This is a genomic window from Ligilactobacillus ceti DSM 22408 (assembly GCF_000423245.1).
GTDB classification, from domain to species: domain Bacteria; phylum Bacillota; class Bacilli; order Lactobacillales; family Lactobacillaceae; genus Ligilactobacillus; species Ligilactobacillus ceti.
Genome location: NZ_AUHP01000017.1, coordinates 1 through 49,937, shown reverse-complemented (window position 1 = coordinate 49,937; position 49,937 = coordinate 1). Strand labels below are relative to the sequence as shown.

The 49,937-nt window shown below is 32.5% G+C and carries 51 protein-coding genes, 1 rRNA gene and 1 other RNA gene; 8 read left to right on the top strand and 45 right to left on the bottom strand.

Annotated elements, in window-relative coordinates; genetic code table 11:
* The 3 genes from G540_RS0102650 to G540_RS0102640 form a co-directional block, all read right to left on the bottom strand.
* A 16S ribosomal RNA gene (locus G540_RS0102650) occupies positions 1 to 192 on the bottom strand; the annotation flags it as partial.
* 392 nt (positions 193 to 584) lie between these two features.
* On the bottom strand, positions 585 to 965 hold the full coding sequence (locus G540_RS0102645; protein ID WP_027106761.1) for a CvfD/Ygs/GSP13 family RNA-binding post-transcriptional regulator: 381 nt from the start codon (positions 963 to 965) through the stop codon (positions 585 to 587).
* 28 nt (positions 966 to 993) lie between these two features.
* Positions 994 to 1,578, bottom strand: coding sequence for a peptidylprolyl isomerase (locus G540_RS0102640; RefSeq protein ID WP_027106760.1), 585 nt, complete (start codon positions 1,576 to 1,578; stop codon positions 994 to 996).
* 139 nt (positions 1,579 to 1,717) lie between these two features.
* On the opposite strand from G540_RS0102640, the gene G540_RS0102635 reads away from it, so the two are divergent.
* Positions 1,718 to 2,701 carry an NAD(P)/FAD-dependent oxidoreductase gene (locus G540_RS0102635; RefSeq protein WP_027106759.1) on the top strand — a complete coding sequence of 328 codons (984 nt, stop codon included), beginning with the start codon at positions 1,718 to 1,720 and terminating at the stop codon, positions 2,699 to 2,701.
* A 13-nt stretch (positions 2,702 to 2,714) separates the two neighbouring features.
* Entirely contained in the window at positions 2,715 to 3,353 is a 639-nt protein-coding gene (locus G540_RS0102630) for a VTT domain-containing protein (RefSeq protein ID WP_027106758.1), read from the top strand.
* Positions 3,354 to 3,402: 49 nt separating this feature from the next.
* Here the strand turns inward: G540_RS0102630 and G540_RS06930 are convergent, their stop codons facing one another.
* From G540_RS06930 to ccpA, 14 genes are all read right to left on the bottom strand, one after another.
* Positions 3,403 to 4,041 (bottom strand): TIGR01906 family membrane protein, encoded by a 639-nt coding sequence (locus G540_RS06930; protein WP_051188935.1) that lies wholly within the window; start codon positions 4,039 to 4,041, stop codon positions 3,403 to 3,405.
* Complete coding sequence (locus tag G540_RS0102620; protein ID WP_027106757.1) at positions 4,029 to 4,799, bottom strand: TIGR01457 family HAD-type hydrolase; 771 nt, start codon at positions 4,797 to 4,799, stop codon at positions 4,029 to 4,031. The genes G540_RS06930 and G540_RS0102620 overlap by 13 nt, the downstream gene beginning before the upstream one ends.
* Positions 4,800 to 4,823: 24 nt before the next feature.
* Positions 4,824 to 5,447, bottom strand: coding sequence for a YutD family protein (locus G540_RS0102615; protein WP_027106756.1), 624 nt, complete (start codon positions 5,445 to 5,447; stop codon positions 4,824 to 4,826).
* Positions 5,448 to 5,571: 124 nt separating this feature from the next.
* Positions 5,572 to 6,945 carry an amino acid permease gene (locus G540_RS0102610; RefSeq protein ID WP_027106755.1) on the bottom strand — a complete coding sequence of 458 codons (1,374 nt, stop codon included), beginning with the start codon at positions 6,943 to 6,945 and terminating at the stop codon, positions 5,572 to 5,574.
* A gap of 126 nt (positions 6,946 to 7,071) precedes the next feature.
* Positions 7,072 to 8,076, bottom strand: coding sequence for a class I SAM-dependent methyltransferase (locus G540_RS0102605; RefSeq protein WP_027106754.1), 1,005 nt, complete (start codon positions 8,074 to 8,076; stop codon positions 7,072 to 7,074).
* A gap of 88 nt (positions 8,077 to 8,164) precedes the next feature.
* Complete coding sequence (locus tag G540_RS0102600) at positions 8,165 to 8,365, bottom strand: hypothetical protein (RefSeq protein ID WP_027106753.1); 201 nt, start codon at positions 8,363 to 8,365, stop codon at positions 8,165 to 8,167.
* Between the two features lie 80 nt (positions 8,366 to 8,445).
* Positions 8,446 to 8,868, bottom strand: a complete 423-nt coding sequence (locus G540_RS0102595) for a ComGF family competence protein (protein WP_162139322.1) — start codon at positions 8,866 to 8,868, stop codon at positions 8,446 to 8,448.
* Positions 8,861 to 9,130, bottom strand: a complete 270-nt coding sequence (locus G540_RS0102590) for a hypothetical protein (RefSeq protein ID WP_027106751.1) — start codon at positions 9,128 to 9,130, stop codon at positions 8,861 to 8,863. The genes G540_RS0102595 and G540_RS0102590 overlap by 8 nt, the downstream gene beginning before the upstream one ends.
* Entirely contained in the window at positions 9,111 to 9,542 is a 432-nt protein-coding gene (locus G540_RS0102585; RefSeq protein WP_027106750.1) for a type II secretion system protein, read from the bottom strand. The genes G540_RS0102590 and G540_RS0102585 overlap by 20 nt, the downstream gene beginning before the upstream one ends.
* Complete coding sequence (locus G540_RS0102580) at positions 9,535 to 9,840, bottom strand: prepilin-type N-terminal cleavage/methylation domain-containing protein (RefSeq protein ID WP_027106749.1); 306 nt, start codon at positions 9,838 to 9,840, stop codon at positions 9,535 to 9,537. Before G540_RS0102580 ends, G540_RS0102585 begins: the two co-directional genes overlap by 8 nt.
* A complete protein-coding gene (gene comGB, locus G540_RS0102575) occupies positions 9,837 to 10,847 on the bottom strand; it encodes a competence type IV pilus assembly protein ComGB (RefSeq protein ID WP_051188934.1) in 1,011 nt (336 codons plus the stop codon). The genes G540_RS0102580 and comGB overlap by 4 nt, the downstream gene beginning before the upstream one ends.
* Positions 10,840 to 11,799, bottom strand: a complete 960-nt coding sequence (gene comGA / locus G540_RS0102570) for a competence type IV pilus ATPase ComGA (RefSeq protein WP_027106747.1) — start codon at positions 11,797 to 11,799, stop codon at positions 10,840 to 10,842. Before comGA ends, comGB begins: the two co-directional genes overlap by 8 nt.
* Positions 11,800 to 11,891: 92 nt before the next feature.
* Positions 11,892 to 12,620, bottom strand: a complete 729-nt coding sequence (locus G540_RS0102565; protein WP_027106746.1) for a YebC/PmpR family DNA-binding transcriptional regulator — start codon at positions 12,618 to 12,620, stop codon at positions 11,892 to 11,894.
* Between the two features lie 93 nt (positions 12,621 to 12,713).
* Entirely contained in the window at positions 12,714 to 13,751 is a 1,038-nt protein-coding gene (gene ccpA, locus G540_RS0102560) for a catabolite control protein A (protein WP_035463557.1), read from the bottom strand.
* A 199-nt stretch (positions 13,752 to 13,950) separates the two neighbouring features.
* On the opposite strand from ccpA, the gene G540_RS0102555 reads away from it, so the two are divergent.
* A complete protein-coding gene (locus G540_RS0102555; RefSeq protein WP_027106744.1) occupies positions 13,951 to 15,054 on the top strand; it encodes an aminopeptidase P family protein in 1,104 nt (367 codons plus the stop codon).
* 60 nt (positions 15,055 to 15,114) lie between these two features.
* Here G540_RS0102555 and G540_RS07230 read toward each other — a convergent pair whose 3' ends face one another.
* Positions 15,115 to 15,729 (bottom strand): hypothetical protein, encoded by a 615-nt coding sequence (locus G540_RS07230; RefSeq protein WP_051188933.1) that lies wholly within the window; start codon positions 15,727 to 15,729, stop codon positions 15,115 to 15,117.
* Positions 15,730 to 15,740: 11 nt separating this feature from the next.
* Positions 15,741 to 16,175, bottom strand: a complete 435-nt coding sequence (locus G540_RS0102545) for a DUF948 domain-containing protein (protein ID WP_027106743.1) — start codon at positions 16,173 to 16,175, stop codon at positions 15,741 to 15,743.
* A 139-nt stretch (positions 16,176 to 16,314) separates the two neighbouring features.
* On the opposite strand from G540_RS0102545, the gene G540_RS0102540 reads away from it, so the two are divergent.
* Positions 16,315 to 17,229 (top strand): mechanosensitive ion channel family protein, encoded by a 915-nt coding sequence (locus tag G540_RS0102540; protein ID WP_051188932.1) that lies wholly within the window; start codon positions 16,315 to 16,317, stop codon positions 17,227 to 17,229.
* A 40-nt stretch (positions 17,230 to 17,269) separates the two neighbouring features.
* On the opposite strand, the gene cbpB is transcribed toward G540_RS0102540, so the two are convergent.
* On the bottom strand, positions 17,270 to 17,752 hold the full coding sequence (gene cbpB, locus G540_RS0102535) for a cyclic-di-AMP-binding protein CbpB (protein ID WP_027106741.1): 483 nt from the start codon (positions 17,750 to 17,752) through the stop codon (positions 17,270 to 17,272).
* Positions 17,753 to 17,951: 199 nt separating this feature from the next.
* Here cbpB and G540_RS0102530 point away from each other — a divergent pair, with 199 nt between their 5' ends.
* The gene (locus tag G540_RS0102530) at positions 17,952 to 18,689 is read left to right on the top strand and encodes an MIP/aquaporin family protein (RefSeq protein ID WP_027106740.1); all 738 of its coding nucleotides are present in this window, start codon (positions 17,952 to 17,954) and stop codon (positions 18,687 to 18,689) included.
* 59 nt (positions 18,690 to 18,748) lie between these two features.
* On the opposite strand, the gene G540_RS0102525 is transcribed toward G540_RS0102530, so the two are convergent.
* The 4 genes from G540_RS0102525 to G540_RS0102510 all read right to left on the bottom strand — a co-directional run bounded on the left by G540_RS0102525 (position 18,749) and on the right by G540_RS0102510 (position 22,479).
* Positions 18,749 to 19,549 (bottom strand): hypothetical protein, encoded by an 801-nt coding sequence (locus G540_RS0102525; RefSeq protein ID WP_027106739.1) that lies wholly within the window; start codon positions 19,547 to 19,549, stop codon positions 18,749 to 18,751.
* Positions 19,550 to 19,708: 159 nt separating this feature from the next.
* Positions 19,709 to 20,470 carry a hypothetical protein gene (locus tag G540_RS0102520; protein WP_027106738.1) on the bottom strand — a complete coding sequence of 254 codons (762 nt, stop codon included), beginning with the start codon at positions 20,468 to 20,470 and terminating at the stop codon, positions 19,709 to 19,711.
* 81 nt (positions 20,471 to 20,551) lie between these two features.
* Complete coding sequence (locus G540_RS0102515; RefSeq protein ID WP_027106737.1) at positions 20,552 to 21,052, bottom strand: SprT-like domain-containing protein; 501 nt, start codon at positions 21,050 to 21,052, stop codon at positions 20,552 to 20,554.
* 74 nt (positions 21,053 to 21,126) lie between these two features.
* Positions 21,127 to 22,479: a glucose-6-phosphate isomerase gene (locus G540_RS0102510; RefSeq protein ID WP_027106736.1), complete on the bottom strand. Its 1,353-nt coding sequence runs from the start codon at positions 22,477 to 22,479 to the stop codon at positions 21,127 to 21,129.
* A gap of 228 nt (positions 22,480 to 22,707) precedes the next feature.
* On the opposite strand from G540_RS0102510, the gene G540_RS06920 reads away from it, so the two are divergent.
* A complete protein-coding gene (locus G540_RS06920; RefSeq protein WP_035463556.1) occupies positions 22,708 to 24,837 on the top strand; it encodes an LTA synthase family protein in 2,130 nt (709 codons plus the stop codon).
* A 107-nt stretch (positions 24,838 to 24,944) separates the two neighbouring features.
* Here G540_RS06920 and ssrA read toward each other — a convergent pair.
* The 17 genes from ssrA to murB all read right to left on the bottom strand — a co-directional run bounded on the left by ssrA (position 24,945) and on the right by murB (position 45,359).
* Positions 24,945 to 25,312: a transfer-messenger RNA gene (gene ssrA, locus G540_RS07330) on the bottom strand.
* A gap of 57 nt (positions 25,313 to 25,369) precedes the next feature.
* Positions 25,370 to 25,843 carry a universal stress protein gene (locus G540_RS0102500; protein ID WP_027106735.1) on the bottom strand — a complete coding sequence of 158 codons (474 nt, stop codon included), beginning with the start codon at positions 25,841 to 25,843 and terminating at the stop codon, positions 25,370 to 25,372.
* A 13-nt stretch (positions 25,844 to 25,856) separates the two neighbouring features.
* The gene (locus G540_RS0102495) at positions 25,857 to 26,534 is read right to left on the bottom strand and encodes a ribonuclease H family protein (protein ID WP_027106734.1); all 678 of its coding nucleotides are present in this window, start codon (positions 26,532 to 26,534) and stop codon (positions 25,857 to 25,859) included.
* A gap of 99 nt (positions 26,535 to 26,633) precedes the next feature.
* Positions 26,634 to 26,963, bottom strand: a complete 330-nt coding sequence (locus G540_RS0102490; protein WP_027106733.1) for an ArsR/SmtB family transcription factor — start codon at positions 26,961 to 26,963, stop codon at positions 26,634 to 26,636.
* Positions 26,964 to 27,231: 268 nt separating this feature from the next.
* The gene (locus tag G540_RS0102485; protein WP_027106732.1) at positions 27,232 to 28,095 is read right to left on the bottom strand and encodes a class II fructose-bisphosphate aldolase; all 864 of its coding nucleotides are present in this window, start codon (positions 28,093 to 28,095) and stop codon (positions 27,232 to 27,234) included.
* A 189-nt stretch (positions 28,096 to 28,284) separates the two neighbouring features.
* Positions 28,285 to 30,108 (bottom strand): glycoside hydrolase family 13 protein, encoded by a 1,824-nt coding sequence (locus tag G540_RS0102480; protein ID WP_035463555.1) that lies wholly within the window; start codon positions 30,106 to 30,108, stop codon positions 28,285 to 28,287.
* Positions 30,089 to 32,521 carry a glycogen/starch/alpha-glucan phosphorylase gene (locus G540_RS0102475; protein WP_027106730.1) on the bottom strand — a complete coding sequence of 811 codons (2,433 nt, stop codon included), beginning with the start codon at positions 32,519 to 32,521 and terminating at the stop codon, positions 30,089 to 30,091. Before G540_RS0102475 ends, G540_RS0102480 begins: the two co-directional genes overlap by 20 nt.
* Positions 32,522 to 32,564: 43 nt before the next feature.
* The gene (gene glgA, locus G540_RS0102470; RefSeq protein ID WP_027106729.1) at positions 32,565 to 33,992 is read right to left on the bottom strand and encodes a glycogen synthase GlgA; all 1,428 of its coding nucleotides are present in this window, start codon (positions 33,990 to 33,992) and stop codon (positions 32,565 to 32,567) included.
* Positions 33,993 to 33,998: 6 nt separating this feature from the next.
* Positions 33,999 to 35,144 carry a glucose-1-phosphate adenylyltransferase subunit GlgD gene (gene glgD, locus G540_RS0102465; RefSeq protein WP_027106728.1) on the bottom strand — a complete coding sequence of 382 codons (1,146 nt, stop codon included), beginning with the start codon at positions 35,142 to 35,144 and terminating at the stop codon, positions 33,999 to 34,001.
* On the bottom strand, positions 35,134 to 36,276 hold the full coding sequence (locus G540_RS0102460; protein ID WP_027106727.1) for a glucose-1-phosphate adenylyltransferase: 1,143 nt from the start codon (positions 36,274 to 36,276) through the stop codon (positions 35,134 to 35,136). Before G540_RS0102460 ends, glgD begins: the two co-directional genes overlap by 11 nt.
* Before the next feature lie 67 nt (positions 36,277 to 36,343).
* On the bottom strand, positions 36,344 to 38,254 hold the full coding sequence (gene glgB, locus G540_RS0102455; protein ID WP_027106726.1) for a 1,4-alpha-glucan branching protein GlgB: 1,911 nt from the start codon (positions 38,252 to 38,254) through the stop codon (positions 36,344 to 36,346).
* Positions 38,255 to 38,468: 214 nt separating this feature from the next.
* Positions 38,469 to 38,777: a hypothetical protein gene (locus G540_RS0102450; protein WP_027106725.1), complete on the bottom strand. Its 309-nt coding sequence runs from the start codon at positions 38,775 to 38,777 to the stop codon at positions 38,469 to 38,471.
* A gap of 280 nt (positions 38,778 to 39,057) precedes the next feature.
* Positions 39,058 to 40,878, bottom strand: a complete 1,821-nt coding sequence (gene glmS / locus G540_RS0102445; RefSeq protein ID WP_027106724.1) for a glutamine--fructose-6-phosphate transaminase (isomerizing) — start codon at positions 40,876 to 40,878, stop codon at positions 39,058 to 39,060.
* Positions 40,879 to 41,114: 236 nt separating this feature from the next.
* Entirely contained in the window at positions 41,115 to 42,473 is a 1,359-nt protein-coding gene (gene glmM / locus G540_RS0102440) for a phosphoglucosamine mutase (RefSeq protein ID WP_027106723.1), read from the bottom strand.
* A gap of 38 nt (positions 42,474 to 42,511) precedes the next feature.
* Positions 42,512 to 43,546, bottom strand: a complete 1,035-nt coding sequence (locus G540_RS06915) for a CdaR family protein (RefSeq protein ID WP_051188931.1) — start codon at positions 43,544 to 43,546, stop codon at positions 42,512 to 42,514.
* Entirely contained in the window at positions 43,543 to 44,382 is an 840-nt protein-coding gene (cdaA, locus tag G540_RS0102430) for a diadenylate cyclase CdaA (RefSeq protein WP_027106722.1), read from the bottom strand. The genes G540_RS06915 and cdaA overlap by 4 nt, the downstream gene beginning before the upstream one ends.
* Before the next feature lie 71 nt (positions 44,383 to 44,453).
* Positions 44,454 to 45,359 (bottom strand): UDP-N-acetylmuramate dehydrogenase, encoded by a 906-nt coding sequence (gene murB / locus G540_RS0102425; RefSeq protein WP_027106721.1) that lies wholly within the window; start codon positions 45,357 to 45,359, stop codon positions 44,454 to 44,456.
* A gap of 176 nt (positions 45,360 to 45,535) precedes the next feature.
* Between murB and G540_RS0102420 the strand changes: the two genes are divergently transcribed.
* Complete coding sequence (locus tag G540_RS0102420) at positions 45,536 to 46,069, top strand: 3'-5' exonuclease (RefSeq protein ID WP_027106720.1); 534 nt, start codon at positions 45,536 to 45,538, stop codon at positions 46,067 to 46,069.
* Positions 46,070 to 46,120: 51 nt separating this feature from the next.
* On the opposite strand, the gene tsaE is transcribed toward G540_RS0102420, so the two are convergent.
* The 3 genes from tsaE to G540_RS0102405 are packed head-to-tail and all read right to left on the bottom strand — an operon-like array spanning position 46,121 to position 48,271.
* Entirely contained in the window at positions 46,121 to 46,576 is a 456-nt protein-coding gene (tsaE, locus tag G540_RS0102415) for a tRNA (adenosine(37)-N6)-threonylcarbamoyltransferase complex ATPase subunit type 1 TsaE (RefSeq protein WP_027106719.1), read from the bottom strand.
* A gap of 1 nt (position 46,577) precedes the next feature.
* Complete coding sequence (pta, locus tag G540_RS0102410) at positions 46,578 to 47,567, bottom strand: phosphate acetyltransferase (RefSeq protein ID WP_027106718.1); 990 nt, start codon at positions 47,565 to 47,567, stop codon at positions 46,578 to 46,580.
* Positions 47,568 to 47,569: 2 nt separating this feature from the next.
* Entirely contained in the window at positions 47,570 to 48,271 is a 702-nt protein-coding gene (locus G540_RS0102405; protein WP_027106717.1) for a uracil-DNA glycosylase, read from the bottom strand.
* 122 nt (positions 48,272 to 48,393) lie between these two features.
* Here G540_RS0102405 and G540_RS07225 point away from each other — a divergent pair, with 122 nt between their 5' ends.
* Positions 48,394 to 48,900: an LURP-one-related/scramblase family protein gene (locus G540_RS07225; protein WP_051188930.1), complete on the top strand. Its 507-nt coding sequence runs from the start codon at positions 48,394 to 48,396 to the stop codon at positions 48,898 to 48,900.
* Between the two features lie 59 nt (positions 48,901 to 48,959).
* Here G540_RS07225 and G540_RS06905 read toward each other — a convergent pair.
* On the bottom strand, positions 48,960 to 49,937 hold a 978-nt coding region (locus tag G540_RS06905), incomplete at its 5' end, for a DUF1542 domain-containing protein (RefSeq protein WP_035463554.1).

Below are 49,937 nucleotides of genomic sequence, written 5' to 3'. Positions count from 1 at the left end.
TGCGGTATTAGCACCTGTTTCCAGATGTTATCCCCCTCTTTTGGGCAGGTTACCCACGTGTTACTCACCCGTCCGCCGCTCAAAGTTTTATCGGTGGATGCAAGCATCCGGTGATAAAACTTTGCGCTCGACTTGCATGTATTAGGCACGCCGCCAGCGTTCGTCCTGAGCCAGGATCAAACTCTCAATTTGAATTTGTGACTCATTATTTTTTACTAGCGAATTGACTTCGCAAATGTTTGTTGCTCTTGTTTAAAACAAGAGACCCTACACATTTGGTTTGTCGAAACTTTGTTCAGTTTTCAAAGATCTACTTTTAAATTAATCGTTCTTGCGAAACGACTTAATTAGTATATCAATTATATTTTATAAAGTCAAGAACTTTTTTTAATCTTTTTTCAAAAAATTCAAAAGTTATTAACTTGTTTAAGTAATCAACATTTAATATTTTAACAAATATCTCAACAATGTCAAGAACTTTTTTTAATCGTTTTAAGCAGTTTTTACAACCGCCGTTCAACGACAAAAACTATATTAACAAGTTTACACCTTCCGGTCAACCCTTTTATTGAATTTTTTTACTTTTATTCTATTTTATCTAAAGCTTCACTAATCCATAACGGTAATTGATCATCAATTGTTTTAAAACCAATTTGCAATCGTCGATTAGTCCAGTATTTTTTATGGTAATTTTTATAAGACTTTTTAGCTGGAGAAAAATCAAAAGGTCGTTCTAAACAACGTAAAGAAAGACTTATTTTTTTAGAATATTCATCAATATCAATAATCATAACTTCCACCGCATCGCCAACATTTAACATTTCACCAATATTAGCAACAAAGCCATGATGACACTCAGAGATATGTATCAATCCCTGAGTATTATCATCTAAAGCTACAAAAGCACCATATGGTTGGATTCCTGTTACTTTGCCTTCAATAATCATTCCGATTTTATAGTCCATTTTACTACCTCCCATATGTTACTTTGTTTTATTCTGAAACGATTGTCTTTTCAATAATTACATCTTCAACTGGTCGATCTTGCATACCTGTTTTAACTTGAGCTATTTCATCTACAACATCCATACCTGAAACAACTTGTCCAAATACTGTATGACGATGATCTAACCAAGGTGTTCCGCCTTCTTTAGCATATACATCAATGATTTCTTCTGGATAACCTGCTGATTTCATTTGGTTAATCATATCAGCTGGGCCATTTTCGTTTTGCACGATAAAGAATTGACTACCATTTGTTCCTGGTCCGGCATTAGCCATTGATAAAGCTCCGCGTACATTAAACAATTCATTTGAAAATTCATCTTCAAAATTATGTCCATAAATACTTTCGCCACCCATACCTGTTCCGGTTGGATCGCCACCTTGAATCATAAAATCAGGAATTACACGGTGAAAAATCACACCATCATAATAACCTTTTTTAGCTAAACCTACGAAATTTTCAACTGTTTTTGGTGCTTGTTCTGGAAACATTTGAATTTCAATTTCACCATGATTAGTTACTAAAGTTACTTTAGGTCCTTTTGCATTACTTAAATCGATTTGTGGTAACATTACTGTACCTCCTTAATATAGTATATTTTTATTCCGACTTTATTTAAAATCCATCTACTCTAAAAATATTAATACTATTTTATTTTAACATGAATTTATGATAATGTTACACATAAGAATATAAAAAATCGAGGTATTTATTTTGACACACGAATATTACGATATAACAATCATCGGCGGCGGTCCTGTTGGGATGTTTACAGCGACTTATGCGCGCATGCATTTAGCAAAAACACAAATCATTGATAGCTTAGCTCATTTAGGTGGACAAGTTAAAACACTCTATCCTACTAAAAAAATCTATGATATCCCTGGTTTTCCAGCTTTAACTGGTGAAGAATTAATTTTTAACTTACAAAATCAAATGCAACGTTACCAACCTGACGTATTCTTAAATGAATCGGTAATTGACTTTGAGCAAACTGATATAGGTTATAAAATCACAACAACACAACGCGTTACTTATTCTAAAACAATTATTATCGCAACTGGCGTTGGTGCTTTTAACCCCCGTAAATTAAAAATTGAAAATCACGCGGAATTAGAAGATAAAAAACTTCATTATTTCATTAATAACCCAGCAAAATTTGCCAATAAAACTATCGCAATTGCTGGTGGTGGAGATTCAGCCATCGATTGGGCTTTAGAATTGTCTGAATGCGCTCAACAAATCCATATTATTCATCGACGCGATAAATTTAGAGCCTTACCTGCCAGTGTTGCTAAATTAAAAGCAACATCTGCCCAGTTCGAAACACCTTATGCTATTAACGAATTATCTTTAACAACTGATCAACGTTTAAAAATTTCTTTAAAATCGCGTTCTGATCAAAAAGAAATTATTGTGGATGATTTAATTGTTAATTATGGTTTTTGTGCTAATAATTCTCATTTAAGAAAATGGGAATTAGATATTGAACAACGCGGAATTAAAGTCGCTCGCAATATGGAAACATCTCGACCAAATGTTTTTGCTGTTGGTGACGCCGTTTCTTATCCAGGACGTTCCGATTTAATCGCAACTGGATTTGGAGAAGGTCCAATTGCAGTTAATGCCGCTTTATCAAATCTTGATCCATCAAATTATGTTCCTGGTCACAGCACTAGTTTGATTCACGATTAAAAAGGAGTTTATTTTGAGTTATTTAATTGATTTTATCTTACACATTGATAGCCACCTCGTTACGATTGTTAACACTTTTGGTGGTTGGACTTACGGAATTTTATTTTTTATTATTTTTATTGAAACAGGAGCTGTTATTTTCCCGTTTCTTCCCGGAGATTCTCTCTTATTCGCAGCTTGCGCTCTAGCAGCTAACCCTGAATATAACCTCAACATTTGGTTCTTTGTTATTTTATTTTGGTTAGCACCGGTTTTAGGTGATTCATTGAACTTTTTCATTGGTCAAAAAATCGGTAAATCTTTAACAAACCATGCATTCTTCGGTCGGTTTATTAAAGAAAAAGATTTAAAACGCACTGAACAATTCTTTGAACAACACGGTGGATTAGCTATTTCATTAGCACGTTTCATGCCTATCATCAGAACATTTTCACCTTTTGTAGCTGGAGGAAGCGGCGTTCCTTATAACAAATTTATCCGCTATAGTTTATTAGGTGCTACAGCATGGGTTATTATTTGTTGTGGCGGTGGTTACTTCTTTGGTAACTTTGCCATTGTTAAGGATCATTTTTCATTAGTGATTATCGGAATTATCGTTGTTTCTTTAATTCCAGCCGTAATCGGTGCCCTTAAATCCAAATTAGCTAAATAGAATAAAACAAAAAGTTCCAACTTCTCTAATTAAGAAGTTGGAACTTTTTTTATTGTACTTTAAAAAACTTTAACAACCCAAATGTGATTCCTTCTACCAAAACCAACCAACAGCACCCTGCTAAAAAGAAAAACTTAGCTGGCAATACTAAAATAATCGGATCTGTAATTGGCGAAAAAATCCAACTTTTGTCTGTAAAAACAATCTTATGCAAATCAATAAAAACTTGGTTAAAAAAGAATAACCAAAACACCGCACCTAATAACACCAATTGAAAATAACAACTAAATGGTCGTATCAATAACACGAATTGTTTTTTCCGCCGCAACGATCGCCAATTATAATAATTAATCGGGATTAAAATAACCAATAAACTATAACAAATAAAAAACATCTTTTTGACAACAGCAAAATGATGCTTTCCTTGCACAGACATCGGAATTTTTAAATTCAATTCAGTTATCCAAGGATAATTTAAATATGATATCAACATCTGATACTCATGTTTTAATACATCCGGCGTTAAATTGATATTTTGAGCTAAATTATCATGCATCATTACATAGTAATATAAAACACGTAAATTAATTACAAATGCTAAACTCGCAACAACAATTAATAACCACAATAAAAAACTTCGCACAAAGATCCAGAATCGCCATTTATTATCTAACTTTAAATGTTCCATTCTGATAAGCTATTAATTTGATAGGTTGGTTGTACTTTTTCCTTGGCTACTTGATCACGTGTTGAAACACCAGTATAGACAATAATCGTATCAATACCAAAATTAATTCCAGCTGAAATATCAGTCAAATAATTATCCCCAACCATCACTACTTGATCTTTAGCTAAACCTAATTTATCAAGTGCTTTTTTCATAATAATTGGTTCTGGTTTCCCAATAAATAACGGTTTTTCTTGCACAGCTTTTTCAACTAACGCAATAAGCGAGCCCGCACCTGGCACTAGTCCTTTTTCATTCGGTAAATTCGTATCAGCATTCGTTCCAATAAATTTAGATCCATTTCGAATTGCCAAAGTAGCTACTTCAAATTTATGATACGTTACATCACTATCTAAACCTACCACCACATAATCTGGTTTAGTTTCTTCAAAATAAAAGCCTTGATTCAATAAGGCTGCTTTCAAACCTAGTTCACCTATCGCATATACACTTCGTTTAGACGGATCAAGTTCTGCTAAATAATCTGCAGTTGCCATTGCTGTTGTATAAACATGACTAGCATCGACATCAATTTGAAAATTATCACGTAAGTTACGTGCCACCGCATCCGGTGTTTTAGTACTATTATTAGTCACAAAGAGAAATGGTATTTTTTTAGCTTGTAGACGTTCAATAAATTCTTTAGCTGCTGGTATTTTTTGTTTACCTAAATACATCGTCCCATCCAAATCAATCATATAACCTTGATACTTTTTCATCGCAATCCCTCTGCTTTCTCTCTCTTAATCCTTTTGACGAATTGTAAAATGACGCTTTGAACCTTTTTTATTTTGTACAGTTGTCACACTAACTTTATTTCTTTTTTTCGGTTTATTATTAACCTTACGTTCTCGTTTTTCAAAACGTACATCATTTTTTATTTCTGAACGTGGTTTACGTGGATATGTTTTTTTCTTAGTTTTATTCTTTTGATTATCACGATATCGTTTCCGTCGAGGTCGTTTATTTTCTTTTGGAGCCGGTGCCGGTTCTTTAACATCAAGATTTTTCAAAATGAAATAAGCACATCCAAAATTACAATATTCATATAAATAATCTTCTAATTTTGTAATACTTTGCATCTTAAATCCTTTATTACTATCTTCTTTATAAAAGCCACGTAACCGTAATTGATCATAACCCCAATCACCAACGATATAATCATATTTAGTTAAAATGGAACTAAAACGTTCTTTTAACTTTTCTACTTGGAAACCATCTCGATAATTTTTAATTAAAACATATTCTCGTCCATCAATTAACATTTCAGTTTCGTTTTTCATTTCTATATCACTTGAATAGGCTTTGATTGTTTCTGCCTTTTTCGCCAATTGTGCTTCACGGCGTTCTTTTTTTTGATTATTCAAAATAACCCTCCTCAGCTCTTTTCTTCTAATTCTATAGAGCTGTTAATATCTGATTCCTATTATAACTTAAATTATACAAAAAAAGCAGAGTGGAATTCCACTCTGCCCTTTTAATTATAGCTGACTAATTTTCAGCCTGTTTTTTATGTTTAATTTTACCCACAATATATAATCCTATTAACCATGCGACCGCTGAAATCAAAGCAATTAAAGTTGTTGTATTAAAGCACATTACAACTGCAATAAAAGCTAAAAAGATCAACACTAAATAGTTAGACACTGGATATAGTGGCATTTTAAATTTCACAGCTTGCACTTGACCGCTTTTTTTCAATTCGCGTTTGTATCTAAGATGAGCAACTACAATCGCCCCCCAAATGAATAAAAAGCAGGTTGTCGCAACACTAGAAATAAAAGTAAATAATTCCGTATTTGGAATAAAAAAGTTTGCCATAACAGCTAACGCAATCACAAGTGCTGAAAATACTAATCCATTAGCAGGTACTTGTTGCTTGGACAAAGTACTCATTTTCTTAGCGAATTTGCTCTTATTCCGGTAGTTCAAAGAAAACATCATCCGACCAGTTGTAAATAGCGAACTATTACATGCTGATGCAGCAGCTGTTAAAACAACAAAGTTAATAATCCCCGCAGCTGTCGCAACGCCGATATGTGAAAACACTTGAACGAATGGACTTTCTGATGCCGTGATATAGTTCCAAGGATAGATACACATCAAAGCAATCAATGATCCTACGTAAAAAATAATAATACGTAACGGAATTTCGTTAATAGCTTTTGGAATGACTTTTGTTGGATTTTCAGCTTCAGAAGCCGTAACACCAATCATTTCAATCCCAATAAAACTAAATGTTACCATTTGGAATGATAATACAAAACCTTTCAACCCTTTCGGGAAAAAGCCCCCTTCACTCACTAAATTAGCTACTGTTGCATGGCCAGCTGGTGTTTCAAATTTTATAATCACCAAAATAATACCGGCAATAATCAAAGCTACAATAGCAATGATTTTAATTAATGAAAACCAAAATTCCATCTCACCAAACAATTTAACAGTAATTAAGTTAGCGCAAAGCAATAAAACAATTGCAATTAGGCCAGGAATCCATGGTGGTAAGTTAGGGAACCAAAATTGCATATACAACCCAACAGCAGTTACTTCTGCCATCGCAATCGTAATCCAGCAAATCCAGTATGTCCAACCTGTAATATAACCAATTTCTTTCCCTAAATAACGAGCAATAAATTCAATGAAAGAATGCGTATCTAAATCAGATAGCAATAATTCACCCATTGCACGCATTAATAAAAAACACATTATCCCAGTAATTAAATAAGCCAGAATAATCGAAGGTCCAGCTAAATGAATAGTTTGACCTGCTCCTAAGAACAATCCTGTTCCGATAGTACCGCCAATCGCAATCAGTTGCACATGGCGACTTTTTAGACTTCTTGAGTATTCTTGCTTTTGTTCCATAATCAAACTCCTAACAAAATTTTATACTCAATAACATCAGTTGATTCTTTTACTTTTTATACGTACTTACAGTTTACCTTAAATTTAAATGAGAGTAAAATGAAAATGTAAACTTTTTCAAACTTATTAAATTTTAATGTTGTTTTTTAACCATTGATTTAATTCAGCCATGAATTTTTTCAAATTATCTAAATCTTTAAAAGAAGGAATATCTCCTAATAACACATTTTCAGCTTGTTTAGCTTTGCCACCTTGTTTTTGTAAAACTAAGATTGTTTTCGCCATTGTTTTATTACCAAATAACTCTTTTGGTAAGTTTAAAACAGCTTGTAAATGACCTTTAGTTTGAATAAATTTCAATAACGATTTACTTTCAGTTGTTTCAAAAATATTTTGCGGAACAATATAAACTCCTAAGCCGCCTTCTTTCAAATAATTAAATGATTGTTCAATCAATAAATGATGCATATAAGAATGACCTTCTTGCGCTTTAGTCATATATTCTGTGACATTTTCATCAATTGGATAATAACCAACCGGTAAATCACTTAAAACAACATCAACAGGATCGACTAATAAAGGTTGCATCGCATCTTGATGGTACAGTTTTAACGCTACCTTTTCTAATTGTGAATTTAAACTCGCTAATGTTAATAACGTATCATCATTGTCCACACCGGCTAATTTCACTTGTTTATTCACCAAATTATTGTTAACAGTTAATAATAAATTCCCTGTTCCCACACTTAAATCTAAAATAGATAGTTCTTGAGTTGTGAGAAAACTATTTTGTAAAATATCCGCTACTAAAATTCCGATTGCATCAGGTGTCATTTGATGGTTTGCTTGAATCTTTTCTTGACGATATCCTTTTAATAATAATAATTGAAATAATTTACGCATTTCTTCTGCTGTATAAAGATCCAAATCAATTCCGGCATAAATTTTTTCTAAAGTTGCTACTTGTTCGGCATTTGGTTTACCATCTTCAACTTGAACATTTCCACCATCTAATAAATTATCACCAGTTTCAATTAAAGCATCAAAATAACTCACATCCAAAGCTGTTTGTAACAGTGTAATACTTTCTTCTAATTTCTTATAAATTGGTTCGATTTTATTCAAATCCATGATCCATCATCTCCCAAAACTTATTTCTTGTGCTACTATAACACTATTTTAGCTACTCTTGAAAGACTTTGGTTAATTTTTGCACGGATTAAGTTTGGTTTAATTTGAATTTATACGTTTCATCTCGACTAGTAATAACAGTTAACCCTTGATCAGTAACTTCCGCCCGATAACCGGTCGAACTACGATAACACTCTCCTTTTTTTGGCTGTTGATTTTCAACTAAATAACGAAAAACAGTAGCATAATTTTGTTGCGTTAATTGACGGTAATTATTAATCAATGCCATATAATACAGACATTGTCCGCCAATAATTAATGAAAAAAAGCAATACCCATATCCCTGTCGCTAAACTATAACTTTTCATTTTATGCTTGCTCATACCTTTCCATCACGACCTTTTCTTGATAAACTTTTTTATTTTTATTAATAGTCAATTTTAAATATGGTTCTTGATAATCAATCTTAAATTGATCAACTTGATACAATAACGGCATATAGCCAGTATCTTTTCGTTTTAAAACAATCTGTTTATTTTTATATACCATTTGATAATCATCTTTTTTATATCCACTATATAAATTAAGTCTTTTTTTCGTATGACTTTTATATTGAAATTGCAATTCATCACTATTTAACACTTGTAAAAATTGGGCAATTTGATTTTCTTGTTGCAAATATTGTTGGCGTTGATTTTGATTAAGAACTTTAATACTTGTAAAGATCAAATGAAAAATAAGACTAGTAACTCCAAGCGCAATTATCGTTTCAATTAAAGTAAAACTACTCAATTTTTTCAATATCAAAGCTCACCCCAGAATTCCCTACTCGTTGCAAGATTTTATGTTCTCTCTCCGCTTTTAAAACTTGATACTTACTTTCATTTAAAACTTTTTGACTAACTTGATACTTATCATAATTTTGCTGTTTAACTTTTTGTAATATTTGTTGATTAACACATATTAAACAAATTCCTCCTGCTGTAATCATTAAACCAATTAAAGCATCCGCCAAAACAAATCCTGCTTGTTTTTTATTCCATTTTTTGTTCAATACGATAACAACCTCCATAACCTAATTGAAATTTCACATAATAATAACAATTATTTACTTTTGATTTAAAAATTACCGTTGCTGGTTTAACATGCCCACGTGAATTAACTTGAATTTTTTGGATTTTAAACACTGCTAAAGTTGCAGGATATTTTAATATCACTTGCTGATCACTTTTAAAAACAACTCTCGTTGGATAATAAATGATTTTAAGCGCTTGTTTCTTTTGTTTGACATTCTGATACTGACTAACCCACGTTCTTTCCATTTTCCACCAAAATATTTTTTCTTCTAAACTAGAATAACTTCTTTTTAATGGTGAAATTGTTAATATAACTAAACAACCCACTAAACTCATCACAATAAGCGTTTCTAACAATGTAAAACCAGCTATTTTTTTAGTTTTATTCATCAACTTGAATTGTCAAACCTTCTCGTTTAATCATTTCATATTGTTCTTTAGTCAAATAATGAGCTTTAGTTAAATCATCCAAACTCACACTCTGAACATTTTTATCAGATAAATATAACTGAGCTTGTGTATTTAATTCTGTTTGTAAGGCTTGTTTATTAATTTTCATAGCATTTTTTCTTTGCGCTGCAATATTAGGCAACATTAGTAAAATTAATAATGAAATAATAAACAATACCACGGACATTTCTACTAATGTAAAAGCACTACATTTTCGTTTTTTAATATTTTTTATCATGACAAAACTCCTCCTAAATCTCGATATAATGGACCAAAAATAACCAAATAAGTTCCAATAATTAACAATCCAATCACGCCAAATAAAATAGGCTGAATCAAATTCAATAAGCGATTACTTTCTTTTAATAATTTTTCATAAGACAATTCAGAATACAGTAATAATTCACGACTTAATTCATTTAAAGTTTGTCCCTTATTAATAAACAAAATTAACTCAGATGGTATAAAGCGATATTTATCCACAAAATCAGCCAGTTTTTCTCCATTTAAAATTATTTTCGGTAAACTTATCCCCAATTGATATAACAAACTAGTCGGTTGATAATGTTGACAACAATAACAAATCGCTTGTAACTCCATGCCACTTTTTAATAACATCCCTAAATTATACGTTAGGTAATAATGACAATAAATTTGATACAATTTCCCCACTAACGGCAAAGTACTATACCATTGATGTTTAGCTAAAACATTCTGTTCACGTAACCATTTCAAGCGCCAAATTATGTATCCGCTTAAAAAAACTATTAACAATACTACAATTCCCCATAAAATCATTTTATTGTGTGAACCTAAAAAACTTTGTTGGACTTGATTAAAAGTGATAATTTGCGGTAAAACAAATATTTTTACAACTCCAATTAAAAATATTAAAAATATTAATAAACAGACTGGATAAATTAATAAGCTTTTTAATTTGTTCCGTTGTTGCAATCGCAACTTTAATAAACGTCCTAATTCTGTAATACATTCATCGATATTCCCATATTGTTCTGCAATTAAAATTTGATAATACAAATTTTCATTAATATATGGTTTTAAAACACAGCTAAACTCAGCACCTTGTTGTAATTTCTTTTTCATAACTTGCAAAACTTGTTGTAAATTAGGAGCCAAAACACCCATTTGAACAATAGCTTGTTGGATAGAAAATCCAGCTTTTAAAAAACTAGCTAACAATTCAAAAAAGAGTACTTGTTGTTTTAAAGTTAATTTGTTATCCATTGTAGTATTTTTCTTTGTCTTTTTGACTAATCCATCCTGATTGATAACATTGTTCAATCCGTTCACCCCAATCTGCAGAGATTTCCGTTGACCCTTGAAAATCATGTGCTGTAATTTGTTCAAACAATATTTTCAACTCTGCGGTTTGCGTAGGAATTAATCGTTGATACGATACTAATTGCACAGCTTGTTCAATTTCATCACGTGTTAACCCTAAATTCAAAAGTCGTTGTAACACACCTTGGGCACTTTTCGCATGAACTGTACTTAACACTAAATGTCCGCTTAAAGCTGCCGTAATCGCAACTTTCGCAGTTTGTTCATCACGTATTTCTCCGATAATAAAAATATCCGGATGATGTCTTAAAGCAACTTTTAATAAATTAGGATATGTCATCCCGGCTTTTTCATTAACTTGTAATTGTAAAAATGCTGGCTCTTGAATTTCAACTGGATCTTCAATACACAAAATCGCTTGTTCTTGAAATTTTTTAGCAAAATAATACATCGTCGTCGTTTTCCCCGAACCCATTGGACCCGAAAACAAAATTAGACCACGACGTAAACATGCTTTTTCTAACCGTTGCCATTGATCATCATAAAAAACAGCTAGTTGTTCCGTCTGTTGTGGATATAATAATCGTATTACCATCGATTCTTGATCTAAAAAATTACCAACTGTGGAATATCTTAAATACACCCGACCTTGTGGAGCTTGATAATAATCCGCACCTAATTGAGGACGCCGTTTTTCGCTTAAAGACATATTTCCCTTAAACTTCAAATAATTAATAATTTGTTGTCCTAATAAACCTGATATTTCTTTTTGAATAATTCTTTGACCTTGAACAGAATAACTAACTATATAACCTTCCATAGTGGGTAAAAAATAAATATCCATCGCTTTTTGCGAAATAGCATCTTGAATTAATTTTTCAACCTTACTTTGCATGATTTCCTCCTTTCATTTTTTAAATACGCTTTAACGCAAAAAAAGACCACATCTTTTTATAAGATGTGGTCTTTTAGTTTTTTAATTTAATTTTAGTCTTCTGGGAATTCAGCAGATGTGAATACTTCAGAAACATCATCGTCTTCTTCTAAACGATCAATTAAACGTGTCAATTGTTCAACTTTATCAGCTGGTACTTCAACAGTTGTTGATGGCACCATTGTTAATTCAGCTGTTGCTAAATCATATTTCTTTTCTAACGCATCACGCACTTCTGGGAATGCTTTTGGTTCTGTATAAATTTCAAATACATCATCCATTGTTTCTAATTCTTCTGCACCAGCTTCAATAACATCTTCAAACATTTGATCTTCATCAACGTCTAAACCTTCACGTGCAATTGCAATATAACCTTGACGATTGAACATGAAACTAACTGAACCTGTTTCACCTAAGTTACCACCATTACGGTTAAATGCTGTTCTAACAGAAGTAGCTGTTCGGTTACGGTTATCTGTTAATGTGTAAACTAAAATAGCAACACCAGCTGGACCGTAGCCTTCATAAGTGATTTCTTCGTAATCTTCACCACCGGCACCAGTAGCTTTATCTAATGCACGTTTAACATTATCTTTAGGCATGTTTGCAGCTCTAGCCTTATCCATCATCAAACGTAATTGTGCGTTAGAATCTGGGTCAGGACCGCCGTTCTTTGCTGCCATATAAATTTCGCGTGATATTTTTTGGAAAATCTTTCCACGTTTAGCATCTTGAGCATTTTTACGCCCTTGAATATTTTGCCATTTTGAGTGTCCTGCCATATTTATAACCTCTTTTTTTAAGTCTTTTGTTTTGTTACCAAAATAAATCTTATCAAATCATTGCTTTTAACGCAAATCATTATCTAATTACAATTATTTAGTTGTTGAACGCTTAATATAACCATATGGTAAAATAATTGTTTTATTTTCTGTTTCAACTTCTTCTTTATTCATCATCTTTGTTAAATAACGCATTGCGACCGCACCAATATCATATAAAGGTTCTGTAATAGATGACATTTTTGGACGCACAATCTTAGTTAATTTTGAGTTGTTACTTGTCACAATTTCAAAATCTTCTGGAACTTTAATTCCAGCATCTTGAGCACTATTTAAAATTCCAGCAGCTAACTCATCATCGCCAGCATATACTGCTGTAACTCCCATAGCTGATAAAGCAGGCCACATAATTTCACCAGAATGATAGTTATATCCTGTTTCGAAAACTAATTCCGGATCAAATTCAATATTATTTTCAGCTAAAACATTTTTATATCCTTGTAATCGATATTCACCATTAATTGGCTCTGTTAACGAACCTGATACAAAGGCAATTCTTTCATTACCATGATTTACTAAATCACGTACAGCTTCTTCAGAGGCAGCTACATAATCAATATGCACACTTTCAATTTCTTCTAGTGAATCAACTGAACCTGCAATTACAAATGGAATTTTAGCCCGTTTAATTTGACGTCTCATTTCTTCTGTAATTGTATTCCCCATAAAAATAATTCCATCTACTTGTTTAGCTAATAAAGTATTCAAAACTTGAATTTCTTTTTGTTCATCACTTTCAGAGTTAGCTAAAATAATATTGTATTTGTACATTGTAGCAATATCATCAATTCCTAACGCTAATGATGAGAAATATACATTTGTAATATCAGGAATAATCACACCTACTGTTGTCGTTTTTTTACTTGCTAAGCCACGTGCTACAGCATTTGGACGATAATCTAATTCTTCGATGACTTTTAATACTTTTTTACGTGTAGCAGGTTTCACATTCGGATTGCCATTAATAACACGTGACACAGTTGCCATTGAGACTTGAGCCGCTTCGCTAACTTCCCGAATTGTAATTGGTTTATTTTCGTCAATTTTTTTACCGTTAATATATTCTACCATGATAATCTCCTTTTCATTTTCAAAGTTGTTTTCATCTTCTCGCTCTTACACTTTAGCAAAAACAGCTCTAAAATGCAAACGCTTTATAATTGTTTTTTCATTTCGTTTTCATAAATTTGAAACTGTTTCGATACACCAAAAACAAATTACAATGTGCTATAATAAATGTGTTTATCATTAAAGAAAAAGAGGCGATTAAATGTCACAAATTACATCAATTCAAAATTGGTTAGGTAATCATGAATATGACATGGCTTACATTAGTGATTGGAAAACAATTGCTTATTTAACAGGTTTCAGCAGCAATCCTATGGAACGTGTTTTAGCTTTGTTCATTTTCCCTAATCAAGATCCATTTATTTTTGCTCCTGCTTTAGAAGTTGAAGCAATCAAAAAATCAGCTTGGGATTTTCCTGTATATGGTTATCTTGATCATGAAAATCCATTTGCTTTAATTAAATCTCATATTGAAGAACGTGTTCACAATCCACAACGTTGGGCTGTTGAAAAAGGTAACTTAACAGTTGAACGTTACGAAGCTGTGAAAGCTCAATATCCAGATGCTCAATTCGTTGGAGATTTAACACCATTTATCCAACAACAACAATTAATTAAAACACCTGATGAAATCGCTAAACTTATTACAGCTGGCGAATGGGCAGATTATGCCTTTACAGTTGGGTTCGATGCTCTTGCAAAAGGTTTAACAGAACAAGAAGTTGTAGCTGAAATCGAATATGCTTTAATGAAAAAAGGTATTATGCATATGAGTTTTGATACAATTGTTCAAAGTGGTGCTAACGCTGCTGATCCACATGGTGCACCTAAAAAAGATTTAATCAAACCAAATGAACTTTGCTTATTTGACTTAGGTGTTGTTTGCAACGGCTATGTTTCTGATGCTTCTCGAACAGTTGCTTTTGGTGAAGTTGATGAAAAATCAAAAGAAATTTACAAAGTTTGTTTAGAAGCTCAACTAGCAGCTCAAGATGCAGCTCGCCCTGGTGTTTTAGCAGAAGAACTTGATAAAATTGCTCGTGATATTATCACAAAAGCTGGTTATGGTGAATACTTCAACCACCGTTTAGGTCATGGTATTGGTCAAACAGCTCATGAATATCCATCAATTATGGGTGGTAATAAACTCGAATTACAACCTGGTATGTGCTTCTCAATTGAACCTGGTATTTACATTCCTGGTGTTGCTGGTGTTCGAATTGAAGATTGTGTTTATGTTACAGAAGATGGCGTTAAACCATTTACAACAACTTCAAAAGAATTACGTACATTACCAATTAAATAATTATCATTATAAACAAAAAGTGCTGAGAAAGAATTATCTTTCTCAGCACTTTTTTATAATTTATTTTGTTGTTTCAACAGTTTCTTTTGTTTCTGTTTTTGGTTCTTCTTTTGTTTCTTCAGCTGTTTTTTCTTCAGTTTTTACATCTTCTTTTGTATCAACTGGAGCTTCTTCTGGAGCATTTTTCACTTCATCTTCTGTAGGTTCTACAGGAGTTGCTTCATCTTCAACTGGTTGTTGTGATTTTGGATAAAATACTTCAACTGGTTTTTCTGTTAATTCATCAAAAATTGCACTATCAATTACAATCGCATCTTCATATTGATCTTCAGCTAATTCTTTTTCAAGTGCCATATCACTTAACTTATCACGAAGATCGTCTGTTGCTTGTTTTAAATTACTAATTGCATCGGCGATTTTTTCATTTTCAGCAATTTTAGCTGTATTTGATTTAACTTTATCTTTTAAATCTGAAAAATCTGGTAAATCTTTATCATCTAAATAATCTTCAACATATTCATAGTATTCTAAAGCTTTTTCCCGTCCATTTAAAAGACTTTCATCGATTTTTTCAGACATCTTTTCTTTTTGTTCTGCAGTAACTAATTTTTTAGTAATTAAAGCTGTCGCACCTGCTAAACCAATACCAAGACCTAATAAGACTTTTTTATTCATGATAAATCCTCCTATAATTCTTCTTTATTTTTTTGTTCTTGTTTTTGTTTCATATTATTCATCGCACCAAAGGCTACTTTGCCAACTTTTAATAATGTTGATGCTTTTGCCGCTGTTTTAGTTGATGCAGAGACGCTTTTCGCGAAATTACGACTAACATTATTTAATTCTGAAATACTTTCGCTTAATTCAGCTGCAGTTTCAAAGATTGGTTCGATTGTTTTTGATTTTTCATTTACATCTTCCATTAAAGTATTTGTTTGGTTAACAAGAACTTCTAATTCTTTTGCAATCGAATCAGCATCTCCAGTTAAAACTTCAATACTATTTGTTAATTCATTCACAGTCTTAGTTAAATTAACTAAAGTCTTACTCATGAAAATAACTAAAATCAAAAATGCTACCGCAGCAATCATTCCGGCCATTTGCCCAAATGTCATAATCATTTTTCAATCGCCTCCTATTTTTACTTTCTCTTTTTAGAATATCATCAATATTTAGAAACTTCAATTAAAAGACTAACGAACCTCCCTTTTAAAATATGTTATTATTATTTATAATATTATCCTTAAAGGAGCCTAGCTAATGAATTTGTTTAATCTAGCTTATTTTATAAAAAAACAAGTCGACTCCGATTCAATCCCTAAAGAACTTAAAAAACATACTAATTTCTTTAGTTCTTATTTTCAAAATATAGATTGGGACGGCTTAATTTCCAAAATCATTTCAACAACAATCCTAGTAATTGTTGTCTCTGTTTTATTTTTCATTTTGAATTCCATTGGTAAAAAAATCATTAAAAAAAGTTTTCATAAACCACGTAAAAATAAAAAACTCAGTCCCGGTCGTGTAAATACTATTTATTCATTAACCTTAAATATCTTTCATTACACTATTTTATTCTTTTATTTTTATGCTATTCTTTCTGTTTTGGGAATACCAGTCGGTACCCTCTTAGCAGGTGCTAGTATTTTAAGTGTGGCCATTGGGTTAGGTGCTCAAGGTTTTGTGACAGATATGGTTACTGGTTTATTTATTTTAGCTGAACAACAATTTACAGTCGGAGAAAACGTAAAACTTGATTCGATTGAAGGTACCGTTCATGCTATTGGTTTACGAACTACTCAAATCATGGGATATGATGGTATTTTGCATTTTGTACCTAACCGTAATATTAAAACCGTCAGCAATTTTTCTCGCAATGATATGCGCGCTATTATTAATATCCATCTCCAACCTGGACAAAATATTACTAAAATTGAAGAAATCATCACCGAAGTCAATGATCACTTAGTTCCTGAAAATCAAAATATTACCAAAGGTCCTGATATTTTAGGGATGGTTGACACTGGCAATGGTGCTCTTGCCATTCGGATTTCCATCTTCACTAAAAATGGTGCACAAGGTTCTACACAACGTCAATTCTTACAAGCTTACTATGCAGCTTTACAAGATAATGGTATCAAAGTAGCTCCTGCGCTAATTAATTTAACATACTAACAAAAAATCCAAGCAAACAATCTAGTCTGCTTGGATTTTTTTAATTTTCATTAATTTCATTTCTTGTTTCAATTGAATATACTTTATCCATTTCATGAGCTAAATAATTTACATTTTTCAATAATTCCCGCCGAGTAATAATCCCTTGGAAAATTTGTTTATCATTAACAACTACTAAAAATGAATGATCAACTAAGACATGCAATAAATAGTCTAAGTTATATGGTAACGAGACTGTCGGTACATCTGTTTGCATCACATCAGCCACCCGTAACCGACTCAATTTACTTGGATCAATCCCATTTAAACCTAGCATTGTATCAGTAATCATTGCCAAAGAAATTAAGCCTTTAAACTTTTGATCTTTATCTATCACTGGAATCTTAGCATAACGAACTTTAGTTAATACTAAAAAAGCATGATCTAAATAATTGTCTTCTTGGACATTAGCAACAATACTTGCCGGGATAAGTAATTCATTCTTTCGATATGTCAGCATTTTTTCGACTGCTTGCGAAATCATTTTATTATATGTCCTCCTTTGCCTTCTTTTATTTTAGGGTAAATCCGCCTAAATTCCAAATCTAATTATTTTTTCTTCTTTTTATTGAAATGGCAACGTTTACAACGGTTTTTTAGTATTGAACTTATAAGATTCTTATACTATGCTTATAAAAGATTTAATACTTTTAATATTTTTTTATTTTTCTTAGGAGGTTCTCATGGTTTTTAATTTAGCAACTCGTCTCTGTGCTGAATTTTTCGGAACAGCTATTTTAATTATGTTAGGTAATGGTTCAGTAGCTAACGTCGAATTAAAAGGCACAAAAGGTCATAATAGTGGTTGGATTACAATTGCAGTTGGTTATGGTTTTGCTGTAATGATTCCCGCTTTAATGTTTGGTCCCGTATCCGGTAATCACATTAACCCTGCTTTCACACTTGGGTTAGCTTTTGCTGGTGTCTTTCCTTGGCATGAAGTCTTACCTTATATTATTGCTCAATTCGCTGGTGCAATGGTTGGTCAATTAATCGTCATAGCTTGTTTTAAACCACACTATGATTTAACGACTGATCCTAATCGTATTTTAGGAACATTCTCGACAATTAGCGCCACAAACAACAAATTAAATGGTTTTATTAACGAATTTTTCGGAACATTCCTTTTAATTTTTGGCGCTTTGGCAATTACTCATTCACCTATTTTTGAAAAAGGCAATCAAGGTGCCGGTTTAATTGGTGTTGGTTTACTTGTGATGGTACTTGTTACTTCATTTGGTGGTCCAACTGGTCCCGCTCTAAACCCTGCTCGTGATCTTGGTCCACGTATCTTACATGCTTTATTACCTTTAAAACATAAAGGTTCTTCACAATGGGGTTATAGTTGGGTTCCTGTTCTAGCTCCTATTTTAGCTGGGATTTGTGCAACCTTCCTTTATAAAACAATTTTTGGTTTATAAAATTAATCATTAAAAATTTAAAGCTCACACATAAAAATAATGTGTGAGCTTTTTTTATTTTATTTTTTTTGCATTTTATATAATTTATATCCCAAATAAATGATCATTACGATAGATACTCCTCCAAACATTTGAAGCATCAAACCTAACAAATGTCCCTGCGTACTCATAGTATGATCTTGTTCTATTAAATGAAGTGCACGATAAATATTATTAAAACTTAAATTTTCAGTCAAAATAGCTTTAATTTCTTTGACCGTATGACGATATTCTGATGTAACTAAATTTGTAAATATAATTGCACCAGCTACAAATATTCCAATATTATTTTGGATATTAGCAAATTTCATATTTTTCTTTTTACCACTAAAATAAGCATATGCAATCGCAACAATTAACAAGCCGGCTACCACATTCAACATTGTTAATCCTAAATCAATATTTTGAATGCGTTCAATCAATTCAGCATATGTTGCATTTCTCGCACCAGAACTTGCTTTATATGTGAAGAAAATCGTAAATAATAAAATACCATATATCACTAAATAAATAATTTTAATTAAGCGATCATCATATTTTTTAACAGCTTGTTCAAAATACTCCTTCCCCTTAGGGATAATATTTTCTTGCAGCACTTCTTGGCTTTCGTTTTTTAAAGCTACTAACCCATCTTTGCTTTTTGCTGTTAAATCAGCTATTTTTGCTTGTGTTTCAGCTGATAATACTTCTTTTTGATCATTAATTTTAGTTCTATCACGTTCTTGATTATCATTTGTGATAATTTCAACCTGATTAGGATCAACTTTTGTAACTTCATCTGAATTAGTTGAATTTTTTAAATCTTGATTTTCTTCTGTCATCTAAACACTCCTTAAGCAATTTCTTATTATCATTCATCATACTACAGTGCGTATTTTTTAGACAAGCTATATCATGTTTCACTTAAAAATTTTAACAAAATAAAAAGTAGCTGCCTTTTAACAAGGCAACTACTACTATTTTAAAACACTCTTTCATTATTAACGTTCTGTTATTTTTTTGACTTTCCTTTTATATTTAAAAATTTCATAAACATAGTATCCCATCATACTCACCTGAAGTAGTAACAATAAAATAATTACTATAGTACACTCGCCATAAAAGCTATGAACAAGCTCACGATACTGATCACTCTCAATTAATTCAATCAATTTGTATTTCCATTGTTTGTCATAATAATCTTGCATTGCCGCCCTAACAATAACCTCAATCGTAGAATAAGTATCAATAGCGTCCAGATATAACCGACTAACATCAAATATTAAAAACATACTAATAACTAAATTAATATTTTGCCAAGTTAACCATTTTATTTTTCGTTTTTTGCTTTGAATAATAATATATATTAAAAAAACAACTAAAATCATACCCGACACTAACAACATATCATTCACTTTGAACATCTCTACCACACGGTTATTAATATAATAATAAGATTTATTATTAACGTGCTGCACTTTACCTACGATATCATAACTAATAATATATAAATAAATCGTAATTAAAAAAACAATACTATATACCCAAAAATATAATCTATTCATACCGTATTGATAATGATTTAATTTTTCATCTACCGGTTCTATAACAACCTGTTTAGCCTTTGTAACTTTAACAATATCATTTCGAAAATCACTTGACTCTTGTTCAACCGTTAATTGCTTTTTAGTATTATTCTCTATGGAGTGAATATATTCAGATTGTTGTAAAACATCATGAAGTGTAACTTCTTTTTTATGCATATATAATCTCCTGTAACTCATCTAATTATCAGCTTCAGCTTTATACATCTATAATAATACACTCCTGTCATTTTATCCAAGTTATTTATGATTTATATTTTTAACTATTATTGCTGCTTGGCAACATTTAGATCGATATTTTGTGATATTTTTTAAAATCTTTCCTCGTCGTTGATAATATCCCAATTCTTGACGACATTTTTCACAAATCAATTGATAATGCGCATCTTGTGAAAATGATAAAATAGTTTGTTTTAAAGTCGCACGCGGATAACAACCTATTTTGACAGCCCATGCTTTCCATACTTGATCATGACCGTGACTGGCACCAGTATCTTGTAATACAAAATAATGCGCCATCTCATGACGGATAACCTCTAAAATAAATTCATCACGCGCAGTCATCAATAAATTTTTGGAAAATTCAATTTGAATCGGATATGCTCGTTGTCCTTGATAGCGAAATTTCACACGTCCTTGCGTTGTTTTAAGTCGTGGATTAACTATGACGGGTACATCTAAATCATAGCCGTAATGGGCAGCTAGACGCCTACATTCAGCTTCAACCTCTTCAATTAGCATTCTGATCACCTTCTTATTATAATTACCTAAAAAAACTAGCCTCTTCGACTGAAGAGACTAGCTAATTAATCATCTTATTTATTTAAGCGCGCATTTAATTCTTTTGTTAATTCTTCATATCCAGGTTTACCTAATAATGCAAACATATTACTCTTGTATGCTTCTACACCTGGTTGATTAAATGGATTCACACCATTTAAATATCCCGAAATTGCAACTGCAATTTCAAAGAAGTAAATCATATATCCCAATGTATAAGCTGTTTGATCAGGAATATTAACAATCATATTTGGTACATTACCATCTGTATGTGCTAAAACAACACCTTCAAATGCTTTTGTATTAACATAATCAACTGTCTTATCTTCGAGATATCCTAAACCATCGAGGTTCTTATCATCTTTTGGAATATCAATATCATGATTTGGTTTTTGCACATTAATGACTGTTTCCATTAAATTGCGACGACCTTCTTGAATATATTGACCTAATGAGTGTAAATCTGTTGAAAAGTTAGCTGATGAAGGATAAATACCTTTTTCATCTTTCCCTTCTGATTCACCCATTAATTGTTTCCACCATTCTGAGAAATATTGTAATGATGGTTCATAATTTTCTAAAATTTCAGTTGTATAACCTTTGCGATATAAAATATTTCTTAATGCTGCATATTGGTAAGCTTCATTTTTAGCTAAATCAGCATCACTATATGCTGTACGTGCTGTAGCAGCACCTTCCATTAAAGCATCAATGTCTGCACCAGAAACTGCAATTGGCAATAATCCAACTGGTGTTAAAACTGAAAAACGTCCACCTACATCATCAGGAATAATAAATGTTTCATAACCTTGAGCATCTGCTTCAGTCTTTAATGCTCCACGAGCTTTATCAGTTGTAGCGTAAATTCGTTCACGAGCACCTTCCACACCATATTTTTCAATTAATTTTTCTTTAAATAAACGGAATGCAATGGATGGTTCAGTTGTTGTTCCTGATTTAGAAATAATATTTACAGAAAAATCACGATCTCCAATTAAATCTAATAAATCATAAACATATGATGAAGAAATTGAATTACCGGCAAAGAAAATTTGTGGTGCTTTTCTTTGATCAGCTGGTAAATAATTATAAAAAGAATGATGTAAAAAATCAATTGCAGCACGTGCGCCTAAATATGATCCACCAATCCCAATTACAACTAAAATTTCTGATTCTTCTTGAATTTTTTTAGCAGCTTCTTTAATGCGAGCAAATTCAGCTTTATCATAATCAACTGGTAAATCTAAAAATCCTCGAAAATCACTTCCGGAACCAGTTCCTTCACGTAAAACTTGATCAACTGCTGTGACCATTGGTTGCATTTCTTTTAATTCATTTTTATGCACAAATTTTGTCAAATTAGAACTATCTAAGGTAATATATGCCATCTCTTCACTCTCTCCTTGATAATAAAAAATAATTACAAATTCATTATACATTATTTTAGAAAAATTGTGTCAGAAATTCCCTTAATAATCCTTATTTATTTAACCGTTAATTATCAGTAATTTTCTAAGACTTTACTAATTAATTCAAGAAAAATTGACTATTATAAAAAAATCGGTTTACAATTAGATGATGTTCTTAGATTCAATTTAGAAAGGACGGTTCAAACTGTGAACTGGACAAAAATAAAAAACTGGATAAATACACGTTGGGGATTCTTTTCTCTCCTTTGTTTTTTATTCTGGCTCAAAACAATCTTGATTTACTATATCGATTTTAATTTAGGTGTTAAAGGCATTTATCAACACTTTGTCTTATTAATTAATCCGATTGCAACAACTTTATTACTTTTTAGTATTGCATTATATATTCGCCGCAAAATCCCGGCCTACATCACTATGATGTTATTATATATTGCCAACTCCGCTTTATTACTTTTCAATGTTATTTATTATCGTGAATTTACTGATTTTATGACAATGAATGTTATGTTTGGTTTTTCTTCTGTTTCACAAGGACTTTCCTCAAGTTCTTTAGCCTTACTAAAACCAACTGATGCGATTATTTTAGTGGATATTTTCGTTTTAATTATTTTATTAATCACACGAATTATCAAACTTGATCCACGACCAATCAAAAGACGACAAGCGGCTGCATTAACTTCTTTTTCACTTTTACTATTACTTATCAATATTACGTTAGGTGAAATTAGCCGGCCACAACTCTTAGGGCGGACTTTTGATCGCAATTATTTAGTTAAATATTTAGGAATTGATACATTTACAGTTTATGATGGTTTAAAAACAGCTAAAAATAATTCAGCTCGAAATCGGGCCGAAAGTTCTGATGTTAATAAAATTTTAGAATTTAAAAACGAAAATTATGCTGCTCCGGATCCTAAACTATTTGGCATTGCTAAAAATAAAAATATCATTGTGATCCACTTAGAAAGTTTCGAACAATTTTTAATTGATTATAAATTAGATAATCAAGTTGTAACTCCATTTTTAAATGAGTTATACCATAGTAAACAAACTTATGGTTTTGCGAATTTCTTTAATCAAGTGGGCCAAGGAAAAACTTCCGATGCTGAAAACATGTTAGAAACAAGTACTTTTGGTTTGCCTCAAGGTTCATTATTCTCAGCTTTAGGTACTGATAATACATTTGTGGGCGCACCTGCTATCTTAGCGCAAAAAGGACATTATTCTTCTGCTGTTTTCCATGGCAACAATGGTTCATTTTGGAATCGTGATAATGTTTATAAAAACCTTGGCTATCAAAACTTCTTTGATGCTCGTTATTATAATCATAGTTCAAATAACTTAACAGAATATGGACTTAAAGATAAATTACTTTTCCATGATTCAGTTAAATATATGGAACACTTACAACAGCCTTTTTATGCTAAATTCATTACCGTTTCCAATCACTTTCCATATGTTTTAGATGAAGCTAATACTTCATTTCCTAAAGCTGATACCGGTGATTCATCTATTAATAATTATTTTGTAACAGCTCACTATTTAGATCAAGCTGTCAAAGAATTTTTCGAATATTTGAAAAAATCACATTTATACGAAAATTCCATCATTGTGTTATACGGTGATCACTATGGTATTTCTAATTCTCGGAATGTAAAACTCGCACCACTCTTAGGCAAAGATCCTGCTACTTGGAATGATTTTGATAATATCCAAATGCAACGCGTGCCATTTATGATTCATATTCCAGGCATTGATTCTGGGAGTATTCAAGAACAATATGGTGGCGAAGTTGATGTTTTACCAACCTTACTGCACTTAGTTGGTATTGATACCAAGCCTTATTTAGAATTCGGAACAGATTTATTCTCAAAACAACACCGTCAAGTTGTTGCTTTCCGAAATGAAAACTTTACAACTCCAAACTATACAGTTGTGGGAAATACTATTTATGATAATAAATCTGGGCTTATCTTGACTCATCCAGATGAACAAATCGAAAAACAAGTTACTGCGGATCGCAAATTTGTTAATACAGAATTATCATTATCAGATACTTTAAATAACCGGAATTTAATGCGGTTTTATGTTCCAAATGATTTCAAACCGGTTGATCCACATCTTTATAACTATCAAGATTGTTACCGGAATTTATTAAAAATCGAAGCCGAATTAAAAGATAACTCAACTAGTCTTTGGCATCAAAATCACGATACATCAACTATTGGTGATTACACAAGTGATGCTCCTGAACTAGCAACAACCGATAAACCGGATGAAAATCCACCTTATCTTAAACAAGGTCACCTTAAATAACAAAAAAAGAACTACAAGTTTTATACTTGTAGTTCTTTTTTTATAAATTATAAATCTAATAAAAAACTCATAACTGAATTAAATCAGTTATGAGTTTTTTTGTAATATGATGGAGATGGCGGGAGTCGAACCCGCGTCCAAGCATATCGTAACTTAAACATCTACGCTCATAGTTATACTATTTAAATTTCACTATTAGGCACGCCATATAACAGGGCAACCCCTAATAGCTATTCTGATTAGTCTCTTCTCGCAGCTTCAGTTGGCAGCCTTGAGCGTAAGTCCACTAATTATAGGACCCGGAACCCGACACATGGACGATGTCAGCCGGATCTACACTAAGCTGTTATTAAGCAGCTACAGCGTAAGAATTGTTATTTTTTGCAGTTATATTTAACTGAACGTTTTAAGGTAGTCGTAACCTACCAAACGCAGTCTAAGCTCGACCTATACCTGTCGAATCCATAACATCCCCATAAAAATAAAGATGCGACTTAAATTATTATACCACGCTATCTTTATTTTTCAATTATTATCGAATAACAATCACTGAACAGCTCGCATTTTGTGCTAAATAACTAGCTTGTGAACCTAAAAACATTTTCTTTTGAGGTTTATTAGCTTTTGTTTTAGATCCACATACTAATAAATCTGGTTGATATTTAGGCAAGATATTTGTCACGATTTGTTCACCAGGAAGCCCTTCTCCAATAAAACCTTGTACTTGTTGAACTCCATATGCTTGTGCTTTTTCAATATAAGCTTCAATATTAGCTAATAAATTTTCACGTCGATTATTCAAAGCATATTTATCTAATGATTCAAAAATATTTAATTCAGCAATTTCCATAATCGAAACAATTCCTAATGGGACATTTAAATTTTTAGCGCGGACACAAGCATATTGAAAAGCTTGAATTGATGATTGGGAATCATCTTCATCAATCGCAACTAAAATTTTTGAGAATTCTTTATCATTAATTGTAAAATCTAAATCATGTTTCATTTCAGCCACTCCTTTACATTTCATCCATTGTTTTATTTAATAATTTATCTACTAAGTCATTACCTTTATTCTCCGCATGACCTTTAACCCAGACGAGTTCTAATTGCTTAAACTGTGCTAAACACTGACTAATTTCTTGCCAAAGTTCTTGATTAGCAACCGGCTGATTGTCAGCTTTTTTCCATCCGCGTTTTTGCCAATTAACTAACCAATTTTTTTGAATAGCATCAATCACATATTTAGAATCCGAATAAAGATTAATAGCTTTTTGTGTATATTGTTGAGCAATTAAAAATTTTAACGCTTGTAATACAGCGGTTAATTCCATTTGATTATTCGTACTTCCGTATTCTCCAGCTGTCGCTTGCCAAATATCACGTTCTTTTGTAATCACAATATATGCCCAAGCTGCTTTTGTATCTTTAGTAACTTGATTATTATTTTTTCGTGCTCCACCATCAGTATAAACTTTAATATCAGGTTGTTGCAATGAAGTTTTAGTTATAACGTGGTTTCTTTTTGACCCAGCAGTAACTTTGCCACCTTGTGCTAACCATTCTAATGCTTCAGTTTTAGTTGTAAAACTTTTATATTTTGCCCCAGGATAACCCGTAACATTTTTTTGACATTCTGGCCATTGTGTAAAAATTCCGGTTTGACGACCTTTTGCAACTGCATAATATTTTCCCAAATCTAACCCCTCTAACTTCCTTCAATCCATTATTTCTAGACACAAAAATAAGGTCACAAAATATGTGCCCTTATTTTTTACATTTTACTCTATTTTAAATTAAAATTCCATTCGTAATTCATGGATAACAGTTTCTAAATTAGCTAAAGGTTCTTCTAATGTTAGATAGTACAAACTTTGAAGTCCACGTTTTTTAAATGCTACTAACTGTGTTTCGCGTAAAATCTTCAAATGATGTGAAACAGCAGGTTGAGTTATCGTCATTTGACGAGTGATTTCAGTAACAGTCATGCCCTCGTTTTTGTTTTCAAACAATAGAGTGATAATCTTTTGACGGTTACGATCAGCTAAAGCATTTATTACAGCAAACTCACCTACAAATTTATCTAGCGCTTTGTTATTTGGGACTGAAGTTGCTTCTGAATTCATCATATTAACTCTCCTTCCATTATCAAAGATACTAATTTTAAAATCATAATACCATTAAAATATATAAATAGCAATCGCTTACATTAGATAATAATAATAATTATATTATTATTTCAAAATAATAATTTCTATTTTTTAACTTTTAAATATTCTTCAATAAAATTCGACCTTTAAAAGCTTTTGACTTACATCTCATCACCTTTTAAAAATAAAAAAAGCAGCCCTTTCCTATTCAGAAAGAACTGCTTTGTTTTTATAACTAAATTAATTATTTAACTGCTGGTGTACCTAACCAATCGATCATACTTGTAACAGTATCTGTGATTGCTTGTGTACCAGGTGCAAGTAATTTACGAGGATCGTAACCTTTACCTTCGCGATCTTTACCAGCTTCAATATATTCACGTGTTGCTTCAGCAAATGCGATTTGGCATTCTGTATTAATATTAACTTTAGAAACACCCATCTTAATTGCTTTTTCAATTTGGTCTTGAGGAATACCAGAACCACCGTGTAATACTAATGGAACTGCAATAGCGTTAGCTAATTCTTCTAAACGGTCAAAGCTTAAACCTTTCCAGTTATCTGGGTAAGGTCCGTGAATATTACCAATTCCGCATGCTAAGTAGTCAACACCAGTAGCAGCAATTGCTTTAGCTTCTTCAACATCAGCTAATTCACCTGCACCAATGATACCATCTTCTTCACCACCGATTGAACCAACTTCAGCTTCAACAGAAACGCCTTTAGCATGTGCTAATTCAACGATTTCTTTTGTTTTAGCTAAGTTTTCTTCGAATGGTAAGTCTGAACCATCAAACATAACTGATGAGAATCCAACTTCGATACATTCTTTAGCAGCTTCGAAATTACCGTGATCTAAGTGTAAGATAACTGGTACAGTAATATTCATTGCATGCATTTCTTCTTCAACAAGTGTTTTTACTACTCTATAATCACCCATATATTTAGCAGCACCCATAGATACTTGAATTAATACTGGTGTATTTTTTTCTTGTGCACCTTTAAGAATAGCACGTGTCCATTCCATATTGTTAGTATTAAAAGCACCTACAGCATAATGGCCCTTACGAGCAGCATTGAAAATTTCATTACCATTTACAAATGACATAAAATAGCCTCCTAAAAAGTCTCTGTCTAATAAGTTACTCATTTGAGTACAATCTTATTTTAGCACATATTTAACAAAAATCGAATCTTTTTAACTTTTTTTCATTAAATTTCCTTAAATTTATCAACTATACCAATTATATTTAAGTATATTTGTTGTTTGTTATCTTTTTTTTACTTACGTTAAGTTTCAAACCCTAAATTCAAGAACTTGATATTCATATGGTGCTAACTTAATATCTTGTAATTTTTCTTTTAACAATGGTGCTAATTGTAATTCATCATGATAACTCCATAAAGTTTGTTCATCTTGCACTGTTTTTTCAGTTGGATTAATAACATACACTTGAGCTTTTTGAGCTTGATAACGTCCAATCAAAATTAAATGCTCTGTATTATATAAACAAAGATCTCCCGTGCGTAAAACTGATTCTTGCTGTCTTCGCAAACTTAAACTTTGCACTTCAGCTAATAAATCATGATCTTCGCGTCCCCAAGGATAAAATTTACGATTATCTGGATCTTTGCCGCCTGTTAACCCCACTTCATCACCATAATAAAGACAAGGTACTCCTGGTAAAATAAACAATAATAAAAAGGCTAATTTTAATTTTGCTTGATTATTTTGTAAAGCTGTTTTAATCCGTACTGTATCATGTGTTCCCAGATTATTTAAACTATTCAAATAAAAATCCCAAGGATAATTTTCTCGTAAACTCATCATCCGCTGACAAACATCAGCTAAATTCACATCATTAGAAAATATATCTAAAATCGCTTGTCGTAATGGATAATTCATTACACCATGCAAATTATCGCCTTGAATATAATCTCGTCGTTGACCATAAGCCATTTTATTCGAAGCATCTTCCCAAACCTCTCCTAATAAAACTTTTTCTGGATATTGTGCTAAATTTTGTCTAATTTTATGCACAAAAGCTGGTGTTAATTCATCAACTACATCCAAACGCCAACCATCGATTTGAAATTGATTCCAATAACTTAAAACACTTGTTTTAGCAGTTCCCGCAATAAAGTTTTGATAAGCTAAACAATCTTTTTTAATCGTTGGTAAATCAGAAATCCCCCACCATGATGCGTATTTTGTCGGATATTTTTCAAAATCAAACCAAGAATAATAAGGACTTTGCAAATTTTGTGTTGCACCTTCTTGTGGTCCATATAATTGTCGTGCATTAAAATACCGACTATTTTGCCCGACATGATTAAACACACCATCTAAAATCACTCTAATGTCCGCCGCATGTAACTGTGACAGTAATTCTTCAAAATCAGCTTGTGTCCCTAACATTGCATCGATTTTTAAATAATCGCTTGTATCATACCGATGATTACTACTTGCTTCAAAAATTGGATTCAAATAAATTCCGGTCACACCTAATTTTTTTAAATACGGAATTTTTTGCATAATACCTTTAAAATTTCCACCAAAAAAATCCCACCGTACAATCTCACCTTTTTTATTCACAATATAGTATGGATCATCTTCTTGTGTGGCATATAAAAAACTATTCTTCTTCGGCGAATTAATTTCACCATGCGGATTACCATTCGCAAACCGATCAGGAAAAATTTGATAAAATATACCTTCTTGATACCATTTAGGTGTACGAGCTGGTTGCTTAAAACATGTTAATTGGTATGTCTGAACATCTTGGACTTGTTGATAAATTTGCCCCCAACCACCTTGTGCAAACGATCCATAATAACAAGTTTTTTCGGTATTATCTGCTAAATACACAATTTTAAAATAATAAAAATAAAGTCCAGGTTGTTGCAATTGAATTTGAGTTTTAAAATCTTGCGTATCATATTGATACACTAATTGCTGTTCTTGATAATTTTGATAATCATCTTGATACATCACTAACGTTGCTTCTTTAACAAAAACATCCGTAATATCTAATTTGAAAGCGACCTCTGTTCCAACTTGCACAGCCCCAAAAGGCTTTTTAAAGTCAGTTGACCAAGAATTATACTTGATAACTATCATATTTTGCCTCGTCCTTTTCAACAACTGGTTTAATATGCCAAATTTCTTTCGCATATCGTTGGACTGTCTTATCAGCTGAGAAATGTCCGCCTTTAGCAATATTAATTAAACTCATTTTCGCCCAAGCTAATGGTTTCCGATATGCTTGATCAACTTGTTCTTGAATTGCTAAATATCCTTCAAAATCAGCTAAGACAAAGAATTGATCATTAAAGCGAGTTAATAAATCAAAGACATGACGACCTTCTACTTGAATATTTGGAATCGAACCATCAATCAACGCATCTAAAACACGCTTAATAACGGGAATATTATTATAATAATCCCACGCACAATAATCTTGAGTTTGATTATGTGCTGTCACTTCATCTTTCGTCAATCCAAAAATAAAGATATTATCATCGCCCACTTGATCTTTAATTTCAATATTTGCGCCGTCTAATGTTGCAACTGTTAAAGCACCATTTAACATTAATTTCATATTGCTTGTACCAGATGCTTCTTTAGTAGCTGTAGATATTTGTTCACTAACATCAGCTGCTGGAATAATTAATTCAGCTAAAGAAACACTATAATCTTCAATAAAGACAACTTTTAATTTATCTTGAATTGTTTGATCATTATTAATCAAATTCCCGACTTCATTAATACACTTAATAATAACTTTAGCTTCATGATATCCTGGAGCAGCTTTAGCACCAAAAATAAAGACTCTTGGTTGTATATCCAGATTTGGATTTTCTTTTAAATCTTGATACAACTTAATAATTCGTAATAAATTCAATAATTGTCGTTTATATTCATGAAGTCGTTTAATTTGAACATCAAAAATTGCATCTGGAGAAATCTTCAAACCGTTAGATTTTTTGACATGTTCTGCCAAACGAACTTTATTTTGATATTTAGCATGATTAATTTCTTTTAATACTTTTTCATCATCTTGATATTTCAATAACATTTCTAAATCATCAGCTGCATAGCGCCATGTTTTACCAATTGTTTTGTCTAACACTTTAGATAACTCACGGTTCGCAATTTGTAACCAACGTCGTTCTGTAATTCCGTTTGTTTTATTATTAAATCGTTCTGGGAATAATCGATAAAAATCATTTAAAACTTGTGATTTCATTAATTCAGTATGCAATTTAGCCACACCATTCACACTATGTGAACCAATAATAGCCAAACTTACCATTCTGATTTGATTATCTGCAATAATTCTTGTACTTGGAATCAATTCTGCTTGACCGCGTTTTTCTAAAGATTCAACATAACGGCGTTCAATTTCACAAATAATTTGATAAATTCGAGGTTGTAATTCTTGGATATAATGAATTGGCCATTTTTCCATTGCCTCAGCCATTAAAGTATGGTTTGTATAACTCATCACTTGTGTTGTGATCTCCCAAGCTTCATCCCATCCATAATGCTCTTCATCTAATAAAAGACGCATTAATTCAGGAATACATAATACAGGGTGTGTATCATTAATATGGATTGCCACATAGTCTGCTAATTTATTCAGATTATGCCCCGCTTTTTTATGATGTTTTAAAATACTTTGAATCCCTGCTGAAACAAAGAAATATTCTTGTAATAATCGTAAACGACGTCCTTCTGAAGTGGAATCATCTGGATATAAAATAGATGTTAAATCTTCAATTTTACGTCTTTCATCAAGTGTCCGATAATTAACTTCTTCACTTTCAGGAATTTCTGCATCCCATAAACGTAAATTATTAACACAACCATTTTGAAAACCAACAACACCCACATCATACGGAACAGCACGAATAACTTTACCACCATGATAAACAGGTACTAAATGACCATCTTTTTCAAGTAAACTAACTTCTGTGGCATTAATATGAATGTCCACTGCTTTACTATCACGGCGAACTTCCCAACTATTACCTTGATTTAACCATTCATTAGGTAATTCTACTTGGTAACCATCAACGATTTTTTGTTTAAACAATCCGTATTTATACCGAATTCCATTTCCGTTGCCAGGTAAACCAGAAGACGCTAAAGCATCCATAAACGCTGCTGCTAAACGTCCCAAACCACCATTTCCCAATGCCATATCTTTTTCAATTTCTGTTACTTCATAAAAATCAATATCTAAATCTTTCAATCCTGAAATAACAGTGTCATACCAACCCATATTTAATAAATTACTTTGTAGTAAACGACCTGGTAAAAATTCAATTGAAAAATAATACGCTTGTTTATTTCCTTCACGCGCATTATTTTTGATATTTTGATGCCAAGCATTGTTATAGCCTGATCGAACAATTGAAGCTAACGTTTGATATAATTCAAAATTACTTGCTTGCTTAATATCAACTGCATAACCTTCATTAAGCCTTTTCTTAAATTCCTGAATAAAATACTCTTTTGTAAACTGCATTAAATGCTCCTTCTCTCTTTGAAAAACTTCTTAACTAATTTGTCTAAATAATTGATTGATATAATGCTAGATATTTTTCACTAGCTGTCTTCCAACTAAAATCCGTTTGCATGGCTGTTTCCATCATTTTAAGCCAGACATCCGCTTGTGAATAAACAGCTAAAGCTTGCTTGATAGTTTCCATCATATAAAATGATGAAAATTCAGAAAAGCCAAAACCATTCCCTGTTTGTTCAATTGGATTATAAACATTAACACTATCTTGTAACCCACCAATTTGATGAACAATCGGTAATGTTCCATAGCGCATCGAAATCATTTGTGATAATCCACAAGGCTCAAATGCAGACGGCATTAAAAATAAATCAGAGCCGGCATAAATTTCTTGCGCTTGCTTAATATCAAACGTAATCTTAACACCACATTTATCAGGATAACGTTGCGCAAAATACTTAAATGCTTCTTCGTATTTTTGATAACCAGTTCCTAATAATACAAATTGAATATCAAACTGTAAAAGATTTTCCATTTCTTCTAAAACTAATTGAAATCCTTTTTGATCAGTCAAACGACTCACAACACCAATAACCGGTACATCATCACGGACTGGAAGTTGATATTCTTTTTGTAAAATTGCTTTATCTTGAGCTTTACCTTTTAAATTTTGAACTGAATAATGATGTGTAATTAACGAATCTGTTTGCGGATTTTGAATACTATAATCAATCCCGTTTAAAATACCTGATAATTTATAATTTTCTTGACGTAAAATACTATCTAATCGACATCCAAAGGCTGGTGTTTGAATTTCGCTAGCATAAGTTGGACTAACTGTATTCACTTTATCAGCATATAAAATCCCTGTTTTCAACCAATTCACACAACCATCTTGCATAACAGTTCCATCTTGAGCTTTGGTTAATTCCATTCCAAATAACTCCATTAAAGTATCTTCACCATATTGTCCTTGGAACTCTAAATTATGAATAGTCAAAACAGTTGCAATCTTTTGATATGCCTCAATCCAGCTATACTTTTCTTTTAATAAAAAGGGAATAAACCCAGTATGATAATCATTCACATTTAACACATCAGGAATAAAATCCACTTTTTCCATCATTTCAATGACAGCTTGTTGAAAGAATGCAAATCGTTCTCCATCATCATAGTAGCCATAAACACCATCACGCGCAAAATAATATTCATTATCAATAAAATAATAATTAACTTGATCTAATTTTAAATATTTAACGCCACAATATTGATGTCTCCAACCAACTTCGACCGTGAAATCCATTAAATATTCAATTTGTTGCTGATACTGATCAGCGATTTTATGATAATAAGGTAAAACCACGGCAACTTGGTGCCCTTTTTGCGCTAAGCTTTTAGGTAAAGCACCCACAACATCACCTAATCCACCCGTTTTAATAAAAGGAGCACATTCTGATGCTGCATATAAAATCTTCATAAATTTCTACCCTCCATAAATATCATCAACAATACAACTATCTTTGGGAATAATTAAAGGACGGTCCGGTGTCCCAATTACCTTCACTCCTGGTGAAATAACAACATTCTTATCTAAAATAGCATATTTAACAGTAGCTCCTTCACCGATACTACCATTAGCCATAATAATTGCACCTTCAACATCACTATCTTTTTTAATACTTGTGCGTCGTGATACAAAACTGCGACGTAATTTACCTTCAATCACAGAACCTGTAGCTAGATGACTAGATTGTACATCTGATTCTGGTGAGAAATAAGTAGCTACTTCGTTTTTTGTGCGTGTAATAACTTTTTGACTAGAGAATAATAACTCATTGAAGTTTTCTGGTTCTAATAACTCCATATTTGCTTGATAATAACTCTTAACATCAAAAATATTGCTAGAATAGCCTGTATATTCATAACCATTAGTTGGAATTTTTGTCATTTGTTCTACTAAAAATTCAATTAAACTAGCAGGTGCATCATTTTCTTGTCCTTCATACAAAGCTTCAATTAACCACTCTGTATCAACAATAAAAATATCCATACATAAATTATATAAATCAGTTTTATTAGCAACATCACTAAAGCGGCCATGTTCAATAATCCGATTATCTGCACCAAACTCTAAAATTTGATCTTCATTAGCAATTTTATCTTGCACTTCACGTTTAAATACTACTGACATTTTTTCTGGACGTTGTTTATGAATTCGAACAGCTGCTTTCAAATCTATATTACACAACATTTGACTACCCATAATCACAGTATATGTTGATTTAGATTTTTGTAAAAATTCAATTGTATTTGCTAAATATTTCTTACCTTCAGCTTTTTTACGTAGAATATCTTGATAAAAGTTCACATATTGATAACTCCCAATACTATCAAGTCCCCATTCACGACTACCACCTAAATGGTCAAAAACTGATTTGATTTTTCGTTCATTGAGGATCATTAATAACGTCCGAATATTAGCATTCACAACACTAGATAAAGCAAAATCCATCAAACGATATTTGCAATCAAAAAACAACGCTGGTAACGGCCGTGACGCTGTTAATAAAGCTAAGCCTGCTGGTTCATTTTCATTTGTAATAATTGCACTGATTTTATTAGCCTTCATCGATATCCACCCCTACTACTTCTGCATTTCCGACAACTGCAATTTCTGTTTGACCATCAATAATTGCATCATTTCCTATAATCGCATCTTCACCAATAATCGCATTATTAATTTTGGCATTTTTACCAACAATAACCCCAGGCATAATAATGCTATCTTTAACTTTAGCACCTTCTTTAATTTGAACATTAGAAGATAAAATACTATGTTCAATATCACCTGAAACATAACAACCATCAACAATCATCGAATCTTTAACTTGAGCCTTTTCGGTAATAAATTGTGGTGGTGCCACTGGATTTTTAGAATAAATCCGCCAATTTTTATCCCGAATAGTTAATCCACTTTCATTATCTAAGAACTCCATATTTGCACTCCAAAGTGAATCAATCGTCCCAACATCACGCCAGTAACCATTATATGTGTGTGCAAAAACTCGATCACCACTCTTAATATAAAATGGAATAACATTTTTACCAAAGTCTAACATTTCAACATCTTTATTAGCACTATTCACTAAAACTTCCCGAAGTCGTTTCCAATTGAAAATATAAATCCCCATGGAAGCATGATTACTTTTTGGATTTTCTGGTTTTTCTTCAAATTCAATAATCCGATCATTATCATCAGTATTCATAATCCCAAACCGAGGTGCTTCTTCCATTGGAACATCGATAACTGCCACTGTTAACTCCGCATTATTTTGTTTATGTTGTTCTAACATTTCATCATAATCCATTTTATAAATATGATCGCCTGATAAAACTAAAATATATTCTGGATCCATTGAGTCGATATAATCAATATTTTGATAAATCGCATGGGCAGTTCCTTCAAACCATTTGCTACCTTCATTATTGGAATATGGTTGTAAAATTGTAATTCCAGCATCTAGTCGATCTAAGCCCCAACTTGCACCATTCCCGATATGATTATTTAAAATCAACGGTTGATATTGAGTAACAACACCTATATTTTTAATTCCCGAATTCACACAATTACTAATCGCAAAATCAATAATTCGATACCGTCCTCCAAATGGTACAGCAGGTTTGGCTACATTTTGAGTTAATTTTCCTAAGCGAGTTCCTTTACCACCAGCCAGGATCATTGCAAGCATTTCATTTTTCATAAACAGAGGATGATCACTATCAGTAACCATCCGGCCACCTCTTTTCATTATATTTGGTAAATCTTATTTATTTTCTTTTTCGACGATATTTAATTGTTTTCGGTTTGAGTATTAATGCTCCCAACGCCGGTACAGTTGTTGTGATTACATCTTGATAATCTTTAAATGGCGCTGATTGTGTGATTACATTAGGATTTCCTTGTTTCCAAGTACCGCCATATTCACTCAATTCACTATTTAATATTTCTTCATATTCCCCCGCATATGGTACTCCAATTTGAAAATCTTGATATTCAATTGGCGAGAGGTTCAAAATAACAATCACAAAATCTTTTTTACGCTTACCTTGACGAATAAAACTTAAAACAGTTTGCGCTTGATTATCAGCATCAATCACTTCCAAAGTTTCTGGTTGATCATCACACTCCCACAAAGCTCTTTCTGTTTTATACAATTCATTTAACGTAGCCGTAAAATGTTGCATTTTTTTATTTAAAGGATCTTTTAAATCATCCCATTCTAAACCTTCGTAATACTTCCACTCTAAAAATTGGCCCCATTCACTCCCCATAAAGAGTAACTTTTTCCCAGGGTGTCCAATTAAATACGTATATAAATTACGTAATTGGGCAAATTGTTTATAACGATCGCCCCACATTTTATGCATTAAACTTTTTTTACCATGCACTACTTCATCATGTGATAATGGCAAAATATAATTTTCTGCCAAACGATACATAAATGAAAAAGTTAACATATTCAAATGCTCTCCTCGATAAAGCGGATCCATTTGATAAAAGTTTAAAACATCATTCATCCAGCCCATATTCCATTTATAATCAAAACCTAAAGCTCCCGTTTCAATTAAGCCGGTGATTTTTGTACTAGAAGAACTTTCCTCAGCAATCATTAAAACATCAGGATGGTTAAACTTAACGACACGATTTAATTCTTGTAAAAAAGCAATGCCGGCTAAATTCAAATTAGTGCCTTGTTCATTTGGTGTCCAATTAGGATTATCATAGTCCAAGTACAACATATTCGAAACTGCATCAACCCGAATACCATCAATATGGAATTCTTCAATCCAATATAAGGCACTCGAAATCAAGAAAGATTGGACTTCTGGTTTATCCAAACCAAAATTCAAAGCTCCCCAACCACGATTATTCGCTTGATCAATATCGTTATATTCAAAAGTTGGTGTCCCGTCATAATACGCTAATGCATCATCATTAACACAGAAATGTCCGGGTACCCAATCTACTAAAACTCCAATATTTGCTAAATGACATGCTTCGACAAAATCTTTAAATTCTTCCGGAGTTCCATAAGCTTCACTAAGAGCATAATATCCAATTAATTGATATCCCCAAGATGCCGGTAAAGGATGTTCCATTAATGGCATAAATTCAACATGGGTATAACCCATTTTTTTCAAATAAGGAATCAACTCATCCTTTAAATCAGTAAAATTATACGGAGTTCCATCAGCGTGATGTCGCCAAGAACTTGTATGTACTTCATAAATATTCAATGGTCTTTCAAAATAATTTGAGCGTTTCTTACGTCCGCGCCATAATCCATCATGCCATTTTTTTATTTCTGTAGGATATATATACGCCGCATCATGCGGACGTGGTTCAAACCTAACGGCAAAAGGATCAATCTTATAAATTTCGCGACCGTCTGCTTGTTTTATTTTAAATTTATACATCTCACCAATTTGCGGTAAAGTTGTAAAAATACTCCAAATTCCATACTCATCTTTTTCCATGGATAAATCAGCTTGCCACTGATTAAAATCACCAACTAACCAAACAGCCTGCGCTTTGGGTGCCCAAACACGAAAAACAAAACCTTTTTCATTATGCTTGGTCATTTCATGCACACCTAATAACTTTTGGAGTTGATAATTATGACCATGTTTGAAAGCTTCTTTCGCTTCTTTGAGAGTCAAAACATTTCCACTAGTCATATCTTTTTCCTCCCTCTAACATAATCAACCTACATTTATATTTTAGCATATCACGAACTGTTTTTTCTAATCATAAGGCGCATTTTTTGAAAACGCTAACTCACACTGGTACTAAGGTTTAAATCAGTATTAACCCGCCTAAAAAACACTGTGATATGAGAGTAAAATTAAAAGCGTATTAAAGTTATTTTATTGATAACTTCAATCCGCTTTTTTAGGCAATCTTATTCTCTTTTAAAATATTCTTAACAATTTCTTCTATTTCGGGCGTTCTTTCCCAACGTTCAAATTCCGTAAAATCTTCTTCGGGCATTGTATATGTCTGATTAATATATTCTTCATATTTCATAACATTTCCAGAATGTGGAATATTCAACTGAATAATACGCACATCTTTGATAAAACCACGATTAGCAGCTAATTCAGCACGGCCATTTTGAACCATATTCGAAATTTCATAATAACTTGTACCATCATTACAAATAATTTCTTCAATTAAATCAAAAACTTCCTGACTTTTCATAGGTCTACATATCCCCTTTCTCCAAGCTTAGTTAAATTATACAACGCTCGTCACCCTCTTTTCAAATCTGTTTTATTTTAGACAATAAAAAACCACTACTTTTCAATATATGAAAGTAGCGGTCAGCATAAGAGAGAAAGAGAATTGATTTGAAGGTATGTATATTACCTTACAAAGAAGATTTTAACTTATTTTGAAAGCGTTGTCAATCTTACTAATAAAAGAAAAAAACGAGTTGTTTTTTTAATTTCACAACTCGCTTTTTTTCTCAATTTATATTTTATTCAACAGTTACACTCTTAGCTAAATTACGTGGTTTATCAACATCATAACCGCGATTTTTACTTGCATAATACGCTAATAATTGCGCCGGAATAATGGATACTAATGGTGTTAATAATGGATGAACTTCAGGAATCACAATTTGATCTTGATCTTGTGATAATGAATCCATAACAATCCGAATAACATTGGCACCACGTGCAATAACTTCTTGTACATTACTTCTAGTATGAGCTGCTGTTAACTCATTAGTAATAATCGCAATAACTGGTGTTCCTTCTTCAATTAACGCAATTGTACCGTGTTTTAATTCCCCTGAAGCAAATCCTTCTGTTTGAATATAAGAAATTTCTTTTAATTTCAAAGCAGCTTCAATGGCAACATCATAATCAATACCACGACCAATATAAAAGGCATTACGTGTTGTTTTCAAATATTCATCAGCTAACATTTCCATATTATATTTTTCATCAACCATAATTTGCATAGCATTGGCAACGAGTGTTAATTCTTTTTTCAAGTCAAATTCAATCGCTTTTTGCAAACCTTTCATTTGACCAATTGCTTTCGCTAAAATAGCTTCAACCGCAACTTGGGCTGTATATGCTTTTGTTGACGCAACCGCAATTTCAGGACCTGCATGTAATAACATTGTATATGATGCTTCCCGTGATAAAGTTGAATTTGGTACATTTGTAATTGTTAAACTTGGGTAATTCCATTCATTAACACGTTTTAAAACTTCACGACTATCAGCTGTTTCTCCACTTTGTGATAAGAAAATAAAGAATGGTTTTTCAGCTAATAATGGTGGATTATAGGCAAATTCAGATGCTACATGAACTTCAGTTGGAACTTGGGCAATTTTTTCAAACAACTCACGTCCAACTAAACCAGCATGATAACTTGTCCCTGCAGCCACAACATAAATTCGTTCTGAATTTTTAATTGCTGTTAACATTTCATCATCAATTTCAACAGTTCCGTCAGCGTTTAAGTACACTTGTTGTAACGCACGCATCACAGCTGGTTGTTCATCGATTTCTTTTAACATATAGTGTTCGTAAGCACCTTTTTCAGAAGCACTTGCATCAATATCAACTGTAAAGTGTTTTCTTGTCACTGCTTCGCCATTTTTATCTTGAATAGCTACTTCTTGTGGTGTAATCACAACAACATCACCATCAGTTAATTCAATAAAATCATGCGTAATATTTAACACTGCCATGGCATCACTACATACAACATTAAATTCTGGTCCAACACCTACTAATAAAGGACTCTTATTTTTAGCTACAAATAAAGTATTAGGTTGTGTTTTATCCATCAAAACAAACGCATATGAAGAAGAATGATCAACTACTGATAAAACTTTTTTAAAGGCAGCTAATGTATCCAAGCCTTCTTTTTCTGCAAAATAAGCTACTAATTGAACAATCACTTCTGTATCTGTTGCACTAACAAAATTCACATCACTTAAATATTCAGCTTTTAATTGTGCAAAATTACCAATTACACCATTATGAACTAAATAAAAACGACCATTTTCAGAAACGTGCGGATGCGCATTATCTTCACTTGGTACCCCATGAGTTGCCCAACGTGTATGACCAATCCCTGCATCCCCATGTACATCAGATGTGATTTTTTCACGTAATTTAGCAATTTTTCCTTGTTCTTTAATTAAGTAATCTTGTCCTTGTAAATCATTTACGTAAATACCAGCAGAATCATATCCGCGGTATTCTAATTTTTCTAAACCGTGTAAGAGTACTTCAACAGCATCTTGACGACCGGTTACCCCAACTATTCCACACATTATTTAAAACTTCCTTTTTTTATAATTTATTACCAACCTCACAAGATTGGTCTAGATAGATTTCTTTTACCGAATACGATAAAAATACTAGTATAATATAACTTATTCTCTTTTCACTGTCAAATTTTAACACAATTGGTCTAGCTAAAACACTGATTAAAATTCGCATTTTAAGCATCTAAAAAAAGAGTTAATAAGCATATGCTTACTAACCCTTTTATGAGAAATTTTTTATTTTATTCAGTTATTCCCATGCGAGCTTGAACAACATCAACAATTTCTTGCACATATTGATGAACTAACTCTTCTGTTTTAGCTTCCGCCATAACTCGTAATAAATCTTCAGTTCCGCTTGGTCGTACTAAAACGCGACCTTCACCTTGCATCTTAGCTTCAACATCAGCAATTACTTGTAAAATTTCTGGATCATTTAATGCTGCTTGTTTATCAGTAACACGGACATTAACTAATTCTTGTGGATATGTTTGCACTTCATTTGCTAATTCTGACATTGCTTTACCAGTTTGTTTCATAACATTTAAAACTTGTAAAGCAGTTAACATTCCATCACCAGTTGTATTAAAATCTAAAAATACAACGTGACCAGATTGTTCCCCACCTAAGTTATAACCATTTTTACGCATTTCTTCCACCACGTAACGGTCACCAACTTTAGTCTTAACTGTTTCTAATTCATTAGCTTCCATCGCTTTATAAAGTCCAATATTACTCATAACAGTTGTTACAATTGTATCTTTTTTCAAACGCCCACGTTCATTCATGTATTTACCACAAATAAACATTAATTTATCACCATCAACAATTGTGCCGTTTTCGTCAACCATAATACAACGATCACCATCACCATCAAAAGCAACACCAACTTGTGCTTCATTTTCCACAACAAATTTAGCCACTGCTTCTGGGTGTGTTGATCCAACACCCTCGTTAATATTTAAACCATCTGGATTAGTTGCCATTGTTAAGAAATCAGCACCTAAATCAGCAAACAACCGTGAAATCAAAGCAGAAGTTGCACCATTTGCACCATCAATCGCTACTTTAATGCCATGTAAATCATCAGGAATTGTTTGTTCTAAAAATTGTGTATATTTCAAGGCACCTTCTGGAAAATCAGTTAATGTACCTAATCCTTGAGCTGATGGACGTGGTAAATCATCTTGATCTTGTTCTAATAAAGCTTCAATTTCTGCTTCTTTTTCATCAGATAATTTAAAACCATCACCACCAAAGAATTTAATCCCGTTATCTTGCACAGGATTATGAGATGCTGAAATCATAACACCAGCATCAGCATCTTGTAAGCGAACTAAGTAAGCTACACCTGGAGTACTAATTACACCTAATGAGAAAACTTCAATCCCTACTGATAACAATCCAGCAATTAAAGCTTGTTCTAACATTTGTCCAGAAATCCGTGTATCACGACCAACCAACACACGTGGTGCACGATTTGCTTTGGCAGCATGTTTTGTTAAAATATATCCACCATAACGACCTAATTTAAAAGCTAATTCAGGGCTTAATGTTTCGTTGGCAATCCCACGAACCCCATCTGTTCCAAAATACTTCATTAAAAAATCCTCTTTTCTAGATTATAACTTTCAAAATCTTAGTTATTCTCTGCAACTTTATCTTTATCTTTTTTTGTAGCTGGTTTATCTTCTTTATCAGAACTATCAGTTACAACAATTTTAACTTCAATCACTTTAGGATTCACTTGCGTAATACCATTAATTGAAGGATTAATTTGAATTGTTTTTACTTGATTATTCACAATCCCCATAATCGAAATTGGAACTTTCAAAGTAGTTAAATCAGCTAATGCTTTTTTAGTCCCTTTGACTTCAACAGTTTTTGTTTCAGAACTAAAACTATACTTCTTACCAGCAACTCCGGCCCCTGATGCAATCAAATCTATATTAACTTTCTTGCTAGCAAGTGCTTCATAAACCGGTACAGTAACTTTTACTGTAGCTGGATAAATATTAACATCTAATAAATGTCCATTCTTATCAATTGCTTTCAATAAGACTGATCTTGTATAAGTTTTTTGTGTTTTACTTGGTAATTGAATATCAGCAACCACACTATCAATCCGTTTAATATCTTGTTTTGAGCCAGTAATTTCGGCAGTTTGTTGACTAGCATAAGCTGTACCAGCCGCATAATTTTTCGCAATTTGGTTCGCATCAAAACGAACTTGAATTGGTAAAACAACATGTTTTTTCTTACTAATTTTAACATTAACATGTGCAGGTACCACACTGACCGTTAATTCATCATTCAAACCAGTTGTTTTTAATTTAACTGTATGATCACCTAAGCTTAAACCATTCAAATCGGCATAAACTTCAAAATTACGTACATTTTCAGTCGCAACAACCATCGCTGTTGGGCCTGTAATTTTAACTTTAACTTCTTCAGGATACCCCGAAACAAAATATTTATCACTATCAATATTAATCTTCAAAGGTACTGTCATAGTAACAGCTTTATTTGACATAAAACCAGCATCGTTATTTTGTTGTCGTGTAGAGCTTAAATGACTCGAATTAACATATGCAAACAAAAGTATCGCAAAAAAGAGCGCCACGATTTTATATAAGAGTTTTGAATTTAAATAATTCGTTTTTTTCTTTTTCATTTCGTTTTACCTCCTTTGAATAAATTATCAAAGAAGCGCGCCACAGAATTTTGATTTTCTGTTTCGGCTGGTAGTAATTCATTATTTAATAACTTAAGATATTCTTTTTGTGTTAAATCACGAATCAATTCATTATTCTTGGTAATTGTTACGCCACCAGTTTCTTCGGAGACAACAATTGTCAAAGCATCCGTAACTTCACTAATACCTACCGCTGCCCGGTGTCTTGTCCCTAAACTTTTTGGAATCAAATTACTTTCCGATAATGGTAAGTAAGCAGCAGCTACAGCAATTTTATTATCTTTAATAATCACAGCCCCATCATGTAACGGTGTATTCGGAATAAAAATATTAATTAATAATGCGCCCGTAATATCCGCATCTAATGGAATACCTGTTTCAATATATTCATCCAATCCTGTTTGAAGTTGAATGGTGATTAAAGCACCAATCCGCCGTTTGGACATATATTGAATCGCTTCATCTAAAGCATTGATCATTTGTTCTTCTTCTCTAATTTGACGTTTATTATACTTAAAGATCGAACCACGACCTAAATGTTCTAAACCACGCCGAATTTCTGGTTGGAAGATAATAATCATCGCAATGAATCCCCAGTTAATAACTTGATCCATAATCCAGGATACCGTTTCTAAACCAAGATACCAACTGATCATTTTAATTAATACGATAATAATAACACCTTTAAATAATTGAACAGCTTTAGTTCCTTTTAAAAGCATCATCAAGCGATAAATAACAAACCAAACAACCGCAATATCGATTAAATTAATCAAGTTATGCCATGTTATTAAATTAGCCCAATCAATCTGCATATATTCTCTCCCTCCCATTTTGTAAATACTCTTAATTATACCACGTTTCTAACTTCGTTTAGCAATTCAACTTAATCTTCACCAATAATCCGGACTTCTGTTTCTAATTGCACAGCAAATTTTTCTAAAATAACAGCTTGAACATGCGAAATCACTTGCATATAATCAGTAGCTGTTGCTTGATCAACATTCACAATAAAACCTGCATGTTTCAAGGAAACTTGAGCTCCCCCAATTTGAAATCCTTGCAACCCAGCATCATGAATTAATTTACCTGTATAATAGCCTTCTGGTCGTTTAAAAACACTTCCACATGAAGGATACTCTAAAGGTTGTTTTTCAGCTCTTAAACAGTTCAATTCATCCATTTTAGCACGAATAGCCGTAGCTTCACCTGGTGTTAAGTGATAAGTTGCTTCTAAAACAATATCTTGTGTTTCTTGAACTCGTGAATGACGATAGCTAAAGTTCATTTCAGCATTAGAGTAAGTTTTTAATTCACCAGCTAAAGTTAATACTTTAACTTCTTTCACAACTTCACTCATTTCTCCACCATAAGCACCTGCATTCATAAAAATAGCACCACCAATACTACCTGGAATACCTGCCGCAAATTCTAAACCAGTCAAACTAGCTTCATACGCTACTTCACTTGTTTCGATAATTCCTGCTCCAGCTTGTGCTACAATTTCATTTTCATGAACTGTGATATTTTTCATATCAGTTAAAATAATTACCAAACCACGAATTCCACCATCTTTAACAATTAAATTGCTGGCATTTCCTAAGACTGTCAGTGGTAATTTTTGTTCATCGACTACTTTTAATAATTGTTGGACTTCCCGACTATTTTTTGGGAAAGCTAAATAATCAGCTGGTCCCCCAGTTTTTGTATAAGTATAATTTGACAATGGTTCATTCATTAAAATTTTAATTTCAGGATAATTACTAAAGAGATTGTTCTTTGTTAATTTCATTTCATTTTCCTTTCCAAGTTGCTTTTCATCAACTTGTTAAAATACATTACCTTTTATTTTATCATTTTTAACAATTTTTGCGAATCTTTACCGAGAAATTCTCACTTTTAACGTTTTTTTCACAAGTCTATGGTATTCTTATTATCAATAACAATCATTGAAAGGAGGTCATTTTTATGGATTTTATCGCTTTAGATTTCGAAACAGCTAGCGCCAAAAGACACAGCGCTTGTTCACTAGCACTCACAGTAATCAAAGACAATCAAATTGTCGATTCTTTTTATGCTTTAATTAATCCTCAAACTCCTTTTAGTTGGTATAACATTAAAGTCCACGGAATCCATGAATCTGATGTTGCTTTAGCACCCACCTTTGCTGAAATTTGGCCACATATCCAAAATCTTTTCACACCAAATCAGCTAGTTGTTGCCCACAATGCACCATTTGATTATAGCGTTTTAAAAGCAACGTTGAATTATTATAATTTAGAGTTACCTCATTTCCAATTACTAGATACTGTTAAAACAAGTCGTTTTTATCACCCTGACTTACCTAATCATAAATTAGATACAGTCTCTCAAGCACTAAACATCGATTTAACACAACATCATAATGCTTTATATGATGCAACTGCTTGTGCGGGTATTTTATTACATCAAATCAATCAATTCGGAACAGCCGATTTACCCAAATTTATTAAAAATGTCTAAAAAGCATAACCCACCATTAACATTTAAGTGTTAATCGTGAGCTATGCTTTTTTATTGTAATTTTTGAATTAAGTTTTCGTAATGTTGACCTTGTGCTAATAAAACCAAAGTCCGTTTTTCAAAATCATTTAAATCTTTTTTCAACTGTATCGTTAAATATTCTGGTGGTAAATCATCTGCGACAAATTTACCCCATTCCACAACACAAACACCATCACCGTTGAAATATTCTTCTAACCCTAAATCTTCTCCACCAATGCCTTCTAATCGATAAAGATCCATATGATATAAAGGCATAGTTCCGTCATGGTATTCCTTAATCAAATTAAATGTCGGACTCTTCACATTTCGTTTAATCGCTAATCCCCGAGCTAAACCTTGCGTAAATGTTGTTTTACCAGCACCTAAATCTCCATCTAATAAAATGACATCATTTGGTTCTAAAAACGTTGCTAAATTTTCTGCAAAAGCTTGTGTTTGCAGAGCATTCTCAACTATCAATTCCATCTTATTCCTCACTTTTATCTTGTATTAATTTTGCTTGTGCAGCTGTAATAATCGCTGTTTGGTAAATATCTTCCGAACTTGCGCCTCGGGATAAATCAGAAATTGGTTTATTCATTCCTTGTAAGATAGGTCCAATCGCCTGATAATGACCCATTCTTTGTGCAATCTTATATCCAATATTAGCTGATTGTAATTCTGGGAAAATAAACACATTGGCTTGCCCTGCTACAAGGGATCCCTTGGCTTTAGTTTGCGCAACATTCATATCAAAAGCTGCATCAAATTGTAATTCACCATCAATCGCTACATTTGGTTTTTCTGCTTGAATAATTTTCGTTGCTTCAGCGACTTTTGTAACTTGTTCTGCTTTGGCTGATCCATGTGTTGAAAAACTTAACATCGCAACTTTAGGATCAATTTCAAATAATTCCGCTGTTTCTAAACTAACTTTAGCAATTTCAGCTAGTGTTTGTGCATCAGGATCAACATTAATGGCACAATCGGCAAAAATATATTTTTCAGTATCTTTTAACATTAAAAACGCAGCACTAATGCGTTTAACTCCTGGCTTAGTTTTAATAATTTGTAAAGCTGGCCGCACTGTATCAGCTGTAGAATGTGCTGCTCCAGATATAAGTCCGTCAACTTGATGTAAATAAACTAACATTGTCCCAAAATAATTCACATCTTGTAACAAACGATGTGCATCCTCAATCGTGTTTTTACCTTTACGCCGTTCAACAAAAGCTGCTACCATTTCACTTTTATCATATTCTTCCGGATCAATTATCTCCACTTGATCTAAATTTAAATGATTCTCTTGAGCCAATCGCTTAATTTTATTCACATTACCTAAAACTACTGGTTTAACTAGTTGCTCTGCCACTAATTGTGTCACTGCTGTTAAAATTCGTAAGTCTTCACCTTCTGGGAAAACTAATTTAATACCTTGAGCTTGAATTTTATTTTTTAAATTATTAATAATTTCCATTTTTATTCATCCTCACAATCTAAAGTAACATTTTGCGGTAATTGCCAATTAATCGGTTGATAACCGAGTTCTTTTAATGCTTGATTTGTTTTTGAAAATGGTTTCGATCCAAAAAAGCCCCGATAGGCTGATAATGGACTAGGATGTGGTGCTTTAATAATAATATTCCGATTCTGATCAATAAGCTTTTCTTTTTGTTGTGCTGGTTTGCCCCACAATATAAAAACAACGGGTTCTTCACGTTCGGATAAAGCTTGAATCGCATAATCCGTCAATTGTTCCCAACCTTGATTTTTATGCGAATGTGCTTGCCCTTTCCGTACAGTTAATACTGTATTTAACATCAAAACGCCTTGTTGTGCCCAACTTTTTAAATAACCATGTTGGACAGGTTGAATATCTAAATCCGTTGCTAATTCTTGATAAATATTCCGTAATGATGGCGGAATTTTTTGTCCTGGTAAAACAGAAAAACTCAAACCATGCGATTGTTTCGGACCATGATATGGATCTTGGCCAATAATCACAACTCTAACGTCTGAAAAAGGTGTTAATTGAAATGCTGTATATATTTGTTCCATTGGTGGATAAATTGTCTGAGTTTGATATTCTTCTTTTAAAAATTCACGTAATTCTAAATAATATTCTTTTTGAAACTCAGGTGCTAAAATATTTTGCCAATCATTATTGATAATTGTTTTCAAACCATCACCTCCCCCTTTAAAAATACTTTCATTATAATTATACCTTAAATTCTACTATTTCGTGTTAAAATGAAGTTAAGAGCAATATAATTCGGATGATTTTTTCAAGGTAGGTGTAACTTATGTATTCACTTTATTGTCGCGAAAACAACTTATACTGCGCGCCAACAGTCACTTTCAAAAATCAACAAGATCAACCATGTTATTTCTTGATGCAAAATTTAACTAATAACTTGAAATCTTATCAAGTATATTCAATTTGTAATCAAGAATGTGCCCGGTTAATGCAAATTAAACCTGATAAACAAATTTACGCCCTCTATCAGCAAGCTAAATTAGTCGGGATTTGTCATTATCATCAAAAGTTCGGTAAAAATCATTTATGGGTCAAACATTTAAATTGGTTAATCATTAATAACCCCCGTAAAAAAACATATCGAATTTATCATTTTAAAGAATTAATCGCTACCATTAAACCCGTCACTCGTGATAATGGTACTTATTTAGAATGTAATATCGGAAAACAAACTGATGAGCCCCTTGTTCTTGGTTTATTAACAATTTTACATTCTTGTCCAGTGGATCCTATTTTACAACATAATTTACAAACTGATTTGACATTATCTTAAATAAAAAAACTCCAACAAACAAATGTTTGTTGGAGTTTTTTATTTTATTTGATAATCAATTATTGAGCATCATCTTCATCATTATCTTGATTACGTTTCTTCCAAAATCCGAAGAATCCCACACCGGAACCGATTACTGCTGCTACAATCGCTGCTATCCAGCCTTTATTGAATATGCCATCTTGAGCTTCATCAACTTCAGCTGTTGTTTTAGCTTGATCTACTTTCTTCTTAGCTTTATTAGCTGCTTTTGTAATTTCTTTTTTAACTTTAGTTTTTTCTTGAGAAGTTAATTCTTGATTTTCAGTAATTTCGCTTGCCGCTGCTTTTGCACGATTATCAATACCTTTTTTCGCTTTACGCTTAGCATCATCTAACGCACGTTGTCGATTTCTTTCAGCTTGTTCAGCCGCTGCTCGTTCTTGAGCTTCACGTTCTAACTTAGCTGCTTTATCTGCATCTTGAGCCGTTTTTACAACTTGATCGATTGCTGATTTTCCAACTTCTGTAGCTGTTTCAACATCAGCTTTTGTTACTTTTTCAATTGCCGCATTTGCGTCTTTGACCGCTTGGTCAACTTCAGCTGCTTTGGCTTTCTTATCTGCTTCTGTTAAATCTTTCAAGCCGGCAATTGTTGCTTTCGCTTCTTTGGCTTTATCCGCAATTGCTTGTTTGGCTGCTGCCTTAGATGAATCTAAATCTTTAGCCGCTGTTACAACTTGATCGATTGCTGCTTTTCCAGCTTCTGTAGCTGTTTCAACATCATCTTTTTTTGCTTTTTCAATTGCTTCATTTGCGTCTGTGACCGCTTGGTCAACTTCAGCTGCTTTAGCTTTCTTGTCGGCTTCTGTTAAATCTTTCAAGCCGGCAATTGTTGCTTTTGCTGCTTTGGCTTTATCCGCAATTGCTTGTTTTGCTGCTGCCTTAGATGAATCTAAGTCTTGCGCTGCTTTCACAATTTGATCAATTGTTATTTCGCCTTTACTTTGTTCACTAGCTACTTCATCTTTAGTTGCTTTATCGATTGATTCATTTGC

Excerpts from the sequence above, each read along its gene's own strand:
- G540_RS0102605 (WP_027106754.1), bottom strand. The coding sequence starts at position 8,076 with ATGGATTTGAATAAAATCGAACCAATTTATAAGAAATTAGAAGAAAGT.
- G540_RS0102485 (WP_027106732.1), bottom strand. The coding sequence starts at position 28,095 with ATGTCATTTGTAAATGGTAATGAAATTTTCAATGCTGCTCGTAAGGGC.
- G540_RS0102525 (WP_027106739.1), bottom strand. The coding sequence starts at position 19,549 with ATGACAGAAGAAAATCAAGATTTAAAAAATTCAACTAATTCAGATGAA.
- G540_RS0102565 (WP_027106746.1), bottom strand. The coding sequence starts at position 12,620 with ATGGCAGGACACTCAAAATGGCAAAATATTCAAGGGCGTAAAAATGCT.
- G540_RS0102610 (WP_027106755.1), bottom strand. The coding sequence starts at position 6,945 with ATGGAACAAAAGCAAGAATACTCAAGAAGTCTAAAAAGTCGCCATGTG.
- comGA (WP_027106747.1), bottom strand. The coding sequence starts at position 11,799 with ATGCAAAGTAAGGTTGAAAAATTAATTCAAGATGCTATTTCGCAAAAA.
- tsaE (WP_027106719.1), bottom strand. The coding sequence starts at position 46,576 with ATGGAATTGATAGTTGAGAATGCTCTGCAAACACAAGCTTTTGCAGAA.
- G540_RS06915 (WP_051188931.1), bottom strand. The coding sequence starts at position 43,546 with ATGAAAAAGAAAAAAACGAATTATTTAAATTCAAAACTCTTATATAAA.
- G540_RS0102500 (WP_027106735.1), bottom strand. The coding sequence starts at position 25,843 with ATGAAACATGATTTAGATTTTACAATTAATGATAAAGAATTCTCAAAA.
- G540_RS0102450 (WP_027106725.1), bottom strand. The coding sequence starts at position 38,777 with ATGAAAAGTCAGGAAGTTTTTGATTTAATTGAAGAAATTATTTGTAAT.
- cbpB (WP_027106741.1), bottom strand. The coding sequence starts at position 17,752 with ATGATTTCGCAAGCAGTCGAAAAAATGCTGACATATCGAAAGAATGAA.
- murB (WP_027106721.1), bottom strand. The coding sequence starts at position 45,359 with ATGAAATTAACAAAGAACAATCTCTTTAGTAATTATCCTGAAATTAAA.
- glgA (WP_027106729.1), bottom strand. The coding sequence starts at position 33,992 with ATGAAGATTTTATATGCAGCATCAGAATGTGCTCCTTTTATTAAAACG.
- G540_RS0102640 (WP_027106760.1), bottom strand. The coding sequence starts at position 1,578 with ATGTTACCACAAATCGATTTAAGTAATGCAAAAGGACCTAAAGTAACT.
- G540_RS0102530 (WP_027106740.1), top strand. The coding sequence starts at position 17,952 with ATGGTTTTTAATTTAGCAACTCGTCTCTGTGCTGAATTTTTCGGAACA.
- ccpA (WP_035463557.1), bottom strand. The coding sequence starts at position 13,751 with ATGGTAGAATATATTAACGGTAAAAAAATTGACGAAAATAAACCAATT.
- G540_RS0102515 (WP_027106737.1), bottom strand. The coding sequence starts at position 21,052 with ATGCTAATTGAAGAGGTTGAAGCTGAATGTAGGCGTCTAGCTGCCCAT.
- G540_RS0102420 (WP_027106720.1), top strand. The coding sequence starts at position 45,536 with ATGGATTTTATCGCTTTAGATTTCGAAACAGCTAGCGCCAAAAGACAC.
- G540_RS0102475 (WP_027106730.1), bottom strand. The coding sequence starts at position 32,521 with ATGCAGTTTACAAAAGAGTATTTTATTCAGGAATTTAAGAAAAGGCTT.
- glgD (WP_027106728.1), bottom strand. The coding sequence starts at position 35,144 with ATGAAGGCTAATAAAATCAGTGCAATTATTACAAATGAAAATGAACCA.
- glmS (WP_027106724.1), bottom strand. The coding sequence starts at position 40,878 with ATGTGTGGAATAGTTGGGGTAACCGGTCGTCAAGATGCTGTTGAAGTA.
- G540_RS06930 (WP_051188935.1), bottom strand. The coding sequence starts at position 4,041 with ATGGAACATTTAAAGTTAGATAATAAATGGCGATTCTGGATCTTTGTG.
- pta (WP_027106718.1), bottom strand. The coding sequence starts at position 47,567 with ATGGAAATTATTAATAATTTAAAAAATAAAATTCAAGCTCAAGGTATT.
- G540_RS0102540 (WP_051188932.1), top strand. The coding sequence starts at position 16,315 with ATGAATTTGTTTAATCTAGCTTATTTTATAAAAAAACAAGTCGACTCC.
- G540_RS0102460 (WP_027106727.1), bottom strand. The coding sequence starts at position 36,276 with ATGAAAAATGAAATGCTTGCAATGATCCTGGCTGGTGGTAAAGGAACT.
- G540_RS0102520 (WP_027106738.1), bottom strand. The coding sequence starts at position 20,470 with ATGCATAAAAAAGAAGTTACACTTCATGATGTTTTACAACAATCTGAA.
- G540_RS0102580 (WP_027106749.1), bottom strand. The coding sequence starts at position 9,840 with ATGATAAAAAATATTAAAAAACGAAAATGTAGTGCTTTTACATTAGTA.
- G540_RS07230 (WP_051188933.1), bottom strand. The coding sequence starts at position 15,729 with ATGAATAAAAAAGTCTTATTAGGTCTTGGTATTGGTTTAGCAGGTGCG.
- G540_RS0102545 (WP_027106743.1), bottom strand. The coding sequence starts at position 16,175 with ATGATTATGACATTTGGGCAAATGGCCGGAATGATTGCTGCGGTAGCA.
- G540_RS07225 (WP_051188930.1), top strand. The coding sequence starts at position 48,394 with ATGTATTCACTTTATTGTCGCGAAAACAACTTATACTGCGCGCCAACA.
- G540_RS0102555 (WP_027106744.1), top strand. The coding sequence starts at position 13,951 with ATGTCACAAATTACATCAATTCAAAATTGGTTAGGTAATCATGAATAT.
- glmM (WP_027106723.1), bottom strand. The coding sequence starts at position 42,473 with ATGAAGTATTTTGGAACAGATGGGGTTCGTGGGATTGCCAACGAAACA.
- G540_RS0102620 (WP_027106757.1), bottom strand. The coding sequence starts at position 4,799 with ATGAAAAAGTATCAAGGTTATATGATTGATTTGGATGGGACGATGTAT.
- glgB (WP_027106726.1), bottom strand. The coding sequence starts at position 38,254 with ATGACTAGTGGAAATGTTTTGACTCTCAAAGAAGCGAAAGAAGCTTTC.
- cdaA (WP_027106722.1), bottom strand. The coding sequence starts at position 44,382 with ATGCAGATTGATTGGGCTAATTTAATAACATGGCATAACTTGATTAAT.
- G540_RS0102585 (WP_027106750.1), bottom strand. The coding sequence starts at position 9,542 with ATGAATAAAACTAAAAAAATAGCTGGTTTTACATTGTTAGAAACGCTT.
- G540_RS0102645 (WP_027106761.1), bottom strand. The coding sequence starts at position 965 with ATGGACTATAAAATCGGAATGATTATTGAAGGCAAAGTAACAGGAATC.
- G540_RS0102490 (WP_027106733.1), bottom strand. The coding sequence starts at position 26,963 with ATGAATTCAGAAGCAACTTCAGTCCCAAATAACAAAGCGCTAGATAAA.
- comGB (WP_051188934.1), bottom strand. The coding sequence starts at position 10,847 with ATGGATAACAAATTAACTTTAAAACAACAAGTACTCTTTTTTGAATTG.
- G540_RS0102600 (WP_027106753.1), bottom strand. The coding sequence starts at position 8,365 with ATGGCATTGATTAATAATTACCGTCAATTAACGCAACAAAATTATGCT.
- G540_RS0102510 (WP_027106736.1), bottom strand. The coding sequence starts at position 22,479 with ATGGCATATATTACCTTAGATAGTTCTAATTTGACAAAATTTGTGCAT.
- G540_RS0102480 (WP_035463555.1), bottom strand. The coding sequence starts at position 30,108 with ATGATAGTTATCAAGTATAATTCTTGGTCAACTGACTTTAAAAAGCCT.